Here is a 45,717-nt window from a genome sequence, read left to right on the forward strand (position 1 = left end):
TGCTCCTTTCTCATTTACAACAATTTATCTAAAAGATACACCACTCAGATTTTAACTCTTGTTTTTAAACAACCTCTCTTTTTTACCTTACTATACCATCTTATCATATCTATATCACTATATTCATTCAGGGAGGATTGAGATCGCGAAACCACCTCCGGCAGCCTCATAGACCTTGAGTCGGGTCTTCGGGCTGACGCTCTTTGTCTCGATGACATAGGACTGGGGATTTTTCCGGAAATGGGCGTCTTTTCCGTCACGATAGATGACGGCCTTGTATTTTCCCGCGGGGAGGAAGCTGAAGTCAACCACGGCTGTGCGAGGTTCGGCACCGTTTGTGCCGCCGACAAACCATTTGTCCTCACCTTTGGCTTTGCGGGCCACGGTCAGATATTCCATCGGCTCGGCTTCGAGATAGTAGCTCTTGTCCCAGTCGAGGGCAACGTCCTTGATGAACTGGAAGGCATCAATGAAGCGCTCGTAGGTCTCAGGGAAGTCAGCGGCCATCTGGAGCGGGCTGGACATGGTGACGTAGAGGGAGAGCTGGTTGGCAAGAGTCGTATTGACCCACGCGGTGTTCTTTTTGTTGTATTTGGTCATGTCGTTCTCGAAAAGACCCGGAGTATAGTCCATAGGACCTCCGACCAGACGGGTGAACGGCAGGATTGTGGTGTGGCTGGGCTTGTTGCCTCCGAAAGCGTGGTATTCGGATCCGCGGGCCGATTCGTTGCCGATCAGGTTGGGCCAGGTGCGGCAGAGGCCGGTCGGGCGGACTGCCTCGTGGGCGTTGACCATGATCTCATAGTCGGCGGCTTTGGTGACGGCATAGAGATAGTGGTTGACGAGCCACTGGCTGTAATGGTTGCTTCCGGCGGGAAGGATGTTGCCGACATAGCCGCTCTTGACAGCGTCATAGCCGTTGTCTTTCATAAACTTGTAGGCCTCGTCCATGCGGCGCTCGTAGTTGCGCACCGAGCTTGAGGTCTCATGGTGCATGATCATTTTGACACCCTTGGATTTCGCATAGTCGCGGATTCCGGGCAGATCGAAGTCGGGATAGGGAGTCACGAAGTCGAATACCTCATCCTTCATCTTGCCTGACCAGTCTTCCCAGCCGATGTTCCAGCCTTCGACAAGAACGGCGTCAAAACCGTGTTCGGCAGCGAAGTCGATGTAGTGTTTCACCTTTTCGGTGGTAGCGCCGTGAAGGCCGTGAGGCTTGGTCTTGGTGTAGTCGACCTTGTCGAGATGGATGTTGGGCAGGTCATAGGTATAGCTCCATCTGCTCTTGCGGTTGATCATTTCCCACCAGACACCGATATATTTGCAGGGCTTGATCCAGGATGTGTCCTCGATCTTGCACGGTTCGTTGAGATTGAGAGTGATGCGCGAGGCGAGGATGTCGCGCGCGTCGTCGCTGACAATGACCGTGCGCCAGGGAGTGGTACAGTCTGTCTGCATATAGGCTTTGTCACCTACGGCGTCAGGAGTGAGCATCGCCTTGAACACGAAGTTTTTGTCGTCAAGATCCAGGTGCATGCAGGGATAGTTGACCAGTGCGGCCTCATGGAGGTTGACATAGAGACCGTCGTCACTCCTGAGCATCAGGGCTGTCTGCACTGCGGTCTTGCCGGGACGGTCGGTCCAGTCATATTTCGGACCGCGGACACATTCGGCACTGTCGGCGATCGCTGACAGGCGGCTGCGGGTGTAGTTGAACTCCTGGGTGTCATAGTCAGCCGGAATCCAGTAGGCTTCCAGGTCTCCCGGCATGGCAAATTCTGTCAGCTCGTCGGTGATGACGAAGTAGCTCAGTTTTTTCTGCATCGGAAATTCGTAGCGGAAGCCCAGGCCGTCGTCGAAAAGGCGGAAACGGACCGACATCAGCCGATCGCTGTCTTTCTGCCTGAGGTTGACAAGCATTTCCTTATAGTTGTTGCGGATCTCAGCCTCTTCGCCCCAGACCGGACGCCAGGTTTCGTCATGTGAAAGAGTGTCGACAGATACCACCTCGAATTTATCCTTGAGATGTTTTCCTTTCTTTATCTCAAAACCAAGGCGGCTGGGTTTGATCACCTCACGTCCCTTGAAGTCGAGTTGATACTGCGGAACCCCTGAATGGTTAAGAGAAAAGTCCAGGGTCAGGTTGCCGTCGGGCGACTTGAGAGTCTGTCCGAGGATCGAGGCCGGAGTGGCTGCTATTGCAATTAATGCTGCAAGTTTCTTTAGTGTTCTCATTCTGGTAACGATTTAGAGGGCTTTTTAAACTCTTTGCTTATCCCTCGCCGCAAAATTACGAAAAGAAACATAATATCCAAAACAAAATTTCAAATTTCATCGTTTTAATTTCAAAACGAAATCAAAGCAACACATTCCTTTCGTTTTCCAAGCTAAGAGGGCGTTATGAAACACACTCTTAGACGTCAAAAAACATGCGCTTTCTGATGCAAGCGCCCTATACATCTATTATATATAGGTGTCACATCTGAAAGCGCATGTTTCATTTTCTGCAGCTGTCTGCCTCAGAGGGCGTTTGGCAGCACCGTCTTAGAGTCACTATTCAACGAATATTGCCAACCTAAGAGCCTAATTATCAGGGTAGGGATGCACCATGGTGCATCCGAAAACGAGGTTGATGAACCATAAAACCGGCGGATGCTCCGGGGAGCATCCTACTGCAACTTGCTTGCAATCAAGCTGTTTGAATCGCTGAATAGTTACTCTTAAAGCAGAATTCCTGCTGCGATCTGGTCGGCTTTTGCCTGGCCGTCGAGAGCCTCGATGATCGAAAGCGCAAAGGGGATGGCCGAAGAGGGGCCGTTGGCGGTGATCACATTGCGGTCAGCAACCACACGCTGTTTCTTGTAGTTGGCGCCGCCGGCGGCGAGAGCTTCCTCGAAACCGGGATAGCAAGTGGCGTCACAGCCGTCGACGATTCCCAGCGGGGCGAGCACCACGCCGGGTGCGGCACAGATCGCAGCGATTTTGCCTCCGCGTGAGTGCTGGGCGGAGAGGAGCTCGCAGACGCGGGCGTTGGCGGCCAGATTGGAAGATCCGGGCATGCCGCCGGGACATATATAGAGATCAGCCTCCTCCGGACAGTCGGCAAGCATGATGTCAGCGGCCACCTCAACTCCGTGGGCGCCTCTGACAGCTAAGGTCTCATTAATTGACACCATCTTGACGTCAACACCGGCGCGGCGCAGAAGATCGACAGTAGCAAGCGCTTCGATTTCCTCGAAACCGTCGGCTAAAAACAGATAAGTCTTTTTCATAATTCCTTGATATTATATTTTGATGATTATACTTTGCATTCTGTGTGAGAACAAACTCTTTATTCTGAGACCACAAGAAAATGATTTTGCAGATCGTTTGCGGCCAATGAATCAACACTTGATAAAGACAAATTTATTGATAATTTTTAGAAACTTTGTAATTTTGAAGAAAAATTACAATCTCGTCTTTCCAATGAATACGAATCTCCGTCATATACTTATCCCGCTGCTCATTCTGCCCCTCGTGCTGAACCTTGTCGGCTGCAAGGGGGCAGGTGGAAGCTACCGCTCGATCCAGGGCGGGGTGTGGAACACCACCTATAATATAAGCTACCGAGCCGACCGCGATCTGCGCGATTCGGTCATCGCCGTGATGCGACAGGTGGAACTTTCACTGTCACCCTTCTGCGACAGTTCGCTGATCTCACGCATCAACCGCGGCGAAGAGGTCAGAACCGACAGTCTGCTGCGACGCATTTTTTCAGCCTCACTCCGCGTCAACAGCCAGAGCGGCGGGGCCTTCGACCCGACTGTCGCACCCCTTGTCAACCTCTGGGGCTTCGGCTACCGAAATTCCGGAGTGGAACCCTCTCAGGAGATGATCGACAGCATCATGCCTCTGGTAGGGATTGCCGGCTGCCGGATTGACGACGAAGGACTGATAGTCAAAAAATCGCCACAGACCGAATTCAACTTCTCGGCCATCACCAAGGGCTATGGCTGCGATCTGGTCGGCGAAATGCTGCGCCGCAACGGCTGCGAAGACTATATGGTGGAGATCGGAGGCGAGATTGCACTCGCAGGAAAAAATCCGCGCGGAGAGAAGTGGCACATCATGGTTGACTCGCCGATCGAGAACGACACCGCTATTGTCCATGAGCGCATGACCGTCATCGAGCTTTCCGACGCCGGAATAGCGACTTCCGGCAACTACCGCAACTTCAAGACCACAGCCTCAGGCCGAATCTGGCACACAATCAGCCCCGTCAGCGGTCGCCCGGCCCACACCGACCTGCTCTCGGCCACGGTCATTGCCCCGAATGCCATGCTCGCCGACGCTTATGCCACCTCATGCATGGCCATGAACCGCGCGGAGGCCATCGCAATGCTTGAGAGCATCGATGGTGTCGAAGGTCTGCTTGTCACCCTCAACCCCGCCGACTCGACCTTCACAACCACCGCGACCAAGGGCTTTCCGGCGGGAAAACGCTGACCCGCTAAAGACAGAATGAACCGGAAAAACATCGGCAAACGCAATTTTCACGGGTTTTAACACTGTTAATTAACATTTGCAAATCCCCTGACAGAGGGCAATATCGCGCCATTTTTATGTTAAACAACATATTTTTATAGCATATTTCCAAAAAATAGTCCTAACTTTGCACCGTATTTAAGCGTATATAGTACAGAAGCACTTCTCAAGAGTGCATGAGATAAATTCGAAACGTCTATTTAATTTATATAAAGATTGTTTTTAGGTTCAATTAAATTTCTGCAACTATGACCAACATGCTTAAGGTACTCAGGGCTGATGTCAGCCACATCTTCCATGCGCTCGGATCGAGCAACAGTTTCCGCGTAACCGGCGACTGCACAATCCGCCGCAACGAAGAGGCTTGATAAAGACCCTGAAGCAGAGTTTCCAATGATGCGCGAAAAAAAGACGCAGCGCATCCGCATTCAATTAACCCATGTATGTTTAACTTTTAAAATGAACACATTATGAAAGTAACAAAAATGGTAAAAAAAGCCATCGAGTGGTATTGCGAATCAGCAGCCCTCATGTATCACCCCGACCACTACAACGATCGCCGCGAGATCTGGTAATCGAGGAATGATACAACCTCCCTCCGGGGGACATCGAACGCCTCAGTTAAAAAACCGACGTTCAGACCCGTCCCTATTTTTTTTAGTCAATTATCTGACAAGTTTTCAACATATTTAATCAAAAAGCAAACGCCGCGTATCCGAAATTGTCCGGATACGCGGTCTTTTTTTACATTTTTCAACCAAAAGCCTGTTTAAAATGGGCATTCTGCTATTAAATCTATTTAAGAATAAGGTAGTTTGTTGTTTTATAGCAATTTATTTGCTAATTTTGCGGACCGATCAAATTGTTAGGGAATTATACACATAATAGACATTACATCTATCTTCTGAAAACCAATCATCAAATTAAATGAGAAAAACATTTTTCAGTCTGATAGCGGCGTCCGTAGCGCTCTCTCCACTCTATGGTCATGCCCAAGGCTCAAGTGTGTCGACCGACACTAAAGGAGCCGCCAGAACAGTCAACACAACAGTCACCGGCACTGTCGTCGATGACAGCGGAGAGCCATTGCCCGGCGCAACTGTGATTCTCGACGGAACCCGACAGGGAACCTCGACCGACATCGACGGCAAATTCTCGCTCAACATCCACGGAGGCCAGAACTCCACTCTGACCGTCAGCTACATCGGCATGAAGCCTCAGACGATCAGCCTCTCCTCATACAACGGCAAGCCGCTCCATATCGCCCTTGAGCTCAACTCGGCAATGATGGACGAAGTCGTGGTGACCGGCTACCAGGAAATCAAGAAAGAAAAAATGACCGGCGCGACAACCACTCTCAGCGCCGAAAAACTCGACCAGCGCTACTCGGCCAACGTGCTCGACAACCTCGAAGGACGTGTGGCCGGTCTGTCGACCTACGGCGGCAAGCCGATCATCCGCGGCAGCGGCACCCTCAGAGGTGTGGCCTCGCCGCTGCTTGTCATTGACGGAGTACCCGTCGAAAGCACCCTCTCCGGATTCGAGCCCTTCAGCAACGACTCTCCGTCGAGCGACGCTGTGGCAGGAGCCATCGCCGACCTCAACCCCTATGACATCGAGAGCATCAACGTCCTGAAGGACGCGGCTGCAGCCGCCATCTACGGTGCGCGCGCAGCCAACGGCATCATCGTCATCACCACCAAAAACGCCCGCAAGAAAGGCAAGATCGACATCGACTTCTCGGCTAACCTCACCGTGTTCGAGAACCGCAACGTGGACTACGGAGACAACTTCTACATGAACGCCGCCCAGCAGGTCGAGGCCGAAAAGAAATATTATGAATATTACTTCTTCAACAACAACGGCGAAGTCGGTGATCCCATCAGCAACACCAGCACCCAGATCAATGCCGGCCACATGGGCGTCTCGCCTGTGAAATACGGCTACTATCAGCTCGCCACAGGCCAGATCTCACGCGACGAACTTGACAGCCGCCTCGAAGCTCTCAAGAAGAACAACTTCGCCCGCGACTATGCCGACGACGTCTACCGCCGTCAGATCGTGCAGCAGTACAACCTCGCCCTGCGCAGCAGTTCCGACAAGGCTCGCCACAGCGTGACCGTCAACTACAAGAATGACAACACCGGAATCATCAACCAGAGTTCCGACTATTACAACCTCAGCTACAAGGGCAGCTTCGACCTCGCCAAATGGGTCACCGCAACTGTCAGCTTCAACGGCATCTACAACAACCGCAAGGATGCCGGATCAGACATCACCGCAGGATTCACCAACATCTGGGCGCTTCCGGCCTACACCCCCTACTACAATGCCGACGGCTCACGCCGCACACAATACTACACCTACTCCGGCAACGAATACTGGGAAGGCAAGGGCATGGACGGATTCCATGACCTCGGCGTCATCATCCCCGACGAATTCCGCAACAACACCCGCACAACCAAGCGCAACCACATGCGCTATCATGCCGACCTGCTCTTCCGCGTAATCGACGGACTGACTCTGAACACCCAGTTCCTCTACGAGATGGAAAACCACAACGCCTCATGGCACGCCAACGAGAAGAGCCACGCGTCGCGCACCATCCGCAACGCCTACACTGTGATCAAAAACGGCGACATCTCCTACATGACCCCCAAAAGCGGCGGCATGCTCCAGACCGTCAACACCGAAGGCCGCTACTGGACCGCCCGCGCCCAGGCCAACTACTCGAAGCGCTTCTTTGACAAGCATGAGATCGCAGCCATCGCCGGTCTGGAATTCCGCGAGACAAAAGTCAACGGAACCAAATCGCTTGTGCTCGGCTATGACGAACAGCTCCAGAGCAGCGCCACCAACACCGTAGACTTCAACACTCTCCAGAACTTCCGCACCAACCCCAACTACATGCCCCTGATCGGCGGCTTCCCTGCTGCCGGTGCTGCCTGGTCATACATCGGCGACGGTCTCGGAATCGTTGTCGAGGAGCGTCACCGCTACGCCTCCGGCTATGCCAACGCCACATACACATACGATGACCGCTACAACGTCTTCGGCTCTTTCCGCAAGGACTATGCCGACGTCTACGGTCTTAACGACAAGTTCCGCGGCAAACCCCTCTGGTCAGTCGGTGCAGGCTGGAATGCCCACAACGAACAGTTCATGCATGACCTCACCTGGATCAGCTTCCTGAAATTCCGTTTGAGCTACGGCGCCACCGGCAACATCTACCAGGGTGCCACAAGCTATATGACAGCCGAGTCAACCGATATCAACGACTACACCGGCCTCCCGATCGGAACCATCGTCAGCCCGGCCAACCCCTATCTGCGCTGGGAGGAAAACCGCACCACCAACGTCGGTCTTGATTACAGCTTCCTCAACTACCGTCTGCGCGGTTCGTTTGACTTCTACAACAAGAACAGCCGCAACATCTTCCATGACCAGACACTCGACCCGACCACCGGTTTCACCTCGATGGTAGCCAACGTGGCCTCGATCCGCAACCACGGTGTCGAACTCAGCATCGCCTATGACTGGTTCGTACCCGGCAAGAAGAGCAAATTCGGCTGGACAACCGAGATGACCCTGAGCTACAACAAGAACGAAGTGACCGGCGTCGAAAGCAAATCAGCCTCAGCCGCCGCACTCGTGGCCGTTCCCTACCGCAAGGGCTATCCGGTCAACGCCCTCTGGTCCTACCGCTTCGCAGGCATCAGCGACGAACCCGGACGCCAGGGACAGACAATGTGGTACGACGAAAACGGCGATCCTCAGCGCTCTGTGTCAGGCCACACTGTCGACGTGCTCGAATTCTCAGGCCAGACCGACCCCAAGACCATCATCGGCTTCAACAACAACTTCCGCTGGAACGGCTTCAGCCTCAACATCCTCATGACCTATGCCGGCGGCCACATGATGCGTGCGCTCCCCCAGACAGAAGCCGGAGTGCTCATGCCCTACTCGGCCGTCAGCTCATACTTCGTCAACGCCTGGACACCTGAAAACCCGACCAACACCCCCGGTTTCGGCCAGTATGGAGCCGCCTCACCCTCAAGCGAGGCCTACTACTCCAACACCTCCATCCACCACGCCGACTTCATCAAGATCCGCAACATCGTGCTCGGCTACGACGTGCCCCAGACCTGGCTGCGCCGCTTCGGCATCAACAACCTTGCCCTCCGCTTCCAGCTTGACAACCCCAAGGCCATCTGGACCCGCAACAACATCGGTGTAGACCCCGAAACCCTCGGCCTGCGCAATCCGACATCCTACGTATTCGGTCTCAACATCAACCTCTAAGAATAAGTGATTCTTAAAAAATCAAACGTAATATGTTTTTTACAAAGTAGCTCCGAAAGCCTTTTTCAAGAGTTACTTAACATAGAATGACAATAATAATGAAAAAGACCATCATATCATTCCTCACCTTTGCCGGACTTATCAGCCTGAGCTCCTGCTCAGACTTCACCGACATCGACCCGAAGGGCACCAACCTGCTCAAGAGCGCCGAGGAACTCGAAATGCTCCTCAACATGGAGTATTCGTCAGTCTACTCCGACCAGATGTCATATCTGACCGGTGACCTCCTGCCCAACACCAACATCCCCTCGCTCATCAACCGTCCGCAGAAAGACATCAACGCCATCCTGCTGACCTGGGACGAGGCCGGACATGCAAAAGAGATGATCGAGCAGACCACCAGCGACGCCCACTACACCTCATTCTATAATATCATCGGTGCCGTCGCAAACCCGATCCTCACCAACATCGACAATGCCACCGGTGACCCGCTGCTCAAGCAGCAGGTCAAGGGAGAGGCCCTGGTACTCCGCGCCTTCTTCCACTACCTGCTTGTTCAGAAATTCGCCAAGGCCTATGATCCCTCATACGCCGCCGAGACTTCGGCCATCCCCTATCTGACCCAGTCGCAGAACATCCTGGCCACCATCCCGCAGCAGACTCTTGAATATGTCTACAACCACATCATCAAGGACCTCGACGACGCCATCAACCTCGGCGCGCTCCCCGAAAAGCCCGTCAACCACATGCGCGTCGGACTTCCTTTCGCCTATGCTGTAAAAGCCATGGCGCTCATGGCCATGCAGCGCTACGACGAAGCAGCCGAAGCAGCTGAAAGCGCGCTCGCCATCAATCCGACCGTACTTGACTACAACAACTGCCTCAATGCCCGCGGACTCATCAGCCGTCCCTTCATGGACTGCCAGGAAGACTTCTTCGTGTTCCGCTCGATCATCGATGTCAAAGGCATCCAGGCCGAGACAATGGCCCGCTTCGAGGACGGCCACATCTGCCGCGACAAAATCTCGACCTACAACGCCCTCACCGGTCAGGACATCGACTACGGCACCGTCCTCATCGGCATTCCCGCCACGATGACCGCAGAATTCAGCCCCAACTGGAACAATTTCGGTCTGAAGACTTCGCAGATGCTTCTGATTCTCGCCGAATGCGAGCTCCACAAAGGCAACGTCACTCCCGCGATGGGCTATATCGACCAGCTGCGCAAAAACCGCATCCTCGCTGAAAAATATGCGCCCCTGCAAGGTTCTGTCACCACTCTCGCCGACGCAATCGCTCACTACAAGCAGACAGCCCACGGCGAGAACATATACAGCTACTACAACTTCGTGGACCGCAAGCGCTGGACACGTCTGGACAATTTCAAGGAGACCTACACCCGCACCATCATGGACAAGACCTACACCCTCTCCCCTGAATCGGACATGTGGATCTTCCCCTTCCCCCAGAACGTGACCAACCTCAACCCCTCCATCAAACAGAATTATTAATGCGGGATCGGGGCTGAACCGTCGCATCGCAGTCTGCTGCGACAGGTTTTGCACCCGATGCCCGACACTCTGATCAGCAATGAAATCAAGAACACTGATTCTGACCCTTTGCCTTGCCGCCATCCTGATTCCGTTCAGGGTGGCTGCAAAGCATAATATATCGGTCCTCTACGTCGGCGGATCGCCTGACCGCGGCGTAGTGATGGGACTTTCAGCCGATTCGGCCAAGCTCGCAGCCTCCGCCAAGCAGCGCTCCGCCGACTTCACCCGCTTCCTCCGCTCGCGCTTCAAGAAAGTCAAGGCTATCGACGCAGCTGACTATCAGGCCGCGATGTCAGACGGCTATGACGTCACCGTTTTCGACGGCCATCCCAAACCCCACAGCGTCACCACTGATGCCAGAGGACGCCAGATCGCCAGAATGTTTCCTGAAGGCTTTGACCGCCCGACAATCAGCATAGCCGACGCAAGCGCCGCCATCAGACAGGGCACCGGCAACAAGAACGACTGGTATTGCCTCTGCCTCCAGAACAAGGCCATGCGCTGGAAAAAGGATCACCCGATTTTCAAAGGCCCCTACAAGGTCAACATCATCCCTGAGATCAACCCCACACCCGCAGGCGCCATCGAGACCGCCGAACTCTACGGCGACGAAGTGCCTGACTCTGTCGAGATGTGGACCGTACAGAAGCTGAACTACACCGACGACCCTGAAATCCGCGTCGGCCTCGTCTGCCGCCCCTGGGGCTACGAAGACTCGCCGGAAGCCGAAATCATTTCCGGAGGCGTGTCGTCGAAGAGCATCGATGCCGTGGCCATAGGCCGCCACGCCAACTTCTTCCACTGGGGATTCGGAGCCTCCCCTTCAGGTCTGACCGAAGCCGGACGCGCCGCCCTGGCCAACGCCATCGTCTACATGGCTGAACTCGGCCCCTGCCGCGTCATCGCCCGCAAGAACAATGACGAGATCGCCACACGCAGCAGCATCTCGCATGCCAAAGGCGAGATTGCCCGCTCGGCCTGGGACACCGAAAACAAGGCCCGGCTGAACTTCTATCTCAAGGTCGACAGCGGACAGCAGGCCGCCAAGGCGAAACTTGCCGCCGGCGAACCGCTGACCCTGGCTGACTCGGCTTACATTTCGATTCCGCCTCAGCGCCGTCCGCAGCCAACCCCCTACGCCGACTTCATCCGCCTGCGTGAACCGGATCTCTTCCACATTTTCGGTGACGACATCGAGGAGTATAACCGCTACTACGACCGCAACACCCCCTGGTTCCGCCCCGCCGCAGGTCAGATCCACCGTCTTGACATCGACGAGGATGTCCGCTCGCTCAGCATCGCCAACAATGACATCCGCCTGCTGGAAACCTGCATCGGCATGCTCGAACAGGGCGGAAGCGACGCAGCCAAGGCCTCGGCGATCCTCGAACGCTACACCCTCTGCCGCTTCTCCACTCCCGACGAATGGCGCCGGTGGTTCACAGCTAACCGCGACCGTCTGTTCTTCACCGAGTCCGGCGGATGGCTCTGGCTTGTCGACACCCAGGACAGCTCCGTCCCCGGCAACGACTACTCGGTTCTCTCAAAACCGGCCGAGCCCAAAGCAGCGGCCGAGCAAAAGCCGCGCCCCGGAACCGGCGCACCTCCTCAGACAGCCAAGTCCTCCGGCATGCCCGCCACCGACCGTGAGAATCCCGTTGCGTCCAAAGCCGAGCTGGTCATCAACCCCGACGGCACCCGCGACATCGTCATCACTCTCAGCATCCACCCCGGATTCCATCTCTATGCCAATGTCGACGAAGCCGACCCGTTTATTCCAACAGAGATCAAGCTCACACTCCCCGAAGGCGTGAAAGCCGAAGGCCCGATGAGCTATCCCTCGGTCACCCCGTCGAAAAACGCGACCACCTATTATAAAGGACTCTGCCGTTTCATCCAGCGCATCTCAGGCACCACCGACAGCGAAGCCATTTGCGAGCTGAACTATCAGAGCTGCGACAACTCCGTCTGTCTGCGCCCGGTCAGCACCACACTGAAAATAAATCTGAAATAAGGAAGGGAGTTGGAGATACGCCACTCAGGTTTCAACCCGTATCACCGCCCCCCTCCAAGGCAAAAAACAGTCCGATCCGTCATAAAAATCCGCCCGGTTATCATTTTTTGTAAGATAACCGGGCGGATTGCTTGGCAAATAGTCTGTTTAATAACAATAGTTAAAATCTGAGCGACGGTATTATCTTTTTTTCTTTTAATAATTTCATGTTTGAGAATTTTTAAAGTTACCAGAGCCTTGGTGTCTCTTTTGCTAAATTGTTGAAATTCGTCAGTCGCATAGCTCGCCATGCTCCTTTCTCATTTACAACAATTTATCTAAAAGATACTCCACTCAGATTTTAACTCTTGTTATGAAACACCCTCTAAAAATTGCTATCTCAGGTGTCAGATTTAAAATTAAATCGTAATTTTGCGGAGAGGCAACCCGATAAAGCCTCATTTTTAACCAAAATCATCACCCCCAAAAACACCATGTCAATCTCCCGAAATTTAGCTTACGCCACCATGACGACTTTGGCTTTAGGCTCATTGGCCGGATGTTCACATCAAAAACAGCTCGCCTATCCGGCGGCTCCGTCTGACAACACCGTTGACACGATCTTCGGAATGGTTGTCCCTGACCCCTACCGTCCGCTCGAAAACGACACCGCAGCCGAAACCCTCCGCTGGGTCGAGGCCGAAAACAAAGTGACGGAGGACTATCTTTCAAAAATCCCCTTCCGGTCAAAGATCAACGCCCGCCTGACCGAGCTTAACAACTACGTCAAGCGCGGAATGACACATCGGGAAAACGACGGCATGTTCTACTTCTTCGAGAACGACGGCCTGAAGAACCAGTCCGTGCTCTACCGCAAGCCCACTCTCGACAGCACCGAGCGCGAAGTATTCCTCGACCCCAACAAACTCAGCGATGACGGCACCGTGGCCCTGACCGGAGTCTTCCAGTCGAAAGACGGAAAATATACCGCCTACACCATCAGCCGCAGCGGTTCGGACTGGACCGAAATCTTCGTGATGGACACCAAGACAAAAGAACTCCTCCCCGACCACATCCTCTGGGGCAAGTTCACCGAAGCCTCCTGGGACGGCGACGGCTTCTATTACAGCGCCTACCCCACACCTGAAGAAGGCAAGGAATTCTCCAACGCCAACCAGAACCATCTTGTCTACTATCACAAGCTCGGCACTCCGCAGAGCGAGGACACCATCGCATTCAGCGACCCCGCACATCCTTTCCACTTCCACTCCGCCCAGGTTGCCGAATCGCAGCCCGTCACCTTCGTCCACATTGGCGGCGCAGGTGTAGGCAACGCCCTGAAAGTACGCAAGAACGGCGCTTGGGTCGACATGGCTCCCACTCAGGAATACTCAAACGACATCATCGATGTCATCGACAACAAGATCTATATCCTGACCTCCTACGGCGCACCCAAGAAACGCCTCATGACAGCCGATCTGGCCAACCCGTCGATCGAAAACTGGAAAGAGCTCGTCCCTGAGGCCGACGGAGTTCTCTCCGCCGCCCAGTTCTCCGGCGACAAACTCTTCCTCACCTACGAGAAGGACGCCGCAAACCAGGTTGCCATTTACGACATCAACGGCAAGAAGGAATCAGACATCAAACTCCCCGGCTACGGCACTGTCAGCGTCTACACCGAGCGCAAACACCCCGGCGAGGTATATTACAGCTTCTCGTCATTCACCGCTCCCGCCGCACAGTATGCCTACGACATGGCCACAGGCGAAAGCAAGCTCCTCTTCCAGGCCGAGATCAACGGCGTGGACCTCGGCGAATATGTCACCGAACAGGTCTTCTACCCCTCGGCTGACGGCACGAAAGTTCCCATGTTCCTCACCTACAAGAAAGGCCTCGAACGCAACGGCAAGAACCCCGTCTACCTCTACGGCTACGGCGGCTTCAACGTCTCTCTCACTCCCGGCTTCTCGGCCAACCGCATGGTGCTCCTTGAAAACGGTGTGATCTACGCCCAGGCCAACCTCCGCGGTGGTTCGGAATACGGCGAGGAATGGCATCAGGCCGGAACCAAGATGAACAAGCTCAACGTCTTCAACGACTTCATCGCCGCTGCCGAATATCTCGTCAAGGAAGGCTGGACCTCTCCTGACTATCTCACCATCGAAGGCGGCAGCAACGGCGGTCTGCTCGTCGGAGCCACTGTCAACATGCGCCCCGACCTCTTCAAAGTGGCAATTCCCCGCGTAGGCGTGATGGACATGATGCGCTACCATCTCTTCACAATCGGCTGGAACTGGGCCTCTGACTACGGCACCAGCGCCGACTCGCCCGAAATGGCAAAATATCTCCTCGACTACTCGCCGATCCACACCATCCGCAACGACGGCACCCCCTACCCGGCCATCCTCGTCACCACAGCCGACCATGACGACCGAGTAGTCCCCGCCCACTCGTTCAAATATGCCGCAACCCTCCAGGCCGCCGACACCGGTGACGCTCCCAAGCTCATCCGCATCGACTCCAAGGCCGGCCACGGCGCAGGCAAACCCATTGCCAAAGTGATCGATGAGTACACCGACATGTTCTCATTCATGTTCGAAAACCTTGGCATCGAGCCTAAATAACTCCATGTCCGAGAACATCGGCATCGAGCCTAAATAACCACATGTTCGAGAACATCGGCATCGAGCCTAAATAACCACATGTTCGAGAACCTTGGCATCGAGCCTAAATCCCCACCCTGAACAGATTCCCACTACCCTGCAAATGAAACCACTGACCCGGCTACCGCTTTTCATTGCCCTCTCACTGCTCTCGATCGCTCTTCACAGCTGCTTCACAGGAGTCGAATACACTCCGAAAGTCTCCGAGCGCGATGTGAGGCGTGAAAACATCACTTCCACTCCTGAGGACACCTTTCTGGCCAACGTGGCCGACAGTCCCCTCAGGGAGTGGAAGCCGGGGAAAAGGTTTTTCGTTACCGACAACAAGATCAGGCTCATATTCGGGGCCACGGCCTCGCCCTACGATTCGCTCGGCGGCAAGGTGATCAGCTTTGTCGACGCCCGCGAGGCTCCCTCGATCGTAGGCACCTCGGTGACCGACCTGACATTCGCCGCGGACGACGGTCGCCGCTTCGTCTACCGCATCAACCGCCCGCTCTCAGCCGTGATGAACCAGGAGAGTCTCAACGTACCCTTCACCATTCAGGAAAGCCTCGTCAATCAGGCCGATTCGCTGATGCGCGGCAAAAAATTCTATGTCATGACCCGCACCTGGCGCGACGACTCAGACAACTCCGTCAGCGGACGCCAGTTTGTCGAAGTCAACATCGACTCCGTCACCCACGGCAACGACATCTACCCGATAAAAGTCTCATTCACCGACCTCCTGGGCACCTCGGCACGCATCTTCCTCCATCCCGGACCGCGCGGCCACACCCCACGCTCATTTCCCGCACTCTTCTCCTTCACCGATCCACGTCTAAGATATCCATCTGTCACCGATGCCGTCTGGGAAAACATCATCAACGGTCGTGTCGCAATTGACATGACGCGTGAAGAATGCCGCCTTGCCCTCGGAATGCCCCGCGAAGTAGACCGCGGTGCCGACAATTCCTTCCTCCGCGAAGTCTGGCTCTACGAAAACGGCATCTATCTCGTCTTCGAAGACGGACTTCTGAAACGCTACCGCCGCTGATCCCCGCCCCGCGCTCCCTCATCTCTACCCTCCTACAACCTACCGCAAAACAAATCTACAATGCCTTAATCATCCAATTCCACATCATGTTTCTACGCTCCTACCTCTTTACATTCCTCACATTTCTATTATCGCTCACATCTCTTTCGGCCTCCGCCCAGGAAGATGTCATTATTGTAAAAGTTGCCTCTGACTGGCAGTCTACACCGGTTGAAACCGCTCGCCTATATCCGATCGGCAACAATCAATATGTCGGGACTATAACTGATGCTCTTCTGATCATTTTAGAGTATAATAATGTTTACTTTCGTGCAGATAAAAACCTGTGGGGGACATCTCCGATTGGATCAAAGATCACCTTGCAAAAAGATTCATGGGGATATATCCAACTTAAACCTGAAGGTAACAGATATAAACTCCGCGCTACTCTTTCCTCCGATAAAAACTCAATTGATCTTGAATTTCTCGCCCCAGATCCCCCAAAACCTATAACCGCGACTATCAATTCGGTAAAAACAACTCTTGTTGACGACGTCGCCAATGTTTCTACAACTTATACTGTTGACAAACCTCTGAACACCTCTAAAAAAGCTGTCTCCGTCGGCGCTCTCTCCTTCGAAGGGACCACTTACGGTGTAGCCTCGCAGCCGTCATTCTCCGAATCAGCCAGCTCACAGACCCAAACTCTGAAACTCGTATCGGGAAGCACCTCCGGTTTCACACTCTCGGCCAAAGGCTACTACATGCTTTCGGTCCGCACCGTCGATGGCACACCCGCAGAGCTCATCATCCGCAAACTCGCCGCTGATGAAGAACCGAACACCCCGCTTTCTGCAACCTTCCCCGAAGCCATGCTCGGCTGCACCAATTCCGCGTCATACATTCCTGACGAAGCGCTGACCCTCTGGACAAACGAAGAGGGTTATGGCAAAAATCCCGTCGACGTAGGCAATTACGGAGCCAATTACAGCAACGTTTTCCTCCTTGGCAACGGACGTCTCGGCATGGCTACCGGATGCGACCAGTCGGAAGGCATACTCATAAACGAGAAAACCAACTACGACTCCAACCCCGACCCCGACCACAAATATGTAAACACCGGCACCTACTGCCCGATCGGCGCTCTCAAGATCACCCGTGGCGGCGAAAGCCCGGCCTACGGCGGCACCTTCCTGCGCCAGCTCGACCTGACAACAGCCGTTGCCTCGGCCATGAACCGCTGGACAGCAAACGGAAAAGAAAAAATCTACACCCGCGAATATCTTGTCAGCCGCGCCAATGACGTCGGAGTGCTCCACTTCACTACCAACGGCGAGGTCAAGCTCAACTACTCTTTCGAGTCAAGCATAGCCGGCAGCGGCGCCGACGGCCTCGTCTCTGCAACCTCCGGCAACACCTCCAACTGTCAGATCCGTTTCAACCTCACCTTCAAGGTGATTCAGAAAGGCGGCTCGCTTACCACCTCAGGCAGCACCGTAAGCGTTACCGATGCCGATGAAATCACCGTGGTCTTCGGCGTAGGCACCAACTACGACATCGACTCTCCGACCTTCTATTCAGGCGAATCAGACGAGCAGCTCGCCGCCCGCGTCCGCTCGACAGTCGAAAACGCCGCCACCCTCGGATGGCAGACCCTCTATGACAACCACATCGCCGAATACAGCCCCCTCTTCAACTCGGCCCGCTTCGAACTGGCAGACGCAACCAACAATCAGCCGACCTCACTGCTCAAACAGCATTACGAAGGCGCTTTCACAGCCACAGCCGCTGACTCCGACGACCAGACCCGCATGGTCGACATGCTTCTCTTCGCTATGGGCCGCTATCTGAACCTCGCCTCCTCCCGCGGCGATCTCGCCCTGCCGAGCAATCTCCAGGGCATCTGGGCCAACCAGAATCCGCAATGGAACTGCGACTTCCACGCCAACATCAACCTCCAGATGAACTACTGGGCCGCTGAAAACACCAACATCTCCGCCGCCCACATCCCCTTCCTCACCTATCTCAAGAAGATGGCGGCCACTCAGTGGCGCGGCTACGCCGACAGACTCGTCCCCGGTACCGGCGGCTGGACCCACCACTTCGCCACCAACACCTTCGGGGCATCAGGCACCTTCATCGGCGAATACACCGAAGCCGCCGCCTGGAACTGCACCCACATCTGGCAACACTATCTCTACACCCAGGACCGTCAGTTCCTCGCCGACTACTTCGACACCCTCTACGGCGCCGCCCGCTTCTACTTCGGCTACCTCCGTGACACCGACGGCGACGGCCGACTCGAAATCCCCAACAACTACTCGCCCGAACTCTCCGGCGGATCATCCGTAGCCGTCCACGCCCAGCAGCTCGTCTACCAGCACCTGTGCAACACCCGCGACGCAGCCCTCATCCTCGGCAAGAGCGAAGAGGCAGCCAAATGCCAGTCATACATTGACCGCATGTACAACGGTATTGACATCCTCGACGGCGAACAGTGTGAATGGAAAGGCGCGCTCACATCCGAACCGACCCACCGTCACCTCTCACACCTGATGTGTCTCTACCCCCTCGCCCAGGTATCGCCCTACGACTCCGACCGCACCAACTTCAACGGCGCCTACTCGGCCCTGCTCAAACGCGCCGATGCCGACGGCGGAGAAGATGCCGCCTGGAACACAGCCTGGAAAATGTGCTGCTATGCCCGTTCGCTCCAGGGCGACCTCGCCCTGCGTCAGCTCGCCTTCGGCATGGAACATCGCATCACACCTGACCTCCGCACCTCCTGCAAACACACCTTCCAGATCGAAGGCGGCGCAGGCATCTCGGCTGCCATCGGCGAAATGCTGCTGCAAAGCTACTCCGGAATCATCGACATCCTCCCCGCCCTCCCCTCCACCTGGCCCTCAGGCTCAGTCAAGGGCCTCAAAGCCGAAGGTAACTTCGAGACCGACATCATCTGGGAAGACGGCGAAATCAGCGAAATCCGCATCTCCGACGGACTCAACTCTGCCATCCGCGAAGGTGGTGTCAGACTCCGCCTCCATGCAGCCAATGTCCCCAACAACGACATCAGCGGCATCTACATCAACGGAAAACCGCTTCAGAACAGGGCCAACGCCTTCAGCTATGAGCCGGAGACCGAAAGCTACATCATCACCGTCCCCGCAGGCACCCCCAACAAAGCCCCGATCACCTTCGGCCCATCGGCTACAACCGGAATAGACAGCCCTGAGATCAGCTCCCCGGCAGACTCCGACGCCCCCGTCCGTCTCTTCGACCTCCAGGGACGCCCCGTCTGCGGAGATCCCGCTCCCGGCATCTACATCCGCCGTCAGGGCAACTCTGTCAGCAAAATCCTCGTCAGCGGCCTTTGAAGGCCGCTGAACACGGCGGGGCCCCGTGGCGTTATATTTGCAGTAAACCCCGGCCAACAGAGCTTGGCCAACAAATCATCCAAACAACATGATTACTGTAACATATCTCGACCACAGCGGCTTCGCCCTGACAACCCCTGAAGCCGTGATGATCTTTGACTACTACAAAGATCCCGACAAAAAACTTGAAAAAGTACTCCGCGACTCGCCTGAAAAGCCCGTTCTCTTCTTCGTCTCCCACCACCATCCCGACCACTTCAACACCTCGATCTTCGAACTGGCCCAGGACCGCCGACGCACCTACATACTCGCCAACGACATCTTCTCGAAACTCGTCCCCAAGACCGGACTGTCGGTAGCCTGGATGTCGGCAGGCGACGTCATCGACCGCATTCCCGGAATCACCCAGGTCAAAGCCTACGGCTCGACCGACACCGGAGTAAGTTTTGCCGTAACCCTCCCTGACGGAAGTGTGGTCTTCCACGCCGGTGACCTCAACGACTGGCACTGGAGCGAAGAATCGACCCAGCGCGAAGTGGCCGAAGCCGAAAGCCGCTTCAACACCATCGTCAACCGCATCGCCCAGGAGATTCCTGAGATCAAGATCGCCATGTTTCCCGTCGACGCCCGCATGGGAGCCGACTTCGCCAAAGGAGCCGGAATCTTCCTGTCGAAAGTCAAGGTCGGCAACTTCTTCCCCATGCACTTCTGGGGCGAGCCGCAGAAAGCCTGCGACTTCAACGCCTACGTCCCCGCAGGTCTCCCCACCCGCTGCTACTGCCTCGACCGCCCCGGCATGAACGTCGAGATCAGATAAAAGCCTACTCGCTTTTTGCCATCTTGCAAAATACAGAAATTCCCGAAGGCCGCCCTTTCCGGCAGTCCTTCGGGAATTTTTTTAATTTGTAAAATTTCAATCCTATAACGCAGCCGCGATATTACGGATCGCCGAAAGCCGCTTCATCAGAGAGACATCAGACTTTGCCACCTGCATGTTATAGTCACTCTGAAGTTTCAGCAACAAATCGGCCGGAATATTCAAGGCGGCCTCTATAAGAAGCGCTATTTCTGTATTGACTCCTCGCTTACCCTTGATTATCTCATTGACCAATGACGGACTCACACCTATACTTTCAGCAAGTTTGGCCTGAGTCATGTGTATGGCTTCCAGCTCGTCCTTTATAAGTTCTCCTGGATGAGTCGGTTCAAACGGAGTAAGATTATTGGCAATCATATCCGGCTCTTTACCTAACAGACTAATCATATCAGTTATAATGATTTGAAAGTTCCACAATATTACAAATAGTCAGAATCGGCTCTTCGATGGTTTCACGCAGTGTAAATTCTATGCGGTATCGGTCATTCACCCTGATAGAAAACCGTCCGGCCCTGTCACCTTTCAAAGCCTCGAAATTCAAGGAATTGATACGAAAAAGATCCTCTTTGCGCGATGCCCATTTCAGATAGTCAATTCCGCGTTTATAGCGTTTGACCACATCGGCAGCGTAACGATGTTTCTTATCGCCACATTTCCCCTTCGTATAGAGGTCTCGCAGATATTCTTCTTCAAATTCGACTATCATATTATTATACAGCACAAATATACGAAAAGTTTTCCGATCTTCACAAATTTGTGAAGATTTTTTTCAAAAACCAGCCCTCTATCCCAATGCTCCCAACGCTCCCAGCTCTCCCAATGCTCTCCAAATTCTCCCAAAACTCCCGATTTCCCTTCAAAATGTTCTTTACAAAAGACAATTCTTCAAAATTGCCGCTTGTAAAGAACATTTTTTGTAACTTTGTGCTCTTAAGCCAAAAACACTCGAAAAAAATGAGAAACCTGATATCCATCCTGTTCATCATGGCCGCCTGCGCCGCCACGTTCAGTTCCTGCGGAGGCAAGAAGACCTCCGAAGTCCCCGCAGCCACTGCCGAAACCGTAGAAGGGCAGAAATCTCAGCTCGCTGAGGCCCTCTCCACCGGCAATCTGCGCCAGGCCTCGGCTATGGCCGACAGCATGTCGCTCTTCGTCGACGATTTCACACCCGAACAGACCGTCCAGGTCCTCAGCGCCTTTGTTAAGGTCCACTCCGACGCAGAAGCCAAACGCGAATACCGCCGCGATCTCGAAACCATCAGAAAATATGTCGACGTCTATGACATAGCTCTCAGCGTCAACCCCAAAGACACCCGTGCGGCCTTCGCCAAAGCCCGCAGTCAGAATCCTGCACTTGATTTTGACTCCATTGCCCGCGCATTCCGCGAAAAACTCTCCAACTATGACTCCATGCAGGACGGTTCTCTCGCCGGACAGCGCAGCGAGACGCCTGACACAGCAGCCGCCAAGGCCGACACCGTCGCGCGCCCCGAACCGAAAAAAGAAATCCCCCTCGAACACCGTCCCGCCGAATAAACAGGCTCAGAGGTTGTTAAAAGACAACCTCTTAAGACAATCTCCATAAACAGAATAAGAGGTTGTTTAAAAACCTCTAAATCCTCCACCCAGATACATCTCACATGCAGTCATTCATCAGCCGCTATAAATCGCTCTTCACATTTCTTGCCGGTCTCATCGTCATTGCCGGCATAGCATTCGCATTCTTCTACCCCGATGCCGCCGAAGGCAACCAGCTCAGGCAGCACGACATGCAGCAGGGTGCCGCAATCGGCCAGGAAGCCAAAGCCTTCACCGAAGCCACAGGCGAAGTCTCCCGCTGGACCAACTCGCTCTTCTCCGGAATGCCAAACTTCCAGATCTCCCCGTCCTACCCCTCAGGACGCCTCTTCAGCTGGATCGGATCTGTCATGAGCCTCGGACTCCCCTCCCCCTCGTCGCTGATAGCCATGATGATGGTCGGATTCTTCATCCTCCTGCTGGTCATGAAGATGCGCTGGTATGTGGCCCTTTTAGGCGCAATCGCCTACGGCTTCTCATCCTACTTCATAATCATCATCGGGGCAGGCCACATCTGGAAATTCGTCACCCTTGCCTACATTCCCCCGACAATCGCCGGCATAATCCTCTGCTACCGCGGACGCTATCTTGCCGGAGGCGCCATGGCGGCCCTCTTCGCCATGATGCAGATCGCATCGAACCACGTGCAGATGACCTACTACTTCCTCTTCGTCATCATCGGCATCGTCATAGCCACACTCGTCACCGCCCTCCGCTCCGGAACCATGCGCCGCTGGGGCATTGCCACCGGAGTGCTCGCCGTTGCCGCCGGACTTGCCGTCACCGCCAACTCACCGAGCCTCTACCTGACCTACGAGTACTCCAAAGAGACAATGCGCGGACGCCACAGCGAACTGACCCAGCCCTCGGCTGACCCCTCGAACTCAACCGGAGGTCTTGACAAAGACTACATCACCCAATACAGCTACCAGCCCTCCGAAACCTTCTCGCTCCTGATCCCCAACATCAAGGGCGGAGCCTCGGCCAAGCCCGAAAAGGGCCGCATGACCCCGATGGGCCTCTCGGATCTCCCCGACGCAAAGAAAATGGTGGCCGAAGGTAAGATCGACTCCATGCAGGAACAGTATCTGAGCTATATGAGCCAGTATTTCGGCGACCCTGAAGGCACCAACGGCCCCGTCTATGTCGGCGCCCTCATCTTCGCCCTCTTCCTTCTGGGCTGCGTCATTGTGCGCGGACCGATGAAATGGGCGCTCCTGATCCTGACCGTCTTCTCCATAGTGCTCGCCTGGGGCCGCCACGCCATGATCTTCACCGACATCATGCTCTCGATCGTCCCGATGTATTCCAAATTCCGCACCGTAGAGAGCATCCTCGTCATCGCCGAATTCACCATGCCGCTGCTCGCCGCGATGGCCTTGCAGCAGCTTGTCACCGACCGCGACAGGCTCGGAACCTACCGCCGCCCGATCATCTGGTGTTTCGGAGTGACACTTGCCATCTGCGCCATAGCCTTCATAGCTCCCTCGATGTTCGGAAGCATCATCACCGACAATGACCGCTATATCGACAACCTGATCACCTCACAGCTGACCCAGCAGGGCTACGACAGCGCGACCGCCCGCCAGTTCAGCCTCCAGAACCCGGCCATCTACTCGGCAGTCGAAAGCCTCCGCCACGGACTCATCGCCACAGACGCCATACGCTCCTTTGTCATAACCGCCCTCGGCTTCGTGATGATCATGCTCTACATGCGCCGCAAAATCTCCGCGACAGTCACAATGGCCGCCATCGGAGTCATCATCCTCGGCGACCTCTACACCGTCAACAAACGCTATCTCAGCCATGAGAGCTTCGTCCCGCGCCAGCTTACAGTAGGCGCACCGATAGCCATGACCGAGGCCGACAGGGTCATCCTCCAGGACACTTCGATGAACTACCGCGTCATGGACATTCCCCGCTTTTACAGCGCCGACCCCTCCTATTACCACAAGATGATCGGAGGCTACCACGCCGCCAAGCTCACCCGCTATCAGGACCTCATTGACCGCCATCTGGCCAACTTCACCACCGGCACCGAGAATGACGCCGACTGGAACGTCATCAACATGCTCAACGCCCGCTACATCGTCGACATGCAGGGACAGCCTCTGCGCAACCCCGAAGCCCTCGGCAACGCCTGGTTCGTGGACCGCGTCAGCTATGTCAGCGACCCCGACCGGGAAATGGCGGCCCTCTCGGCCATCGACCCGGCCACAACTGCCGTTGCCGACAAGAAATTCGAGGCCGCCCTGGGCGCTTCGTCTCCCAAGACTCCCGGCGACACCATCATCGAGACATCCTATGCCCCCAACCGCCTGACCTACACCGCCAGCACCGCCCGCGGAGGCGTGGCCGTCTTCTCGGAAGTCTACTTCCCCTGGGGATGGAAAGCCACTGTCGACGGCAAGGAAGTCCCCGTCAGCCGCGTCAACTACGTGTTGCGAGCCATGCCGATCCCGGCCGGAAAACATGAAATCGTCATGACCTTCGACCCGCAGTCGCTCCACACAACCGACACCGCCGCCACAGTCGCAGTCATCCTGATCTATCTCGCAGCCATCGGTGCTATCGTCATGGCCGTCCGCGGCAAGCGCCGTGACGCCGACACCGCCAACGGTCACGAATCCAAAACCGATGCCGCTCAGAGCTAAACTCCATCAGGCACTCCGCAAAGCCTGGCGCCCTCTGGGGCGTGCACGCCGCAGCCGTGGCTTCGGTGTGCACTCGCCGTTTGCCTTCCGCTTCATCACCTTCGTGCTCCGCGACCGCAGCAGCATCTACTATTCCACAGCCCGCATACGCCCCCTGGCCTCCGGGCGCAGCCATCGGAACAGGCTCAACCGCCTGTTCCGCATCGTCTGTGACCGCCATCCCCTCGCGCTGATCCTCCCCGACGACTTTCCGGAAGCGGAACGCAGGACCCTGCTCATGGCCGACTCACGCCTGAGCCCGCTCACCCCCGCCGAGGCCGAAAGCGCCCCGCTCCCCTCCGGACGGCTGATGCTATGCCTCCACAGACTGTCGGAAGAACACCTCCCGACAGCCCGCCGCGTTCTCTCGACCGAAGACTCGACGCTCGTCATCCTTGACATCCGCCCGGCGCAGCTCTCGGCCCTGAAAGAAAATCTCGACCACCTGATGACATTCACCAACGGACGCTCGGCAATCATCGTCAGCCGCCATGACCTGCCCCTCCAGACTTTCGAAATAAACATCTGATCCAAGCCACCCAACAATCCCGATGCGCGACATCCTTGACATCCGGCGAATCCTCGACGACTATGACGCCTATCTGTCCGTAGAAAAAGGCATGTCGGAAAACACCCGCGCGGCCTACCGCCGCGACATCGACAAGCTCCACGCCTGGCTCACCTCCGGCGGTCTCGGACTGCGCGATGTGACGATCGACACCCTGCGCCAGTTTCTCGGCGACCTCCACGACGTAGGCATCGCCGAACGTTCCCAGGCAAGAATCGTCTCAGGCCTGCGGTCATATTTCTCCTTCCTGAGCATCGAAGGCTACCTCAACCCCAACCCCTCCGAACTTCTCGAACAGCCGCGCACCGGCCTCCACCTGCCCGAAGTCCTCACCCAACAGGAAATCAACGATCTCGTCAGCGCCATCGACCCCGACAAAGCCGAAGCCACACGCGACCGCGCCATCATCGAGACCCTCTACGGCTGCGGACTCCGCGTCAGCGAGCTTGTCAACCTTGAAATCTCGAAGATCTATGGCCGTGAAGGCTATCTGATTGTCCGAGGCAAGGGCAACAAGGAGCGGATGGTCCCCATGTCGGAAGTCTCGCTGACCGAAATAGGCAACTACCTCCTCGACCGCTCCTACCTCGACATCAAGCCCGACAGCCGCGACATCCTCTTCCTCAACCGTCGCGGAGGACGCCTCACCCGCACACGCATCTTCCAGATTGTCAAGGATCTCGCAGCGGCAGCCGGAATCCGCAAGACAATCTCCCCCCACACCCTGCGCCACTCCTTCGCCACCCACCTGCTCGAAGGAGGCGCCAACCTGCGCGCAATCCAGCAGATGCTCGGCCACGAAAGCATCGCCACGACCCAGATCTACATCCACCTCGACAACACCACCCTGCGCGACGACATCCTCACCTACCACCCCCGCAACCACCATTAACAATTTAAGAGGTTTTTAATATAGTTCGTTGTTTAATAACAATAGTTAAACAACCTCTAAACCTATCGTAAATCTAAAGCCCATTATTTAACCCCTGCAATAAGGTTGAATAATAAATTAATTACCCCCCCCAATTTAGTTAAAATAAGTTAACCATTTGGGGGGTTATATTTATGCTTACATTTGCACGCAACAATTTTTAAACCTTTGTTGCAAAACGCCGGATTTAAACCTTGGCCGGCTCCAAAACCGCCAGCTATTTTTTAGACTCCCACATAACCTATTTAACCAATCAACCGGACGTAAACACTGCAAACCTCGTCCGAGCAACATGCTCTCACAGATGAAAAAGCTATTTTTTCTCATTCTGTTGGCCGGATTTCTACAAACTGCCCATGCCAAGTCGGTGCTGACCGACTCGGTTGACATCCGCTTCAGGGTTGCCAAGACAAACCTCGACCCCGACTTCGCCAACAACCGACATGCGTTAAAGCGCATCGCTGACTCACTCCAGAACGGCTACTCAGACTCAATCTACCGCCTTACGCGCGCCATGGTGATCGGCGCAGCATCGCCCGAAGGCTCGGTGACGCTAAACCAGAAGCTCTCTGAAAAGCGCGCGCAGTCAATCTTCGGCTACCTCCAGCGCTACGGCAAACTGCCTGAAAACATGACCACTTTCAAGTTCCTCGGTCGTGACTGGAGAGGCCTTCGCGAACTCGTCCGCAAGGACTACGGCGTCCCCTCGCGCGAACGCGTCCTTGAACTCCTCGACGAAATCATCTATGAAGTCGACGAAGACTCCCCACGCGCCGAGACCGGCTTCAACCGCCTCAAAGCCCTCGCCGGTGGTGCCCCCTACCGCTACATGCTCAAATACCTCTTCCCCGATCTCCGCTCGTCGAAACTCATCGTCTGGTATGAACGCATCCCCAACCCGACCGTAATCTACCAAAAAGGAGAGACGGTCCATCACCGCGACACACTCAAAATCGAAAAAATCGTCCGCGACACCGTCATTGTCCGTGACACCATTCCCCGCATCTGCCCCAAAACGCCCTGGTACGCAGCCATCAAGACCAATATGCTCTATGACGCCCTCCTCGTCCCCAACATCGGAGTCGAAGTAGCCTTCGCCGACCGGTGGTCAGTAGCTGCCAACTGGATGTACGCATGGTGGGACTGCGACAAACACCACCGCTACTGGCGTATATACGGCGGTGACATCGAAGGCCGCTGGTGGTTCGGCAACCTCGCTATGGAGAAACCCCTCCAGGGCCACCACATCGGCGCCTACGGCCAGCTCCTCACCTATGACATCGAAAACGGCCACCGCGGATGGCAGGGTGCCAAATACAACTACGCCGCCGGTTTCTCCTACGGCTTCGCCCTCCCCATCGCCCGCCACCTCAACCTCGATTTCGACCTCGGTCTCGGATACATGTGGGGAAAATACAAAACCTACAAACCCATCGACGGCCACTACGTATGGCAGTCAACAAAAAAACGCAAATACTTCGGACCGACCAAAGTTGAAGTCTCTCTCGTATGGCTCATCGGCACCGACAACTACAACAAAAAGAAAGGAGGCTCGAAATGAAAATCCTCAACTGTCTGAAAACACTCACAGCCGCAGCTGCCATCTCGCTCGGCTTCAGCTCTTGTGACCACAAACCGCTCTGCTACACCCACCCCCACTATGCCGAAGTCCGGGTCGAGTTTGACTGGAGCGAGAACACCTCAGGGACAATCCCCGAAATGATGAGCGTCTACGCCTATCCCCGCGAGACCGGAGGACCGTATGTCCGCTTCGACATTGATGCCGTTGAAGGAGGCACCATCGAGCTCCCCGTGGGCGAATGGGACTTCCTGACAGTCAACCCGACTTCATCCTACATCCAGTTCCGCGGCCATGAGACCCACAGCACCTTCGAGGCTTTCACCCGCGAAGCCAACCCGATGGAGTGGCTCAGCCGCTCCTCACGCGCCATTCCCCGCGCCAAGGGGGCCGAGGATGAAAACGTCCGCATCGCCCCCGACGAACTCTGGCACCAGACCCTGCGCAACTTCCGGATTGAAGAGGGTGTCCACTCCTACTCCGTGGTATTCACTCCGACCGACCCCCTGAGCAACTACACAGTCGAAATCCGCAACATCGAGAATCTCAGGCATGTCCTCAAGATTTCAGGCACCATCTCAGGTCTCGGTGAATCCATGTTGCTGACCAACCGTACCCACATGGGAGCTCCGGTCACCATGCCCTATCCCACCGACAAAGTCGACGAGAAAACAGTCATCAGCCGCTTCCGCACCTTCGGTCGTCACACCGATGCCAAAGCCCACAAAATCATGGTCTACTGCATCATGGCCGACGGGAAGCAGTATTACACCGAAGCCGACGCCACCCAGCAGGTTGTGGGTGCTCCCGACCCGCGCAACGTCCACATCATCCTCGACGGCCTTGACCTGCCAAAGCCTATCGAAGGTGGTTCCGGACTGGACGTCGACATCAATGACTGGAATGAAATTGAAATTGACATCATCCTGCCGGGAATCAATGACTGAACTCATTCATAATAACCTACATAACATTTTAATTAACTATTAATCACCTTTTCTTATGAAAAAGTATTCAATTCTTCTCATGGGAGCAGCCATCGCCATGACCTCTTGCTCCTCTGACGAAACCGCAGACCTCAATAGCGGTGCCGAAATCAAAATCACAGCCAACGCGGACGCTCAGAGCCGTGGCATGAGTTACTATCACAACATCGAGCAGTTCCACATGACAGCTCTCTCTCCTGACGGAACAACCTATCTCAACGACGTGGTTATGGACCGTCAGAGCGGAATTTCTTCCTTCAAACCTTCGACTCCCATCTACTGGCCCGGCACAGGCAATCTCGACATCTACGCCTACGCATCTCAGCGCAAGGCGGTTAACGGCGTGACCATCAACAAAAACACCAAGAAAATCGAAAACTTCATGCCCGCAGCCAATGTCGAGGACCAGTTTGACCTCGCCTGCGTCGCCAAGACAGCCGTCCGTCCCACTGACCTCAACACTCCGGTACACCTGCTGTTCAAACATGTACTCTCAAGCCTTTTCTTCCGCGGCAGAACATACAATAAAAACTACGACGTGAAAATCAAGCAGATGAAGCTCATCAACTTCGTCGGCAAAGGTACCTATACTTTCGAGAATGCCGTTCCCGAACCCAACTCCAGCTACAAAGTCTGCGGCTCATGGAAACTCGACAATTCCATGCTGACCGACTACAATGGCGCAGAACGCACCGAAGACCTCCTCATTCCCGTATCCGACCGTAACTCTGTTACGGACCAACACACTCCCGGCCTCACCGGCAACGGTGTAAGAGAGAGCTTCTATGTACTTCCCCAGAACCTGACCGGCTGGTCTACAACCAACAAGAATGGTGCCCGCATGGCCTTCCTCGTATCTTACACAAGCAAAGAAAACGGCAAATCTGTCATCGAAAAGACCGATGCCGAAGGTTACGCATGGGTTTACGCTCCCTTTGAATATACCCTCAACCCCGGTTGCTCTTACACGTTCACCATCGACTTCACCAACCTTGGTGGCAAGGGCATCAACGATGAAACCCTCGTCCATACTCTCAATATCACCTGTGACATTGATGGTATGTATGGAGCTTCTCAGAGCTATACCCACGATGCCAACATCACTCTCGAAAAGTAAGAGTCGGTTAAATAACCATCTCTAAAAGAGCGAAATAACTAAAACGAATAAGAAATAAGTACAATTTAGATAGGTAGGACAAAATTCTAAAAAATTATTACTTATTTATTATCGGGCCGGAGACTCCGTCAGGCGTCTCCGGCCATTATTTTTGTCATGACGCGTCCGCAAGCCCCAAAACGGCCAAATCCTTAAACCATGTTAAATCGGTTTGGAAACCCGATTATTTCCACTACCTTTGCAAAAGTCAATCGCTGACTTCTGGAGCAATTCCAGACAACTGATAATCAACTCAATCCGTTAGGGTCTCGTAGCCGCAAGCATCGGGATTCTTTATTTTTTAACTCCCTCTAACAAAAACTCCACTGAAATCATGGCTATAACTTTCATGACCAAAGAAGGTTACAAGAAAAAAATGGAAGAAATCGCGTTCCTCGAATCTGTTGAACGTCCCCGCATATCCGCCGCAATCGCAGAAGCCCGCGACAAGGGCGACCTTTCGGAAAACTCCGAATATGACGCCGCCAAAGAAGCTCAGGGCATGCTCGAAATGAAGATTTCCCAGCTCAAAGACCTCGTTGCCAACGCCCGAATCATCGACGAAAGCAAGCTCAACAACGAAGAGGTCCAGATCCTCAACCGCGTAAAGATCAAGAACACGGCCAACGGCATGACTATGGAATATACCATCGTCGCCGACTCCGAAGCAAATCTCAAGGAAAAGAAGATCGGCTCAAGCACCCCCATCGCCCAGGGTCTTCTCGGCCACAAGCTCGGCGAAATCGTAGAGATCAAAGTCCCCGCAGGACTCATGAAATTCGAAATCGTCGAAATCAACTTCTGATCCGGTCCCGGTAAAAATCAGCGCTATGTCAACCATCTTCAGCAAAATCGCCGCAGGAGAAATTCCCTCCTACCGCGTGGCCTCCGATGACCGCCACTACGCATTCCTTGACATAAACCCCGTGGCTCCCGGCCACGTGCTCGTCATCCCCCGCAAGGAGGATGACTACATCTTCCATCTTGCCGACGACGACTATCAGGCTCTGACACTCTTCGCAAAGCGTGTAGCCGAAGCCATTCAGGCCGCCGTGCCCTGCAAGCGCGTGGGCGTGGCCGTGATCGGCCTTGAGGTTCCCCACACCCACATCCACCTCATCCCGATCAACACCGAAGCCGACATGGACTTCAGGCATAAGGTAGAGCTCCCGGCTCAGGAGATGGAAGACATCGCCAAAGCCATCGCCGCCAAATTCGACGAACTCAACCCCGCAGAATAACCACTAAGAGGCTGCAATGATGAAAAGATCCAAAACCGCCTGCTGGATTGAGGCCATGCGCCTACGCACACTTCCGGTCTCGCTTGCCGGAGTGATCTACGCAGCCGGTCTCGGACTTCTCTCATGGCGTTTCAGCCTCATTCCGGCCCTGCTCTGCCTGATTTTCGCATTGCTCGCACAGATCGCCTCGAACTTTGCCAATGAGTATTACGACTTCAAAGGCGGACTCGACAAAGCCGGACGCCAAGGTCCGCGCCGTGGAGTCACCGAAGGCGACATCACCCCTGCGGCAATGAAACGCGCCACATTCGCCACACTCACAGCCGCCTGCACAGTCGGCTGCGTGCTGGTCGGCCTTTACGGCCCCTGGTGGATGTATCTCGCAGGCATCGCAACAGCCCTCGGAGTCATGGCTTACAGCACAGGCCCTTACCCGCTGTCGCACCACGGATTCGGAGAAGCGGCCGTTGTCTGCTTCTTCGGCATCGTCCCCGTCACCCTGACCTTCATGCTCATGGGCGGCCCCTTCGGATGGTGGCTTCTGGCAGCAGCGGCAGGAATCGGACTGATGGGAGCCAACGTGCTCATCGTCAACAACTACCGCGACATCGACGACGACCGCGCCGTCGGCAAGCGCACTCTTGCCGTGCGCCTCGGCCTGAGATCCATGTCGGCGATCTACCTCGCCAACGGCATCCTGGCCGTCATCCTGACCCTCCCGCCCTGGCTCGCCGCCGGACCCGTCTGGTGGCCGGTGCCCGCGCTCTACCTCTGCGGCCACATCTTCCTCTACCTCCGGCTCACACGCCTGATCGGCTCCCGCCTCAACCCGCTTCTGGGCATGACGGCAGTGCTCATGCTCGTCTATGCCCTCGGCTTCCTGCTGACCGTCCTGGCCGCAGCCTGATCTGTCAAAATCTCTCAAACCACTCACTCTACTCTTCAATCATGAGCAACTTCTACGCCTGGTGCAAACGCTATCTCTCCCTGACACTGCTTGCCTCGTTAGTGGTAGGAGCCCTCGTGCTCTTCTTCAACGAGAACTCCCTGCTGCGCACGGTCGAGCAGGAGCGGCGCATCACCGAACTCGAAGCCAGCATCAGCGAAGCCACTGACACGCTCAACTATTACCGCGGACTCAACCACTCGCTTGACACCGACAAGGAAACAATGGAGCGCATTGTCCGCGAACAATACCACATGCAACACCCCGACGAGGATGTCTACCTCTTCGAATAAGAGGGTGTTTCATCACAAGAGTTAAACAACCTCTAACTCTCCATCCACCCCGACGCCACAAATGAACCGAAAATCAGCATCAGACATCATGGTCACTGCCGGGCTCCTCGCCATCATGGCAGCCGCCCTCTTCCCGCTGCTCCACATGGCCGCCATGTGGGGCCGTTATGTATATGCAGCCGGCTCCCTCATCCTCCTGGCCGGACGTTTCATCGCCCCGAAAGTCAAGGACGCCCCTCTGCGCCTGCGCCGTCTCATCAGAGTCGAGATCTGGACCGCACTGATCTTCATGGCGGGAGCCGTATTCATGTTTGTCCCCTCCGCCGGATCGACAGACTGGATCGCCTTCACACTGGCCGGAGGCCTGCTGACAATCTACACCTCCGTGATGATTCCGAGGCAGAAAGCTGATAATAAACGTTAAAACAGCAGCCGATTACGCCGCTTTACACATAGGGCAGTGCAAAAATCACAGGCTTATGACCGTGAAATTGCCACATTATTAGTAATTTTGCCACGCAAAAAACAAAAGCCACCGCCACTGAATGTCGCAATATCTGACAATTGACCAAGGCAACACCGAAGCGAAGATCTCGCTTTGGGAAGACAAAGAACTCGTTGACACAGTCATCGAATCACGTCTCACACCCTCCTCCGTCGAGGATTTCGTCGGCGGACGCCGCCTCAAGGGCGCCATCTACTGCTCTGTGGTTCAGAACAACGGCCCGGTCATCAACAAACTCAGCCATCTTGCGCGCTGTGTCTACCGGCTCTCCCCCTCCACTCCGCTGCCGATCCGCATCGACTATGCCACACCCCAGACCCTCGGAGTCGACCGCATAGCCTCAGCCGTCGGCGCCTGGAGCGACTTCCCCGGACGAGACATCCTCGTCGTCGATGCCGGAACAGCCGTGACCTACGACTACGTGGACTCCACCGGCACCTACCGCGGAGGCAACATAGCCCCCGGCATCAACATGGAGTTCAAAGCCCTCAACCAGTTCACAGCACGTCTTCCGCTCGTGCCCTTCCCTGAGCACATGCCGGAACTCCGTGACAAAATAATCGGACGCGACACCGTCGAAGCCATCACCCTCGGCGCCGTTTACAGCGTTGTCGCCTCCATCGGATATTATCGCAGCCGCCTGCCAAAGGACACCGTCATAGTCCTCGGCGGAGGATGCGGCCATCATCTCGCTTCTCTGTGCGACTTCGATGTTCTCCCCGACGAACATCTCGCCAGCAAAGGATTAAACAGAATTTTGCTTTACAATGAAAATTAAGTCATTTCTCCTCCTCGCCCTTCTCGCCATGAGCGCAGCTCCTGCCGCCGTGGCCCAGACCACAAGTCCGTATTCAAAATTCGGCTATGGCCTTCTCGGCGACAACGCCACATCCGCCCAGCGTCAGATGGGCGGCGTCGGCTATGCCATGCGTTCCGGAAGACAGATCAACGTCATGAACCCGGCGTCCTATGCCGCCATCGACTCGCTGACATTCCTTTTCGACATGGGAGCAGATGTCTCGATGTTCTGGCGTGAAGACCACACCGGCAGCTCGCATGACTGGGGTGGCGGACTTGACTACATCACAATGCAGTTCCCCGTCACAAGCTATATCGGTGTCAGCGCAGGTCTCCTCCCCTACACCTCCGTAGGCTATTCCTTCGGTTCCGACATCGAAAACGGCGTGGCCTCCCATCAAGGCTCAGGCGGCATCAACCAGCTCTATCTCGGAGCCGGTATCAGACCATTCAGAAACTTCTCTGTCGGATTCAACGCAAGCTACCTCTTCGGCAATATCTACAATGATGTCTACGCCACCGGAACCTCCTCGACCCTCTTCGAGCAGGTGATGGAAATCCGGGACTTCCACTTCCAGTTCGGCGCGCAGTACACCCTCAACCTCTCGCGCAAGAACGATCTGACCCTCGGCGTAACCTATTCGCCCGGAAAAACCCTCCTGGGCAAGACCTACCTGCTGAAATACGACACATCACAGGACAATGCTCCTGAACCCACAAAAGAAAACACCGTCAGCCTGCGCAACAGATTCTCCATCGCCGACAGCTGGGGCATCGGCCTCAACTACGAATGGAACAAGCAGTTACAGGTCGAGGTCGACTACACCTATCAGAACTGGTCAAAAGCCAAATTCACTGAAATCGACGACTTCTCGGCCACCCGCTTCGACGACCGCTGGCGCATCGGCGCAGGTCTGAGCTACATCCCCAATCCTCATGGCGGCTACTTCAAGCGCATCACCTACCGTGCCGGCGGATTCTACAACCGCGACTATGTGATGGTCAAGAACAAAGACACCTACAACAACGTCCGCGACTACGGCGTCTCCTGCGGTTTCGGCTTCCCGACCGCCAAGTCAAAGAACGTAATCAACCTCGGTTTCGAATATCATCACCGCCAGTCGACACCCAACGCTCTTCTGACCGAAAAATATTTCAACATAACCCTCGGCATCAACTTCAACGGCCTCTGGTTCTACCAGCAGAAACTCCGTTAAACAAAGCCATACCAGTCACACCATTCCAGCCGCCATGCCGTCATCAACCTCAGCCACACGTCTGCGTCTGCTGCCCGCCATGATCCTCGTGAGCATAGTCGGCGCCTCGTTTGTCGTAAGCGGCTGCAAGGACAACGACCCGGTGACCACTGGCTCGGTCGATCCCTCCCGCACACCGACGATGCTGACCCGCGATGTCGAGACCCTCATCTCCGACTCCGGAGTGACCCGCTACCGCATCGTCACCCCCCTCTGGTATGTCTACGACGAAACCCCGGAACCATTCTGGCGCTTCCCCGACGGACTGAAGCTCGAACGCTACGACAACTTCTTCCGTACAGAAGCCACCGTAGTGGCTGACTCGGCCACATATTTCAAAAACAAACAGCTCTGGCGCCTTGACGGCAACGTCAGCCTGACCAACGTGATGAACGAGAAATTCCAGACCAACCAGCTCTTCTGGGACCAGCGTCAGGAGAAACTCTACTCCGACTCCTTCATCCACATCGAACGTCCTGACAAAGTGCTCGAAGGCTACGGCTTCGACTCGAACCAGAACCTGACCCGCTACACAATCCGCCGCGTCTCCGGCATCTTCCCTGCGGGCGCGTTCCAGCCCGGCGGCAACAATAGAGGCAGCAACAATAGTCCGGCTGCAGCCCCCGTGCCTGCCGACACTGCTGAAAAAGCCGAAGCTCAAAGCGCAAAACCCTCTCCGCAGCAACAAAATCCACAAGCAAAACAATGACACTGACCGCCTGGCTCATACTCGCACTGATCTCCCTCTGCTTCTCCGCACTTTTCTCAGGTGTGGAGATCGCCTATATTTCAGCCGACCGTGTCCGCGTGGGTCTTGACACCAACCGCGGAGGCATAATCAACAACATCATAGGCCGTTACTACTCCCATCAGGATTTCTTCATCTCCACAATCCTCGTGGGCAACAACATCATGCTCGTGATCTACGGCATGGGGGCCGCAGCCCTGCTCGAACCCTGGATCGCAGAGCACATCTCCGCCAATCAGGCCGTCATCCTGATACTCCAGACCATCATCTCGACCCTCGTCATACTCTTCACCGGCGAATTCCTCCCGAAATCAGTGTTCCGCATCAATCCCAACACCTCGCTGCGCGTTTCGGCCCTCCCGGTCTATTTCTTCTACATTGTCCTCTACCCGATCTCCTGGTTTACCTCCTGGCTGTCGAAAATGCTCATGCGCATTGCCGGCATCAAAGCCGAGGACACCCGGCTCGGAGTCCTGTCGATCAACGAACTGAACGACTATCTCGACACCAAGATCGACGACCTTGAAAACCCCGAAGAGGTGCAGGTTGAAAACGAGGTCAAGATCTTCCACAACGCACTCGACTTCTCGACCACCCAGCTGCGCGACTGCATGGCACCGCGCAACGAACTCGTGGCCGTGGACATCGACTCGACCACCCGCGACGAGCTTTCGGAACTCTTCACCTCGTCGGGCCGCAGCAAGATTCTTGTCTACCGCGACGACATCGACAACGTTGTGGGCTATGTCCACGTCTCTGAGCTCTTCGACCCCGCAAGCGACTGGAAAGAACACATCAAAGAGGTGCTCTACGCCCCTGAAACCCTCCTGGCCAACACGATGATGCGCCGTCTGCTGAGCGAAAAGCGCTCGATGGCTGTGGTCGTCGACGAATTCGGAGGCACAGCCGGACTCGTCACCCTTGAAGACCTCGTCGAGGAAATCTTCGGCGACATCCAGGACGAGCATGACAAGACGCGCCTGACAGCTACCGAGATCGCCCCCGGCGTCTTTGAATTCTCAGGCCGCATCGAAGTCCGCACCCTCCGCGACGACTTCCGTCTCGACATCCCCGAAGATGATGAATACCAGACTCTCGCCGGCTATCTGATCCATTCGACCGGCACCCTGCCCGCTCAGGGAGACAGCTTCGAGATCGATGGTCTGAAATTCACCGTCCAGACCCGTTCGGCAACCCGTCTGGACCTCATCCGCATCGAGAAACCTGCGGCTGACCAGTCAAAAGAATCCTGATCCACAGCACTGAAATCCGACAGTTCAACACCGGAATCCAATCACCCGGCACCCACAGACTAACCCCGGTCGGGGACGGCTGTTGCGGTGGTGGAAGTGCAACGGCAGACGCCTTAACGACCGGGGCAGGGTTGGTGTGTTGATGTTATGATATTAGGGGCGATATCCTTCAATCAAGTTTATCGGCAAGGTTCGACGCAGTGTCGGCGATTGAATTCAGAGCGCTCGCAGCTCCTGACTTGATCTTCTCGACCAGCGGTGACGACTTCTCTTTCAGATCGTCAAGCTTGTCTGACAAAGTCTCTTTCGCATCGGCAATCTTATCGGCAAGATTTTCCTTGGCCTGAGCCAACTGCTCTTTAGCGGTAGCCTTGGCTTCAGCGGCTGTCGCTTTGATTTCAGCCTTGTCGGCCTTATACTGGGCCTTTGCGGCGACTTCTGCCGCCTCGGCACTGACTTTTGCGGCCTGTGCGGACACCTGGCCCGCACGATCGGCAATGTTCTGCTGCTTGGATTCCATAATTATCAGTTTTTATGAGTTATTTTATTACGATTCACACCGTAATAACACCTGCACACATGGGCAGGTTGCAGCAGATTCCCTTAAATGAATTTAAGAAAGTGTTAAAAAACAAGAGCGCCTGGGTGACGCTTATCCGCAGTAGAGGGTTGCAGCGGTCATTCGGCCACTGACCTGACGGTGCCGTCGGCCAGAGTGGTCTCGATGACAGCACCCGGCGCAATATCGGCTGCCGACGTTACGGCGTGGCCGTCAACACGGGTGATCGAATAGCCGCGCCGCAGAGTGGCCATCGGCGAAAGCACCTCAAGGAGTTTTCCTGCGGAATCGAGGCGCGATTTCTGACGCTCGACAGCCGCCGCGGCAAGGGCCGGAATGCGCTCTGAAATCATGTCGAGCTGCGAAAGACGCGGTCGCAGCCTCCCTCTGACGGTCTCGCCAAGAGCCATCGCATAGCGGTCGAGCCTGCGGGCTGAATTCTTCAGAGCCGTGGCCGGAAGATGGGGCAGAGTAGCGGAAACGTATGACAGCTGTTCGCGCGCCGCACCGATCATCGACGAAGCAGTGTGGTGAATCTCGGCAGCGAGAGAGTCAAGACGGTCAAGCGCCTCAGTGCCGCGCCCTATCAGCCACTCGGCAGCGGCAGTCGGGGTCTTGACCCTCATGTTGGCCACATAGTCAAGCACTGTGACATCCCGCTCATGACCGATGCCGATGATCACCGGAAGCGGGAACTGGGCGATGTTGGCCGCAAGATCATAGTTTTCAAAAGCCGCGAGATCACTCGTGGCACCACCTCCGCGGATGATCACCACCCCGTCCCATAGATCCTCGTCGGCGGCAATGGCTTCGAGAGCCGAGATGATCGCCGCTGGAGCCTCCCGACCCTGCATCAGTGCCGGATAGAGACTGACGGAAAAACGCAGCCGGCGGCGGTTGGTGAAGAGCTGATGGATGAAATCGCCGTAGCCCGCCGCACCGGGAGCGGAGATCACGGCTATGCGCGAGGGCACTTCGGGCCACTCAAGCTCGCGGTTGAGATCAAGCACACCTTCCTTCTTAAGCCTGGCAAGGATTTCGAGACGCAGACGCATCAGGTCGCCCATCGTGTAGGCAGCGTCGATATCGGTTATGTTAAGCGACAGTCCGTAGGAGGGATGATAGCTGACCGACACCAGCACCCTGACTTTCATTCCGCTCGCCAGACGGCTTCCGGTCGAGGCGGTGAAGTCGCCGTCGATACGAGCCAGGGCCGAACGCCAGATTGTGGCGCGCATACGGGCCACGGGTTCTCCGGTCGACGGATCTTTCTGAATCAGTTCGAGGTAACAGTGCATGGCACGGCGGACATCGGAGGTCTCCGCCGTCACCCAGACATTGCGCAGCGACGGTTCGGAGGCAATCACCCCTCCCAGCCGCGATGTCAGTTGTTCAAGAGTCAGAGTTTCGCTATTGTTCATGAGTGCAAATTTACGGAAATTCGGGTTAGTGTTACCCAAAAACGGGTAAAACATCAGTCGGAAATATGAGTTAATTTTGCAATGCGGAAGTCCGTACATCAGTCCGGCCCGTCCAACAGGCATATTCACAAAATCAACACATATATGAAAACAGATCTTTCAGCCATCCACTCGCCCGCCGACATCAAAAACTTCAGCCTCTGCGAACTGACCGACCTGAGCGCTGAACTCAGAGCGGTCCTGATGAAGAAACTCTCGGTCCGCGGCGGCCACGTAGGCCCCAATCTGGGGGTGGTCGAAGCAAGCGTGGCGCTCCACTACGTGTTCGACGCCCCGACAGACCGGCTTGTTTTCGACGTGAGCCATCAGACCTACATCCACAAGATGCTCACGGGCCGCATCGAAGCCTTCACAGATCCGGCCCGCTACAATGAAGTCACGGGCTATACCTGTCCGCGCGAAAGCGACTATGACCTCTTTGAAGTAGGCCACACGTCGACATCAATCGCGCTCGCCGTCGGACTCGCCAAGTCGCGCGACCTCCGGGGCGGCAAGGAAAACGTGGTCGCATTCATCGGCGACGCATCTCTCGGAGGAGGCGAGGCTCTTGAAGGCCTCAACTTCGCACCGACACTCGGAAGCAACTTCATCGTGGTCCTCAACGACAACCAGATGTCGATCGCCGAGAACCACGGCGCCCTCTTCGACCACCTGAAATCTCTGCGCGACAGCAACGGGACAGCGCCTGACAACATCTTCCGCGCCCTGGGCTATCAATACATCTATGTCCGTGACGGCAATGACCTGCACTCGCTGATCAAGGCATTCGAAGCCGCCCGCAACGCGGATCATGCGGTGCTCGTTCACATCAACACCATGAAAGGAGCAGGTCTTCCCGCCGCCGAAGCCGACAAAGAGACCTTCCACTACGCCGGCCCCTTCGACCTGAAGACAGGCGCCCCGCGCAACGACAGTCAGGCTGAAAGCTATACCGACATCTTCGCGCGCCACATGCTCAGCCGCATGCAGTCCGACAGCCGCATCGTCAGCCTCACCGCAGGCACACCGGGAGCCATCGGCTTCGGACCCGAACGCCGCGAAGCCGCCGGAAAGCAATTTGTCGACGTCGGTATCTGCGAGCAGGCCGCCGTAGCAGTGGCCGCAGGTCTTGCCAAAGGAGGTAGCCGCCCGGTGTTCGGAGTGATGGCAACCTTCATCCAGCGGTCCTACGACCAGCTCTCGCAGGATGTGGCGATCAACCGGCTTCCGGCCGTATTCGTCGACTTCGCCGGAGGCATCTGGGGCATTCCCGACATGACCCACCTCGGCTTTTTTGACATTCCGATGATCTCCAACATTCCTGAGATCGTCTTCCTGGCCCCGACAAGCGCCGAGGAATATCTCTCGATGCTCGACTGGGCCATTGAACAGACAGAACATCCGGTGCTTGTGCGCACACCGGGAGGCCCTGTGGTCCACAGCGACCGCCCGACAGATGCCGACTTCTTCCGCTATGACATTGTCAGCGAAGGAGAAGAGATCGGCATAATCGGTGCCGGAGACTTCTTCGGAATCGCCTCGGAAGCAGCCTCCCTGCTGCGTTCCGAAGGAAAAAATCCCGTGCTGATCAATCCCCGCAATCTCTCGCATCTTGACACTGAGTGTCTTGACTCGCTGAAATCACTGAGTAAAATCGTCACCCTCGAAGACGGCATTGTCGACGGAGGCTTCGGTCAGAAAGTGGCCGCCTACCTCGGAGACTCCGACGTCAAGGTCATAGCCCTCGGCCTCAAGAAGGAATTCCTTGACCGTTACGACGCCTCCGAAGTGCTTGAGGCCAACTCTCTGACACCCTCACAGGTCGCCGCTCTGCTCCGCGACTGCTGAGAGGATCAAGTGGATGTTGCAAAACCTGCCAAGGCTGATCGAGGATGGTTTTGTTACATCCGCTGCTTCGTGTCTGCTTATTGCGGTTGGGCGGGTTGCGGTGGATGCGGATGCTCCGTGGAGCGGCGTTCCATACTTGTAGGGCTGCACCACGGTGCAGCCGTTTCACGCGGGAAAACCGAGTCCGGGGATCACGCGGGAATGGCGGATGCTCCGTGGAGCATCCCTACAAGAGGGTGGAGGCGGTCGCAGCCGTCTCACGCGGAAAAACCGAGTCCGGAGACCACGCGGGAATGGCGGATGCTCCGTGGAGCATCCCTACAAGAGGGTGGCGGCGGTCGCAGCCGTTTCACGCGGAAAAACCGAGTCCGGAGACCACGCGGGAATGGCGGATGCTCCGTGGAGCATCCCTACAAGAGGGTGGAAGCGGCGGTGGCAGGCAGGCCGCGTTAGCGGTCGGGAGAATCCAGGCCACTGCAAGGGCCGCATCGCGGTCCGCAGCTGTGGTAAAACGTCATTCCCCAAACCGACAGAGCGCCGTAGGTGCGAAACATGTGGGCCTACTGACGGGCCAGACGGCGCGTCAGACGGTTTGCCGCACGGCGTGAACGCTGGAGAGCCTTGTCGATCTCCATGCGCAGCAGATTGAAAACCAAAATAACAGTAGTGTCAGAGCCGTTTGGAGGCAGAGAGCCGTCAGCCATATACCGGTCGATACAGCCCATGGTCTCCTCAGCGGCATCCTCGCGGCCTACGAGTCTCAGAGACTCCCTGACGCGGCTTGTGATCGTGGAATAGAATTTTTTTGATACCGGACACAGCGGTTTTCGGGTATGTTTTTTCATAGAGCAGTGAAATTTTGGAGAGGTAGTGATTATTTACTGCAAAGATACAAGCTCAAAAGCCCGGATAAGTGCGATAATGCGGAGCGGGTGAAAAAATTTTCCCGGTTTCGCACCTACGGCGCTCTGTTGGGGTGGAGGTCGCTTAATTACCACAGCTGCGGACACCTACGGCGCCCTTGCAGTGGCCTGAATTCTCCTGACCGCTGACGCGGCCTGCCTGCCACGCGCCTGATGCGGACACCTACGGCGCCCTTGCAGTGGCCTGAATTCTCCCGACCGCTGACGCGGCCTGCCTGTCCCGCGCCTGATGCGGACACCTACGGCGCCCTTGCAGTGGCCTGAATTCTTCCGACCGCTGACGCGGCCTGCCTGCCCCGCGCCTGATGCGGACACCTACGGCGCCATTGCAGTGGCCTGGGTTCTCCCGACCGCTGACGCGGCCTGCCTGTCCCGCGCCTGATGCGGACACCTACGGTGCCCTTGCAGTGGCTTGGATTCTCCCGACCGCTGACGCGGCCAGCCTGTCCCGCGCCTGATACAGACACGCTACGGATGCGGCCCAATGCTGAATTGCCGGGGCGCGAGGGGCCTGGGGCGGAAGGATGGGCAGATATTAGCATTTATTAATAGACGGGCACGGGTTGATTTTTTCGCTTTTAATAGATTTTATTTATCTTTGTGATTGCAAAATTATATATCAACCAAAGCGAATGAAGATCAAACAATTGATTTTCTGCCTTTTGCTCTTTCTCGGTGTGAGTTTCGGGGCCAAGGCAGACACATATTTCCAATATCCCATAGTGCCTGATTCAATCAAGCTCTTCCAGAGCCGCTGCGACTACATGGCACGCCATTTCTGGGATTTCTGTGAGCTGAAAAAGGCTTTTTCGGCCAAACAGAAGATGGCCAACGAGTTTAATGTCTATATCTCGATCCTGCGCAATGCCACTCCCGATTCGGCAATAGCATCGGTCAACCGTTTCACAAAAAAACTTGAGAAGCAGCCCGCCGACCAGCTGTTCATGGCCGAATGCGCCGAAAACATCCTCTACGGAGATACGGCTGAGATGTGGATCGACGAACTCTATCTGCCCTTTGCCGAAGCCGTCGCAGCCAACAAACGCATCGACAAAGCCTCGAAGGCCCGCTTCGCCCATCAGGCCAAGATACTGAAGAACTCGATGACCGGCAAGCCCGCCGGCTCACTCCCCTACACCACCCGCGAGGGACAGAACCGCAATCTGGACAACGACTCGGCCCAGGTGCTGGTGGTGTTCTTCAACGATCCGGACTGCGACGACTGCAACTTGGCCCGTATACGCCTCGACGCCGACATCTCCATGTCGGAACTGATCAGCGAGGGGAAGGCCAGAATCGTGGCGATCTCGCTGACAGAGCCGTCGGAGGAATGGAAACAGTCGGTCAGCTCTTTTCCGACAAGCTGGACCGTCGGGGCCAATCCCGATGCCGACCTGACGATAGATCTCCGAAGCGGCACTCCCGACTTCTACATCATCGACAAAAACCACAACATCCGTTTCAAACATCTGACAATCGACCAGGTGCTTGACGTGGCCCGACAATTAAAGAAACGCTAACCAGAGACACCCCAAAAACAATGAGCTGGTACAATTCATGGCCGGTCAACTGCTTCGTCAAGCTTTCCGGCTATACATATTCAAACCTCGCGCGACTGTTCATCCGCCTCTTCGTCGGAATTATGCTGCTTCAGTTCGGCATACGCCATCTGGTCAATTACAGTGTGCTCAGCCACTCTTTCCCGACGGTGCTCAACATGTCGCCTGAGTGCTCGCTGATCATAATGATCACCATCGAGCTTGTGTGCTCGCTGCTGATCATGGCAGGCTTCATGACCCGCCTTAGCACCATCCCGCCCATCTGCGCCATGATCGCCGCCGAGTACTATATCCTGCATGACATGGTGCCATTCCTCCCGGTCTACGGTCTGGACAGCACCGATCCCGGCTATCTGCCGATCATGTTTATCGGAATCTACTTCTACCTGCTCATCGCCGGACCCGGCAAAATCTCGCTCGACTACTTCATCTCGCTCTATATCATCAACCTCAAAGGCAAATCCGAGGAAGAGGAGATGGAAGAAGTCTGACACGGATCTCTCCTCCACAGAACCACATTCGCAAGAACCGACGTAACGCCGTCACCTGCGAACGTTTTTAACTATTGTTGTTATTAAACACCCTCTAAAGACTCTGAATGAAGATAGCGGTACTGATATCAGGAGGCGTTGACAGCGCCGTGGCCGTCCACCGTCTGGTGGAAGAAGGCCATGACCTGCACCTTTTCTATATAAGGATCGGACTTGACAACGGCGAGGGCGACTGCTCGGCCGAGGAAGACATCGAGATGTGCACGTTCATAGCCCGCCGCTACGGACTGCCATTCGATGTGGTCTCGCTCCATCAGGAGTATTGGGACAACGTCATGGACTATGCCCTCCGGACCGTCCGCGCCGGACTGACTCCCAACCCCGACATCATGTGCAACAAGATGATCAAGTTCGGATTTTTTGAAGAACGCTGGGGCCATGAGTTCGACAAGACCGCCACAGGCCACTATGCGACCACCCACGAAATCGACGGACTTGTCTATCTCGGCACCGGAATCGATGCAGTCAAGGACCAGACCGACTTCCTCTGCCGCATCTCCTATCCGCAGCTGAGCCATCTGATGTTTCCGATCGGCGACCTGCCCAAGAGCCGCGTCAGGGAGATAGCCGTCACCACTCAGCTCCCCAACGCCTTCCGCCGCGACAGCCAGGGGATCTGCTTCCTCGGCAAGATCAACTACAACGACTTCATCCGCCGCCATCTTGGCGAACGTCCGGGGCCGATCATCGAGATCGAGACAGGCCGCAAGCTGGGCGAACACCGCGGATTCTGGTTCCACACAATCGGGCAGCGCAAAGGCCTCGGCCTGAGCGGAGGTCCGTGGTATGTGGTGAAGAAAAACGTCAACGACAACGTAGTCTACGTCTCGCAGGGCTACGACACAGAGAAGCAATACGGACGCCTGATCCATCTCGACGAGATGCACTGGATCACCCGCGATCCGTGGGCCGACAGCTGCGACGGAGTAGAGATCAGATTCAAGAACCGCCACTCGCCCGATTTCCTGCCGGCCCGTCTGAGCCGCATCGGCGAAGGAGAATATATCATTGACTCCGAAGTCCCGGTCCAGGGGATAGCCCCCGGCCAGTTCGGAGTCATCTACGACCGCGACGCCCGCCTCTGCTACGGCAGCGGAGTGATCACAGGCCGTAACATTTCATAGATACGCACAACCAACAGAGAGAAACATCCAAACACAACAATGTCAGAGAACGACGAAAACCGGGTCAGGCTCAAAGTGATGGGCCTCTCGTATAGCCAGATCCAGACCGGAGCCTACGCGCTGATTCTCGCGCAGGCCGGCGGTCCGATGCGCATCCCGGTGGTAATCGGCGCCGCCGAAGCACAGTCGATAGCGCTGAAAATGGAAAGCATCACCCCTCCGCGGCCCATGACCCACGACCTGTTCGTGAGCTTCGCCCACGCCTTCGGAGTGAAACTGACCGAGGTGTTCATCTACAAGTTCGAAGACGGAATCTTCTCATCGGAAATCACATTCACGGACGGCGATCGCACAGTGACGATCGACTCCCGGACAAGCGACGCCATCGCCATCGCCATGCGCACAGGCGCCCCGATCTACACCACCCGGACAATCCTTGAGGAAACCGGCTTCGAAATGGAGATCGCCGATGAAAATTCCGATGACGAAAACGCAGCTTCAAACCCTGAGGCCGACGAAACTGACGCCAACACTGAGCCAAAACTGGAAAACTATGCGGTCGAGGAACTCGAAAAGACCCTCGCGCGCCACATCGAGCGCGAAGAATACGAGGAAGCCGCCCGCGTGGCCGAAATCCTGAAGCGCAAACGCGGCAACTCAGCCGCTCCACTCTCCGGCGACAATCCCGACGACCTAACCGATTAAAAACAGCCGACATTCGATAACATAAAAATTTCTAAGAGGTTGTTTAAAAACAAGAGCTAAAATCTGAGTGGTATATCTTTTAGATAAATTGTTGTAAATGAGAAAGGAGAATAGCGAGCTATGCGACTGACGAATTTCAACAATTTAGCA

The 45,717-nt window shown here is 55.6% G+C and carries 38 protein-coding genes; 30 read left to right on the forward strand and 8 right to left on the reverse strand.

Annotated elements, in window-relative coordinates; translation table 11 throughout:
• Positions 1-123: 123 nt before the first annotated feature.
• Both K2H17_RS01335 and K2H17_RS01340 read right to left on the reverse strand, forming a co-directional pair.
• Positions 124-2,238, reverse strand: coding sequence for a glycoside hydrolase family 97 protein (locus K2H17_RS01335; RefSeq protein WP_300130486.1), 2,115 nt, complete (start codon positions 2,236-2,238; stop codon positions 124-126).
• A 485-nt stretch (positions 2,239-2,723) separates the two neighbouring features.
• Positions 2,724-3,275, reverse strand: coding sequence for a DJ-1 family glyoxalase III (locus tag K2H17_RS01340; protein ID WP_300130488.1), 552 nt, complete (start codon positions 3,273-3,275; stop codon positions 2,724-2,726).
• A gap of 193 nt (positions 3,276-3,468) precedes the next feature.
• Here K2H17_RS01340 and K2H17_RS01345 point away from each other — a divergent pair, with 193 nt between their 5' ends.
• The 4 genes from K2H17_RS01345 (at position 3,469) to K2H17_RS01360 (ending at position 12,396) form a co-directional block, all read left to right on the forward strand.
• Positions 3,469-4,488 carry an FAD:protein FMN transferase gene (locus K2H17_RS01345; protein WP_300130490.1) on the forward strand — a complete coding sequence of 340 codons (1,020 nt, stop codon included), beginning with the start codon at positions 3,469-3,471 and terminating at the stop codon, positions 4,486-4,488.
• A 966-nt stretch (positions 4,489-5,454) separates the two neighbouring features.
• Complete coding sequence (locus tag K2H17_RS01350) at positions 5,455-8,829, forward strand: SusC/RagA family TonB-linked outer membrane protein (protein WP_300130492.1); 3,375 nt, start codon at positions 5,455-5,457, stop codon at positions 8,827-8,829.
• Between the two features lie 98 nt (positions 8,830-8,927).
• Positions 8,928-10,340: a RagB/SusD family nutrient uptake outer membrane protein gene (locus K2H17_RS01355; protein WP_300130493.1), complete on the forward strand. Its 1,413-nt coding sequence runs from the start codon at positions 8,928-8,930 to the stop codon at positions 10,338-10,340.
• A gap of 79 nt (positions 10,341-10,419) precedes the next feature.
• Positions 10,420-12,396 carry a protein-disulfide reductase DsbD family protein gene (locus K2H17_RS01360; RefSeq protein WP_300130495.1) on the forward strand — a complete coding sequence of 659 codons (1,977 nt, stop codon included), beginning with the start codon at positions 10,420-10,422 and terminating at the stop codon, positions 12,394-12,396.
• A 41-nt stretch (positions 12,397-12,437) separates the two neighbouring features.
• Here K2H17_RS01360 and K2H17_RS01365 read toward each other — a convergent pair whose 3' ends face one another.
• Complete coding sequence (locus tag K2H17_RS01365; protein ID WP_300130497.1) at positions 12,438-12,686, reverse strand: hypothetical protein; 249 nt, start codon at positions 12,684-12,686, stop codon at positions 12,438-12,440.
• A 216-nt stretch (positions 12,687-12,902) separates the two neighbouring features.
• Between K2H17_RS01365 and K2H17_RS01370 the strand changes: the two genes are divergently transcribed.
• The 4 genes from K2H17_RS01370 (at position 12,903) to K2H17_RS01385 (ending at position 20,247) form a co-directional block, all read left to right on the forward strand.
• Positions 12,903-14,999: a prolyl oligopeptidase family serine peptidase gene (locus K2H17_RS01370; protein WP_300130567.1), complete on the forward strand. Its 2,097-nt coding sequence runs from the start codon at positions 12,903-12,905 to the stop codon at positions 14,997-14,999.
• Positions 15,000-15,141: 142 nt separating this feature from the next.
• Positions 15,142-16,074 carry a hypothetical protein gene (locus tag K2H17_RS01375; protein WP_300130499.1) on the forward strand — a complete coding sequence of 311 codons (933 nt, stop codon included), beginning with the start codon at positions 15,142-15,144 and terminating at the stop codon, positions 16,072-16,074.
• An 86-nt stretch (positions 16,075-16,160) separates the two neighbouring features.
• Positions 16,161-19,430 (forward strand): glycoside hydrolase N-terminal domain-containing protein, encoded by a 3,270-nt coding sequence (locus K2H17_RS01380; protein WP_300130501.1) that lies wholly within the window; start codon positions 16,161-16,163, stop codon positions 19,428-19,430.
• An 88-nt stretch (positions 19,431-19,518) separates the two neighbouring features.
• The gene (locus tag K2H17_RS01385) at positions 19,519-20,247 is read left to right on the forward strand and encodes an MBL fold metallo-hydrolase (RefSeq protein ID WP_300130503.1); all 729 of its coding nucleotides are present in this window, start codon (positions 19,519-19,521) and stop codon (positions 20,245-20,247) included.
• Between the two features lie 102 nt (positions 20,248-20,349).
• Here K2H17_RS01385 and K2H17_RS01390 read toward each other — a convergent pair whose 3' ends face one another.
• Both K2H17_RS01390 and K2H17_RS01395 read right to left on the reverse strand, forming a co-directional pair.
• Positions 20,350-20,694 carry a HigA family addiction module antitoxin gene (locus K2H17_RS01390; protein WP_300130506.1) on the reverse strand — a complete coding sequence of 115 codons (345 nt, stop codon included), beginning with the start codon at positions 20,692-20,694 and terminating at the stop codon, positions 20,350-20,352.
• A 1-nt stretch (position 20,695) separates the two neighbouring features.
• Positions 20,696-21,013 carry a type II toxin-antitoxin system RelE/ParE family toxin gene (locus K2H17_RS01395; RefSeq protein WP_300130508.1) on the reverse strand — a complete coding sequence of 106 codons (318 nt, stop codon included), beginning with the start codon at positions 21,011-21,013 and terminating at the stop codon, positions 20,696-20,698.
• 248 nt (positions 21,014-21,261) lie between these two features.
• Here K2H17_RS01395 and K2H17_RS01400 point away from each other — a divergent pair, with 248 nt between their 5' ends.
• The 16 genes from K2H17_RS01400 to K2H17_RS01475 all read left to right on the forward strand — a co-directional run bounded on the left by K2H17_RS01400 (position 21,262) and on the right by K2H17_RS01475 (position 36,838).
• Positions 21,262-21,843: a hypothetical protein gene (locus K2H17_RS01400; protein ID WP_300130511.1), complete on the forward strand. Its 582-nt coding sequence runs from the start codon at positions 21,262-21,264 to the stop codon at positions 21,841-21,843.
• Between the two features lie 104 nt (positions 21,844-21,947).
• Positions 21,948-24,539, forward strand: coding sequence for a YfhO family protein (locus K2H17_RS01405; RefSeq protein WP_300130513.1), 2,592 nt, complete (start codon positions 21,948-21,950; stop codon positions 24,537-24,539).
• The gene (locus tag K2H17_RS01410) at positions 24,523-25,107 is read left to right on the forward strand and encodes a hypothetical protein (RefSeq protein ID WP_300130516.1); all 585 of its coding nucleotides are present in this window, start codon (positions 24,523-24,525) and stop codon (positions 25,105-25,107) included. Before K2H17_RS01405 ends, K2H17_RS01410 begins: the two co-directional genes overlap by 17 nt.
• 22 nt (positions 25,108-25,129) lie before the next feature.
• A complete protein-coding gene (gene xerD / locus K2H17_RS01415) occupies positions 25,130-26,038 on the forward strand; it encodes a site-specific tyrosine recombinase XerD (RefSeq protein WP_300130518.1) in 909 nt (302 codons plus the stop codon).
• A gap of 343 nt (positions 26,039-26,381) precedes the next feature.
• The gene (locus K2H17_RS01420; RefSeq protein ID WP_300130521.1) at positions 26,382-27,638 is read left to right on the forward strand and encodes a DUF3575 domain-containing protein; all 1,257 of its coding nucleotides are present in this window, start codon (positions 26,382-26,384) and stop codon (positions 27,636-27,638) included.
• Entirely contained in the window at positions 27,635-28,603 is a 969-nt protein-coding gene (locus K2H17_RS01425) for a DUF5119 domain-containing protein (RefSeq protein WP_300130524.1), read from the forward strand. Before K2H17_RS01420 ends, K2H17_RS01425 begins: the two co-directional genes overlap by 4 nt.
• 55 nt (positions 28,604-28,658) lie before the next feature.
• The gene (locus K2H17_RS01430; protein WP_300130525.1) at positions 28,659-29,759 is read left to right on the forward strand and encodes a fimbrillin family protein; all 1,101 of its coding nucleotides are present in this window, start codon (positions 28,659-28,661) and stop codon (positions 29,757-29,759) included.
• A 373-nt stretch (positions 29,760-30,132) separates the two neighbouring features.
• The gene (greA, locus tag K2H17_RS01435; protein ID WP_300130527.1) at positions 30,133-30,603 is read left to right on the forward strand and encodes a transcription elongation factor GreA; all 471 of its coding nucleotides are present in this window, start codon (positions 30,133-30,135) and stop codon (positions 30,601-30,603) included.
• 25 nt (positions 30,604-30,628) lie between these two features.
• On the forward strand, positions 30,629-31,039 hold the full coding sequence (locus K2H17_RS01440) for an HIT family protein (RefSeq protein ID WP_300130529.1): 411 nt from the start codon (positions 30,629-30,631) through the stop codon (positions 31,037-31,039).
• 16 nt (positions 31,040-31,055) lie between these two features.
• Positions 31,056-31,946 (forward strand): 1,4-dihydroxy-2-naphthoate octaprenyltransferase, encoded by an 891-nt coding sequence (gene menA, locus K2H17_RS01445; RefSeq protein WP_300130532.1) that lies wholly within the window; start codon positions 31,056-31,058, stop codon positions 31,944-31,946.
• A gap of 41 nt (positions 31,947-31,987) precedes the next feature.
• Positions 31,988-32,278 carry a hypothetical protein gene (locus tag K2H17_RS01450; RefSeq protein ID WP_300130535.1) on the forward strand — a complete coding sequence of 97 codons (291 nt, stop codon included), beginning with the start codon at positions 31,988-31,990 and terminating at the stop codon, positions 32,276-32,278.
• Positions 32,279-32,339: 61 nt separating this feature from the next.
• Positions 32,340-32,702 (forward strand): hypothetical protein, encoded by a 363-nt coding sequence (locus K2H17_RS01455; RefSeq protein ID WP_300130537.1) that lies wholly within the window; start codon positions 32,340-32,342, stop codon positions 32,700-32,702.
• A 121-nt stretch (positions 32,703-32,823) separates the two neighbouring features.
• The gene (locus K2H17_RS01460) at positions 32,824-33,561 is read left to right on the forward strand and encodes a type III pantothenate kinase (RefSeq protein WP_300130538.1); all 738 of its coding nucleotides are present in this window, start codon (positions 32,824-32,826) and stop codon (positions 33,559-33,561) included.
• Positions 33,551-34,798: a hypothetical protein gene (locus tag K2H17_RS01465; protein ID WP_300130540.1), complete on the forward strand. Its 1,248-nt coding sequence runs from the start codon at positions 33,551-33,553 to the stop codon at positions 34,796-34,798. Before K2H17_RS01460 ends, K2H17_RS01465 begins: the two co-directional genes overlap by 11 nt.
• 34 nt (positions 34,799-34,832) lie before the next feature.
• Positions 34,833-35,546, forward strand: coding sequence for an LPS export ABC transporter periplasmic protein LptC (lptC, locus tag K2H17_RS01470; protein WP_300130542.1), 714 nt, complete (start codon positions 34,833-34,835; stop codon positions 35,544-35,546).
• On the forward strand, positions 35,543-36,838 hold the full coding sequence (locus tag K2H17_RS01475) for a hemolysin family protein (protein WP_300130544.1): 1,296 nt from the start codon (positions 35,543-35,545) through the stop codon (positions 36,836-36,838). Before lptC ends, K2H17_RS01475 begins: the two co-directional genes overlap by 4 nt.
• Before the next feature lie 169 nt (positions 36,839-37,007).
• On the opposite strand, the gene K2H17_RS01480 is transcribed toward K2H17_RS01475, so the two are convergent.
• Positions 37,008-37,358: a hypothetical protein gene (locus tag K2H17_RS01480; RefSeq protein ID WP_300130546.1), complete on the reverse strand. Its 351-nt coding sequence runs from the start codon at positions 37,356-37,358 to the stop codon at positions 37,008-37,010.
• 158 nt (positions 37,359-37,516) lie between these two features.
• On the reverse strand, positions 37,517-38,818 hold the full coding sequence (gene xseA / locus K2H17_RS01485) for an exodeoxyribonuclease VII large subunit (RefSeq protein WP_300130548.1): 1,302 nt from the start codon (positions 38,816-38,818) through the stop codon (positions 37,517-37,519).
• 144 nt (positions 38,819-38,962) lie between these two features.
• On the opposite strand from xseA, the gene K2H17_RS01490 reads away from it, so the two are divergent.
• A complete protein-coding gene (locus tag K2H17_RS01490) occupies positions 38,963-40,705 on the forward strand; it encodes a 1-deoxy-D-xylulose-5-phosphate synthase (RefSeq protein ID WP_300130551.1) in 1,743 nt (580 codons plus the stop codon).
• 560 nt (positions 40,706-41,265) lie between these two features.
• Here K2H17_RS01490 and K2H17_RS01495 read toward each other — a convergent pair.
• Complete coding sequence (locus tag K2H17_RS01495; protein WP_300130553.1) at positions 41,266-41,550, reverse strand: hypothetical protein; 285 nt, start codon at positions 41,548-41,550, stop codon at positions 41,266-41,268.
• A 307-nt stretch (positions 41,551-41,857) separates the two neighbouring features.
• On the opposite strand from K2H17_RS01495, the gene K2H17_RS01500 reads away from it, so the two are divergent.
• The 5 genes from K2H17_RS01500 to K2H17_RS01520 all read left to right on the forward strand — a co-directional run bounded on the left by K2H17_RS01500 (position 41,858) and on the right by K2H17_RS01520 (position 45,567).
• On the forward strand, positions 41,858-42,010 hold the full coding sequence (locus K2H17_RS01500; RefSeq protein ID WP_300130555.1) for a hypothetical protein: 153 nt from the start codon (positions 41,858-41,860) through the stop codon (positions 42,008-42,010).
• A gap of 250 nt (positions 42,011-42,260) precedes the next feature.
• The gene (locus K2H17_RS01505; protein ID WP_300130557.1) at positions 42,261-43,148 is read left to right on the forward strand and encodes a DUF5106 domain-containing protein; all 888 of its coding nucleotides are present in this window, start codon (positions 42,261-42,263) and stop codon (positions 43,146-43,148) included.
• A gap of 20 nt (positions 43,149-43,168) precedes the next feature.
• Complete coding sequence (locus K2H17_RS01510; protein WP_300130560.1) at positions 43,169-43,678, forward strand: DoxX family protein; 510 nt, start codon at positions 43,169-43,171, stop codon at positions 43,676-43,678.
• A 107-nt stretch (positions 43,679-43,785) separates the two neighbouring features.
• Positions 43,786-44,862, forward strand: coding sequence for a tRNA 2-thiouridine(34) synthase MnmA (gene mnmA, locus K2H17_RS01515; protein ID WP_300130562.1), 1,077 nt, complete (start codon positions 43,786-43,788; stop codon positions 44,860-44,862).
• A gap of 39 nt (positions 44,863-44,901) precedes the next feature.
• Complete coding sequence (locus K2H17_RS01520; protein ID WP_300130565.1) at positions 44,902-45,567, forward strand: bifunctional nuclease family protein; 666 nt, start codon at positions 44,902-44,904, stop codon at positions 45,565-45,567.
• Positions 45,568-45,717 lie beyond the last annotated feature (150 nt).

This window comes from Duncaniella sp., assembly GCF_029054785.1.
In the GTDB taxonomy this organism is placed as follows: domain Bacteria; phylum Bacteroidota; class Bacteroidia; order Bacteroidales; family Muribaculaceae; genus Duncaniella.

Bases quoted from the DNA above. Each gene is read 5' to 3' on its own strand.
- K2H17_RS01335 (WP_300130486.1), bottom strand. From the start codon at position 2,238: ATGAGAACACTAAAGAAACTTGCAGCATTAATTGCAATAGCAGCCACT.
- K2H17_RS01340 (WP_300130488.1), bottom strand. From the start codon at position 3,275: ATGAAAAAGACTTATCTGTTTTTAGCCGACGGTTTCGAGGAAATCGAA.
- K2H17_RS01345 (WP_300130490.1), top strand. From the start codon at position 3,469: ATGAATACGAATCTCCGTCATATACTTATCCCGCTGCTCATTCTGCCC.
- K2H17_RS01350 (WP_300130492.1), top strand. From the start codon at position 5,455: ATGAGAAAAACATTTTTCAGTCTGATAGCGGCGTCCGTAGCGCTCTCT.
- K2H17_RS01355 (WP_300130493.1), top strand. From the start codon at position 8,928: ATGAAAAAGACCATCATATCATTCCTCACCTTTGCCGGACTTATCAGC.
- K2H17_RS01360 (WP_300130495.1), top strand. From the start codon at position 10,420: ATGAAATCAAGAACACTGATTCTGACCCTTTGCCTTGCCGCCATCCTG.
- K2H17_RS01365 (WP_300130497.1), bottom strand. From the start codon at position 12,686: ATGGCGAGCTATGCGACTGACGAATTTCAACAATTTAGCAAAAGAGAC.
- K2H17_RS01370 (WP_300130567.1), top strand. From the start codon at position 12,903: ATGACGACTTTGGCTTTAGGCTCATTGGCCGGATGTTCACATCAAAAA.
- K2H17_RS01375 (WP_300130499.1), top strand. From the start codon at position 15,142: ATGAAACCACTGACCCGGCTACCGCTTTTCATTGCCCTCTCACTGCTC.
- K2H17_RS01380 (WP_300130501.1), top strand. From the start codon at position 16,161: ATGTTTCTACGCTCCTACCTCTTTACATTCCTCACATTTCTATTATCG.
- K2H17_RS01385 (WP_300130503.1), top strand. From the start codon at position 19,519: ATGATTACTGTAACATATCTCGACCACAGCGGCTTCGCCCTGACAACC.
- K2H17_RS01390 (WP_300130506.1), bottom strand. From the start codon at position 20,694: ATGATTAGTCTGTTAGGTAAAGAGCCGGATATGATTGCCAATAATCTT.
- K2H17_RS01395 (WP_300130508.1), bottom strand. From the start codon at position 21,013: ATGATAGTCGAATTTGAAGAAGAATATCTGCGAGACCTCTATACGAAG.
- K2H17_RS01400 (WP_300130511.1), top strand. From the start codon at position 21,262: ATGAGAAACCTGATATCCATCCTGTTCATCATGGCCGCCTGCGCCGCC.
- K2H17_RS01405 (WP_300130513.1), top strand. From the start codon at position 21,948: ATGCAGTCATTCATCAGCCGCTATAAATCGCTCTTCACATTTCTTGCC.
- K2H17_RS01410 (WP_300130516.1), top strand. From the start codon at position 24,523: ATGCCGCTCAGAGCTAAACTCCATCAGGCACTCCGCAAAGCCTGGCGC.
- xerD (WP_300130518.1), top strand. From the start codon at position 25,130: ATGCGCGACATCCTTGACATCCGGCGAATCCTCGACGACTATGACGCC.
- K2H17_RS01420 (WP_300130521.1), top strand. From the start codon at position 26,382: ATGAAAAAGCTATTTTTTCTCATTCTGTTGGCCGGATTTCTACAAACT.
- K2H17_RS01425 (WP_300130524.1), top strand. From the start codon at position 27,635: ATGAAAATCCTCAACTGTCTGAAAACACTCACAGCCGCAGCTGCCATC.
- K2H17_RS01430 (WP_300130525.1), top strand. From the start codon at position 28,659: ATGAAAAAGTATTCAATTCTTCTCATGGGAGCAGCCATCGCCATGACC.
- greA (WP_300130527.1), top strand. From the start codon at position 30,133: ATGGCTATAACTTTCATGACCAAAGAAGGTTACAAGAAAAAAATGGAA.
- K2H17_RS01440 (WP_300130529.1), top strand. From the start codon at position 30,629: ATGTCAACCATCTTCAGCAAAATCGCCGCAGGAGAAATTCCCTCCTAC.
- menA (WP_300130532.1), top strand. From the start codon at position 31,056: ATGATGAAAAGATCCAAAACCGCCTGCTGGATTGAGGCCATGCGCCTA.
- K2H17_RS01450 (WP_300130535.1), top strand. From the start codon at position 31,988: ATGAGCAACTTCTACGCCTGGTGCAAACGCTATCTCTCCCTGACACTG.
- K2H17_RS01455 (WP_300130537.1), top strand. From the start codon at position 32,340: ATGAACCGAAAATCAGCATCAGACATCATGGTCACTGCCGGGCTCCTC.
- K2H17_RS01460 (WP_300130538.1), top strand. From the start codon at position 32,824: ATGTCGCAATATCTGACAATTGACCAAGGCAACACCGAAGCGAAGATC.
- K2H17_RS01465 (WP_300130540.1), top strand. From the start codon at position 33,551: ATGAAAATTAAGTCATTTCTCCTCCTCGCCCTTCTCGCCATGAGCGCA.
- lptC (WP_300130542.1), top strand. From the start codon at position 34,833: ATGCCGTCATCAACCTCAGCCACACGTCTGCGTCTGCTGCCCGCCATG.
- K2H17_RS01475 (WP_300130544.1), top strand. From the start codon at position 35,543: ATGACACTGACCGCCTGGCTCATACTCGCACTGATCTCCCTCTGCTTC.
- K2H17_RS01480 (WP_300130546.1), bottom strand. From the start codon at position 37,358: ATGGAATCCAAGCAGCAGAACATTGCCGATCGTGCGGGCCAGGTGTCC.
- xseA (WP_300130548.1), bottom strand. From the start codon at position 38,818: ATGAACAATAGCGAAACTCTGACTCTTGAACAACTGACATCGCGGCTG.
- K2H17_RS01490 (WP_300130551.1), top strand. From the start codon at position 38,963: ATGAAAACAGATCTTTCAGCCATCCACTCGCCCGCCGACATCAAAAAC.
- K2H17_RS01495 (WP_300130553.1), bottom strand. From the start codon at position 41,550: ATGAAAAAACATACCCGAAAACCGCTGTGTCCGGTATCAAAAAAATTC.
- K2H17_RS01500 (WP_300130555.1), top strand. From the start codon at position 41,858: ATGCGGACACCTACGGCGCCCTTGCAGTGGCCTGAATTCTTCCGACCG.
- K2H17_RS01505 (WP_300130557.1), top strand. From the start codon at position 42,261: ATGAAGATCAAACAATTGATTTTCTGCCTTTTGCTCTTTCTCGGTGTG.
- K2H17_RS01510 (WP_300130560.1), top strand. From the start codon at position 43,169: ATGAGCTGGTACAATTCATGGCCGGTCAACTGCTTCGTCAAGCTTTCC.
- mnmA (WP_300130562.1), top strand. From the start codon at position 43,786: ATGAAGATAGCGGTACTGATATCAGGAGGCGTTGACAGCGCCGTGGCC.
- K2H17_RS01520 (WP_300130565.1), top strand. From the start codon at position 44,902: ATGTCAGAGAACGACGAAAACCGGGTCAGGCTCAAAGTGATGGGCCTC.